Here is a 57671-nt window from a genome sequence, read left to right on the forward strand (position 1 = left end):
AACAATATCTGGCTTTGTTTCCCGCCTTAGTTATGGTTGGCTGTACCAGTCAGCAGGCGATGCAAAAGCCGAGCAAACCCGTACGCCAAGGTAATGTGCAAATTACCCAGACCCAAACCATTCAAGTGAAGCCAACGCCAGTACCTGTCATCAAACCGCAGCCCGTTGCCAAACCAAGCTATAACAGTTTCTCTGATTGGAAATCTGATTTTTCTATGCGCGCGCTGGCATCGGGTCATGACGCATCAACAGTGCGTCGTTTGCTTGATACGGCTTATTTAAACCAGCAAGTTATCTCGCTTGACTCAGGACAGCCAGAGTTTTCTAAGATGCCTTGGGAATATGTCGATTCTGCCGTATCAGATGGCCGTGTCAGCACAGGTAAGCGTAAGTTTGCCGAGCAACGGGCGTTTTTATCACAGTTAGAGTCGCAGTATGGCGTCAATGCAGAAATCATCGCCGCGATTTGGGGCATGGAGTCATCATACGGTGTGGTAACGGGCAATAGCAGTATTCCAAGCTCGCTTGCCAGCCTTGCTTATGATGGCCGTCGTCAAGAATTTGCTGAAACCCAGTTATTATCATTAGCGACGCTATTGCAACGCGGCGATGTTTCGTGGTCACAGCTCGATGGCTCTTGGGCAGGCGGCATGGGGCAAACGCAGTTTATCCCTGATACCTGGCTTAAGCACGGCGTTGATGGCGATGGTAATGGTCACCGTAACCCATGGTCGACAGGCGATGCTTTGGCGTCTACCGCCAATTACCTGAGTAATTCAGGTTGGGTGCGCGGTCTTGCGCCATTTTATGAAGCGACTGTTCCTGCGTCATTTGATTATTCATTGGTGGGTACCAAGCAGCCTGCTGCCAGATGGGCATCTATGGGTGTCGATACCATAGCCGATGTCTACTTGGATGCTAATACTCAAATGGAGCTATGGCTGCCCGCTGGTAAAGATGGTCCAGTATTGCTACTTAGCCCAAACTTTGATGTCATCAAAGTTTATAATAACTCATCAAACTATGCGTTAGGTGTGAGCTTATTGGGTAAAGCGCTTGCAGGGCAAAGTAGATTACAAAAATCATGGCCGCGCTATGAGCGTCCATTATCAACAGCTCAAGTTCGCAATTTGCAGCAGCGTTTGACCAGCTCAGGTTATGATACCAAGGGCGCGGATGGTATCGTCGGTACCAATACGCGACTGGCATTCCAACGCTGGCAAGCAGATAATGGTCAAACCCCAGATGGTTTTATCACCCAGCGTAGCGCGTCTTCATTAGCAGGATGGTGAGACAGAGTAAAGTCACTGTTTTTGGACAATCGTTATTTTCAGCGATGGTTTAAAAATAATAACTCTAATAAATAGAAAAACTCCGTTAATGACGGAGTTTTTTTATTAGTATGTTTTTATAAAATATTGCAGCAGCATTTTAAATAGTCATCTTAAACTCGTACATATCAAACTCAGCGTTATTATCATCTGAATCTTCATCTGCCGTCACCGCACCAATCACCGCACTGACTTTTGGCTGGCGTGTGTCGCCATCTAGCAGTCGCCAATCACCAAGCACGTAGCGTTTTTTATTACTCGTGGCTTGATGAATATCTGGGCGATGTGTATGCCCATGTAGTAAAGCATCACTATCATTCACGGCATTTAGCACCGCATCTTCATTGACATCCATGATATACGCCGCTTTATTGGCATTATTCTGCTGGCTTTTTTGGCGCATTTTATCGGCGATAGCCAAGCGTTTTTCTAGTGATTTATTGAGCAAATACCACTGAGTCAAACGATTGCGCATGATTTTGCGAAAAAACTGATATTTCTTATCATCAATGCATAACGCATCGCCGTGTTCTAAGCGGTAATTCTGCTGACCGACAGTCAAAGTATACGGCTCATAAATAAGCTCACCACCGAATAGATTGCAAAATGGCTGACCTAACAAAAAATCACGGTTGCCATGCATGATTAAAATCTCACAGCCAGCTACCCGTAGTTTTTTTAATTTAACGATAAGCGGGGTGAGCCAATGGGTTTGGCGCTCATCTTCTGATAATAATAAATAAGCATCATCACCAATCCATACTTCAAACCAATCGCCTAAAATAAATAGGCGTTTTAGCGTAGGCAGGGCAAGGCAATCATCAAGCAGCGCCAAAAAAGCCTGCACCAAGGCAGGCTCTTCAGGCGATAAATGCAAATCGCTAATCAATACTTGCCGCACCTCATGAGGGCAGGTGGTAATTAGATGGTCAAAACTTTGCATTTATCCTTATCCTCATAACTTTAAACAGTAACAACTGATAAGCTTTCACTGATTCATCGCTACTGAGTAATAACTATTGAAGAATGATTACTGAGTGATGATGGTGGCTGAATTGATAACTACCGGCTCTTTTGGCACATCAGCATGCATGCCGAAACGACCAGTAGGTACGCCGCGCATTTTTTCGATGACGTCCATACCGCTTGTTACTTTACCAAATACCGTGTAGCCCCAACCCTGCATATTTTTGCCAGAATGGTTTAGGAAATCGTTGTCTTTCACGTTAACGAAAAACTGGCTGGTTGCTGAATGCGGATCTTGCGTACGTGCCATCGCAATCGTACCTTTGTCATTCTTTAGACCGTTGTCCGCTTCGTTTTCAACGGGCGCGTTGGTCGCTTTTTCATTCATCTCAGCGTCCATTCCGCCGCCTTGAATCATAAAGCCGTCAATGATGCGATGGAAAATCGTACCGTCATAATGACCAGATTTTACATAGTTTAAAAAGTTTTCTACCGTTTTAGGTGCTTTTTCTTCATTGAGTTCGATAACGATCGCACCCATATTGGTGTCAAGTTCTACTACTGGTGGCATGTCTACCATGTGATATTCCTCTTTGATTGCAGCGCCTAACATGACGCTGTTAAGTGGTGGATGAAAAGTTGGTGATTAAAAAGTTATGGCTAGTCTAACGGCTTTTTTATCCCGTGTCATGTATCAGGCTGTTAATGCCTTTGCAAAAGCTGATAGAATAACGCAACTTTAACTTTTTACTATCATTTTTAATAACTTGTTTTTAATGATTTGGTTTGAATTTTCCATGTTACGTGATGGCACGTAGCATGAACTGACAATTTGCTTTAGGAGCAATGCCCGATGAGTGAGCACTCAAGCAACAATGCACAAAAAGACGAACAAAAAAACGATTTTATTCGCAATATCATTCGTGACGATGTCAAGGCGCAAAAATACCCACAAATCGTGACACGCTTTCCACCTGAGCCAAATGGTTATTTGCATTTAGGGCACGTTAAATCTATTTGCTTAAACTTTGGCGTGGCCGAAGAGTTTGGCGGTGTTTGTAACCTACGTTTTGATGACACCAATCCGACTGCAGAAAAGCAAGATTACATCGATAACATTAAGAACGATGTGAAATGGTTAGGATTTGAGTGGGCAGGAGAGGCGCATCATGCGTCAGGTTACTTCGACCAGTTGTATGCATGGGCCGTGCAGTTGATTGAGCAGGGCGATGCCTATGTAGACCTGCAGTCACCTGAACAGATTAAAGAAAACCGTGGCTCCTTTAATGAGGCTGGCACGCCATCACCACATCGTGATGCCAGTGTTGAAGAAAACTTGACCCTCTTTAATGATATGAAAGAGGGTAAGTTTGCGGAAGGGAAAGCGGTGTTGCGCGCCAAGATTGATATGGCCAGCCCAAACATGAATATGCGCGACCCTGTCATCTACCGCGTCATGCATCAAGAACATCATCAAACGGGTGATAAATGGTGCATTTATCCGATGTATGATTTTGCCCATCCGCTTTCGGATGCACTCGAAGGCATTACCCATTCGTTATGTACGCTGGAGTTTGAAGACCATCGTCCCTTTTATGATTGGGCGGTTGAAAAAATCGGCTTTGATGTACCGCCGCATCAGTACGAATTTAGCCGCCTAAATGTCGACCATACCATGACCAGTAAGCGTAAGCTTAAGCAGTTGGTTGATGAAAATATCGTTAGCGGTTGGGATGATCCACGTATGCCGACGATTGCTGGTATGCGTCGTCGTGGTTATACGCCAGAGGGTTTACGTGACTTCTGTGAGCGTGTTGGCGTGACCAAAGTAGACAGCGTTGTTGATTTTCGCTTATTAGAGTTTAGTATTCGTCAATCATTAGAGACGACTACGGCGCGTGGTATGGCAGTGCTTAAGCCGTTAAAAGTGACGATTACTAACTTTGCGGAAGCGGTTAGTAGTTGGGAAGCGCAAAAGGCTGATAGCGTTAATGCGCGTTGGGACGATGATGCACAGACTTTGTGGTTAACGCAGCCAAATCATCCTAATGTCGATATGGGCGAGCGTGAAATTCCGTTTACCGAAACCCTTTATATTGACCAAGGCGATTACGAGATTGAGCCGCCAGCAGGTTATAAGCGTCTATCACCAGAAAAGCCAGAAATCCGTCTGCGTAATACCTATGTATTGGCAGTGACTGAGTATATTCTTGATGAAAGCGGCAATGTTGTTGAGCTAAAAGCCACGATTGATCCTGCAACGCTAGGTAATAATCCTGAAGGTCGTAAAGTTAAAGGTGTTATTCACTGGGTATCAGCCAGCCAAGGCGTCCCAGCGACCGTACGCATGTATGAGCAATTATTTAGCGTCGAAGACCCAAGTAGCGTCGCTGACGTGCATCAAGCATTGAATCCTAACTCGTTGACTGAGCTCGATGCCGTGGTTGAGCCGTCATTAGCAAATGCAGCAGCTGGAACGCGCTTCCAGTTTGAGCGTGAAGGTTACTTTATCGCTGATACAGCAGACCATAGCAGCGATAAGCCGGTCTTTAACCAAATCGTCAGCTTGCGCGACAGCTATAAACCTGCTTAGTGTAGAACTATTGGCTTTATTAACCGTGTTTAAAACAGCACTGAACAATAGTAGTTTTCAAACTTGCCCATTTCTAGTACGCTAGAGATGGGCTTTTTTTGTATAAGCATGGATTTTAATTGTTGATATTGAGGGTAAAGGAATGGCAAAGTTTTTAAATAGCAGTGGTACAACTTATCACTTAGAGGAATTGATTAAAAATGCTTCTGACCGCTTGATTATTATCAGCCCGTATTTAAAGCTAAATGAGCGTATTAAAGAGCTATTAGAAGACCGTAATCGTCTTAAAATTGATATACGTATTGTTTATGGCAAAAACGATTTACACCCTGAAGAAATAAATTGGCTTAAAAACCTAACATTTATTCGTACCAGCTTTTGTAAGAATCTACATGCTAAATGCTACCTCAATGAAAATGAATGCATTATTACTAGCTTGAACCTGTATGAGTTTAGCCAAGTGAATAATAATGAGATGGGTGTGCTTATTTACCGTAACGAAGACGCGAAGCTCTATGCTGATACTTATGAGGAAGCCCAACGTATTATTCGTATCAGTGATGAAGTGCGCATGTCGCTTGAAAAAGTAACTGAATCTGATAGTAGTGTTGATAATAAAGCCACTGCCAGTAATACAACCGTTAGCCATAATACTAATACAACGGTTAAACCTGCGGCAGAAACGGCAACACCTAATTACTCGAAGCTGACAACTGCAAAACTCGCTAAAGAGTTGGGCTTTAAGACCCAAGAGTTAAATGATAAATTGCTAGCAGCTGGCTATGTACAAGAGCAAGAAGGAGAGCTTACATTAACAGATGCTGGACGTGCCGCTGGCGGTACAAGTAAAAAAGGTAAGTTTGGCGAGTTTTGCTTGTGGGATTCAGGAATGGTGATTTAATTACTCTGCTAACAATACATTCATTCAGTTAGTGATAAATGGAATAAGCGCATTACAATCCGTCACAAGACATTCATAACCAGTTTGGTAATATAAAGTGAGGTTTTACTGATGTGCTCAGCGCTATTTTGATACCTGAGAATATCGATGATAATAATAGAGCGCATAGATACTTTATAGCATTAGATACTTTGTGGTATTAATGGGTATTAACGCTCATCACAAACATAAATAAGGAATTAAGTATGGCAAATTTACGTCTGGGTGATACTGCACCAAATTTTGACGCCACAACCACTGACGGTGATATCAATTTCCACGAATGGGCAGGGGACAGTTGGGTGGTTTTCTTCTCACATCCTGCAGATTATACGCCAGTATGTACTACTGAGCTTGGTCGTACCGCAGCACTAGGCGGTGAGTTCCAAAAGCGCAATGTTAAACCAATCGCGCTATCGGTTGATGGTTTAGAAGATCATAAAGGTTGGGTAAGTGACATTGAAGAAACCCAAGGTACTGCTGTCAATTTCCCTATCATTGCTGACCCTGAGCGCAAAGTCGCTGATCTCTATGACATGATTCATCCAAATGCTGATAGTACGGCGACGGTCAGAAGTGTGTTTATTATTGATCCTAAGAAAAAAGTACGCTTAACGCTGACTTATCCAGCCAGCTGTGGCCGTAACTTTGATGAGATTATTCGCGTGATTGATGCGATGCAATTGTCTGATGAATATAACGTAGCAACGCCTGTTGATTGGAAAGATGGCGACGACGTTATCATTCCACCAAGTGTGAAAAACGAAGATATCGCTGCTAATTATCCTAAAGGTTATACCGAAATTAAGCCTTATTTACGTACTACACCTGCGCCTAACAAATAAGTTAAGCGTATCTGATAGTTGTAATAGATGAAAAGTGAAAAGCCCTATGACTTAATGTTATGGGGCTTTTTTTATGTTTCAGCTTTTTATTGGCGTTAAGGTTTTGCTATGATGAGCAGAGTAGGCTATAACTGTTATATAGCGCATTGATAACTTTATCCAAACGCTATCTGCGATAATCATAATAAAGCCTAGCAGCGCTGAGTCGCTTTTGAGACCATCTTACAAGGAGTTTGCCATGAAAAAACTATACGTTACCCGTACTGCGCCCAATCCACGTAAAGCCCTGATTTTATTAGCGTCAAAAGGTATCGATGTTGACGATATGGATGATGTCGATGTGGTCGATATAGATTTTGCTACTAATGAGCAGATGTCTGATGAGTTTACCAAGATGAATCCGATGCAGACAGTGCCAGTATTAAAATTGGATGATGGCACCATACTCAATGATTCGCAGGCCGTGTGCGAATATCTCGACCGTGTCTATGGCGAGCGCTCAGTGATGGGTAATGATGTGGTACAGCGTGCGCAAGTGTGTTCTATGCGCCGTATTGCTGAGTTTGAAGTGCTGTATAATTTTATGCTGGCGTTTCAGCACAGTCACCCATCCAAAGCACAGCGGGTTGAACAAGTGCCAGAGTTTGTAGCGCCGTCTATCGCGCGCGCTGTTAAAGCATTGCCCTATTTTGAAACTATGCTAGATGGTCACGATTACTTAGTTGGCGACCAGTTAAGTTTTGCTGATATTGTGCTGTATTTAGGTTTGGACTTTGGCAAAATACTCAAGGTTAACCCGAATGAACAGGGCGAAAATCTGGCGCGGTTTTATCAAATGATGAACGAGCGTTTTAGTATTAAAAATATGGCAAAAGCCAAGCCTGCTCATGAGAGTGAGTAAAAACGGCGTGGTGTTATAAATTTAACAGCAAATTTAGCAATAAATAACGCCGATAGCCTTGGTTCGCTAATATCATTGTTAGCGACCCGAGGCTTTTTTAATCCACAGCTTAAATGAGAAATCAAACGATAATAGTTACTATTGATATATAGAATTACACACTTCGTTACAAAACCTACCATCATCGGCGCTATAGTGGTCAAATTATGAACACTTTACAAAAATAGATATAATCACTCCTTGTATAGGCAACAGTGAATTATGAAAAAGTTTAATCACAAGGTATGACGCTCATGACATCATCTTTTACCACGCTATCTTCTATCCGCTCATTTTCTAGGTTTGCCTTAGTGCCAAGTATCTTAGCAGCAAGTTTGGCCTTGGGTGCTTGTCAAAAAGACCCTGCGCCTACTGGCGGTGACGCACCAGACAACATTGAAGCGGGCACAGTAACTGATGCCACATTAAACACCGATACGGCATCTGATACAGCTAATGATACGAAACTGACTGCAGAGCAAGAGATGATTAAAGATTTAGCGCGTTATCGTTGGACATTATTGGATATCGACGACAAAAGTGGTGGACCTGTCATAACGACGCTTGTGGATATTAAGGAGCAAGTCACGCTGCTGTTTAATCAAAATCAAGGTCAAAACACGCTGAACTATAGTGTGGGCTGCAACACAATAAGTGCCGTGTATCAGTTGCAAGGTCAGACGCTAACGACCGAAGAGAGCATGAGCACTAAAATGCTCTGCGAAGATCTCAATAAAGCAGAAAATCGTTTAAATACCTTGATGCAAGGTAGCAGTCAGCTGAGTTTGACTGAAGGTGAAAACCCAGTGCTTACACAAGTGACCAGTAATGCGATTACGTTGACTTGGGAAGGTAAGCTTACTTCACAAGCCAAATATAACAGTAAGGGTGAAACTGTATTTTGGGCGGTAAATGCTAAGAAAGTAGCGTGTGCTGATGATAGCTCAGAGATGTGTTTACAAGTGAAGCCCATCACTTATGATGACCAAGGTATTAAAGTGAGTGAAGGAGAATGGTCAGCATTTACTGGTGAAATTGATGGCTATCAGCATGACGGCATGCATGACGAAGTATTGCGTCTCCAGCGTTATGAGTTAGACAATAACGAAAGCACAGAAGGCGAAGAATATGCTTATGTGTTGGATGCGGTGATTGAGAGTGCGGTAGCAGAGTAACTTGGTTAGTTGCTTTTACTATATAGTCAGTTCAATATAAAAGAGATACGTTCAAAATAACGTTCTGCTGAGATAAGTTTTCCTAGCTTGCTGTGCGCTTCGCACTCCAGAGGCTTCGAAAAATTTATCTCAGCAGCACTGTATTCTTTTTAAATCGAATCCGCCATAGTAAAAACATAGCATAAATAGTCAGATAGTTTAAATAAAAAACACGCGCCGTTTGGACGCGTGTTTTTTTATGGTTATTTACTATGTTCTATTATCTTTTGCCTTCTTATCTTAACGCCAATGCTAACGCAAATTACCTAAATCTTCTTCTGTCAAACGCCAGCGCCCTTTTTTCTTAGAAGCACCGCGTCCACGCATGGCACTATTTAATATCAATTTGTTCATTGAATGGCTTGAGTGCGCATGACAAATGGCGCAGGCAAGACCGTCAGCGGCGTCTTGTTGCGGAACCACGTCTAAAGACAGGATGCGGCAGACCATTTCTTGTACTTGCTCTTTTGCCGCTGCACCATAACCACAAACGGCCTGTTTAATTTGGCGAGCGGTATATTCGGATACTTCTAAATCGAGTGCTACCATGGCAGCAATAGCAGCGCCGCGTGCTTGCCCTAGTTTCAGCGCTGAGTCTGGGTTTTCTGCCATAAACACTTGCTCGATAGCGGTATAAATAGGCTCATCGGCATATTTTAGATGATGCTGGGTGATACGGGTCAAGCCATTAAAAATACGTTTAAGACGCTCAGGCATCTCTTTGGTATCCGTACGAATAGTGCCGGCATCAATATATGTCAGCTTGTCGCCCGTTTGTTGAACAATGCCATAACCGGTCATGCGCGAACCCGGATCAATCCCGATAATAATTGCCATAGTATTCCGTCTTGCTTACATTTTGTTTTATGGCTTAAAAATCAGCCTTAAGTTTGATAGTATAGCAATCAATCCCCATATACATCATATGTTAGCCATTTTAATTTGCATGGCGCTCAATTTTTTAGATTTTATCTTATAGGACGACACTTTATGGGTCAGATAGTTGGTATTGCCATCGTTTGGTTTATTATCGAGATGCTACTGTGGTATTTGCTTGCTCAATTTATGAGCGGTTGGTGGGTGTTTATGTGGTTTATCATCGCCGCCGTCATCGGTATCTCACTGATGCGTAAAGGGATGGCAGCACTCAATCCAATGGCACAGCAGATGAAAGCGGGCGGTATGATGAATCCTGCGATGCGTCCGCAAGAATCAACCATGATTAAAAGTGTCGCCATGGCAGCTGCCGGTATTTTGCTGCTGATTCCGGGTGTGCTGAGTGATTTATTGGCATTATTGGTGATATTGCCGCCAGTGCAGAAAAAGTTGAAAGACTTTGCTAATAATTACGTCATGAATAATCAGCAAAAAATGATGGAGATGATGGCGAAACAGATGGGCGGCGGACAAAATCCGTTCGGTGGTGCTGGCGGTATGGGTGGTCAAAACCCATTTGGCGGTGCAGGTGGTATGAATAACCAAAACCCGTTTGGTCAGCAACAGCAAAACCCATTCGGCGATGTGTTCAAACAGCATACCACCGTTGACGGTACGGCAAAAACCATTCCGAAAGATGTGAAAAAAATTACCAAATCTGCCAATGATGAATAGTTCATTTATTGATAATTAGGTAGATAAGCAGACATAAAAAAAGCCCCTTTTCGTCAATGACAAAAGGGGCTTTTTGAGCGTTAAAACTATTTTTTATAAAGGTAATATTTATAAACAAAATAGTTAATAACTGAATGAAACAACCGAAGTGCCGCCGCAAGATGGTGACCCATGAACCGTGAAGTTCAGGGCGGATGCGTCACTGCCTCTGCAGGTTTCCTGAGACACCGCAAGTGGTGCAGGCATACACAATGAAGCAATAGGTACCACATCCTGGTAAAGCATTATCGGCTCAGGGAATAAACATCTACTAGCCAACACTTCAGAATATAATTATCTTAACCAATGGTTTGAGTGATTGCAAGTACGATTTACAGATTACTACGTAGGTTAAGGTCTTAGCATTATTGTTGTCGAGTTTTAAGCACTTTTTCTAGCCAATAAAAGCGCTCAAAACCTTTAGTTACGGGCTTAAAGGGGCGATTTTTCAGCTATTTGGAGATGTGTGGTAATATAGAGGGCTTTAAACATCCTAATATAGCATTATAGGCGTTCATTCACTTGAGGAGCGGTAATCCATGACCCATAACCAGCAACAATCAGAATTTATCGACGATAGTCAGGCCCAGCTCAATAATAAGCAGGATAGCGAGCAAAATAAAAAAGTGCCGCATGTCTTAATGATATTAGATGGTTTTGGGCATCGTGAAGACGACAAGGATAATGCGATTGCTGCCGCCGATATGCCAAACTTGGATAAGATTTATCAGCAATATCCGCATGGATTGATATCTGCTTCAGGAGAAGATGTCGGTCTGCCAGACGGACAGTTTGGTAACTCAGAAGTTGGCCATATGAATTTGGGCGCGGGCCGTGTGCTGTATCAAGACTCAACCCGTATCTCAAGTGAAGTGGTCAATCGTGAGTTTTATAAAAACGAAGCCTTGGTCAATGCGGTGAAAGCAGCAAACGAGCTTGGCGGAAACGTGCATATTATGGGACTGTTATCCGATGGCGGCGTTCACTCGCATCAAGACCATATCGAAGCAATGTGCCATTCAGCGTTGGTACACGGTGCCAAAAACGTCTTTGTCCATTGCTTCTTAGACGGCCGTGATACGCCGCCAAAATCTGCTGATAAGTATATCAATCGCTTACGAGAGCATATTGGGAAACTCAACGCCCATTACGAAGGTGGTCGCGTACAGATTGCCAGTATCATCGGGCGCTACTATGCGATGGATCGTGACAATCGTTGGGATCGCGTGCAAAAAGCCTATGAGCTTATCACCGAAGGTAAAGCCGATCGCTTAGCAACGCGTGCAGATGGCGCGGTACAAGCGGCGTACAAAGCACGTGAAACTGATGAGTTTATCAATCCAACCATTGTCATTGGCCGCGATGAAGTGCCATATACCGTCGATGATAATGATGCGCTTATTTTTATGAACTTCCGCGCTGACCGTGCCCGTGAGCTTGCGCAAGCGTTTGTGCTTCCAGATCATGAGTTTTCAGGCTTTGCCCGTCATAAACAGCCAAGGCTTGCTGCTTTTGTGATGTTGACTAAATACTCTGACGTTTTAGCAGCCAATCCAAAAACCAGCATTGCTTATTATCCAACCTCATTGACCAATACGCTTGGCGAGTATTTGCAGAATAAAGGTAAAACCCAGTTACGTATCGCCGAAACTGAAAAATATGCGCATGTGACGTTTTTCTTTAGTGGTGGCCGTGAAGAAGAGTATAAAGGCGAGACGCGGATTTTAGTGCCATCTCCTGATGTTGCCACTTATGATTTAAAGCCAGAAATGAGCGCCCCTGAAGTGACAGATGAATTGGTTGCTGCCATTGAGTCTGGTAAATATGATGTGTTGGTGGTCAACTATGCCAATGGCGATATGGTAGGGCATACAGGTATCTTTGACGCGGCAGTTAAAGCGGTAGAGGCGTTAGATGTCTGTATTGGTCGCGTAGAAACAGCAGTGCGCGCAGCTGGCGGTAATATGCTTATCACGGCTGACCATGGTAACTGTGAGCAGATGCAAGATTATGAAAGTGGTCAAGTACATACGCAGCATACCACCGAACACGTGCCATTGATTTATATTGGCGAGCAGTCAGTAACAGTACGTAGTGGCGGTAAGCTGAGTGATATTGCGCCAACTATTTTGGCGTTAATGGATATTGAGCAGCCAGATGAGATGACCGGTGAAAATTTATTGGTTCCAGCATCATAATACGGCTACGTAGTATTAATGTTTAAGGCTAATGCTTAATGGTAAGGCTTTAACAGCTTATTAATACGGCTAAGCATTTTAAAAGAGGGAAGGATATTTATTATCCTTCCCTCTTTTTATGTGCTTTTTTAGATATTTTCTGCTGCTTTGTTTTTGATGCATCTTGCCTGATACATTTTGCCTGATACATTTTGCCTAAATTATTTGCAATACTATCCTAGTTTAAGATAGCCGCTTGGTGTTATTTTAACGGACATTGTTGATTAATAACTCTATAATTTATTCATCACCCTATAATCATAAATAACCATATAATAATCTGATACATCTAACAAAGTTATAAAAATAATAACCAAACCAAAATAATCAAGCCAAATTTTTTAAGGGGTTTCTTTTATGCGTCCTATTAGCTCTTTATCCTTATTGATGTTTAAGAGATTGGAAAACCCAATGCTGACACTATTTATGAGCGCTCGGTTTATGAATTCTCAATCTTTTGGCTTTAAATCTATTAGCTCGCAGGCATTAAAGCCAGCTATTCTTACAAGCTTACTGGGTTTAAGCGTTGTGACCATGTCTGCCCAAGCGGCTATTAACAATAACGGTAAAATCAATAATAATAAAAACCCTACTTCAAGTTTGCAATTAATCAGTCTTAATGCCGATGATGTGCCATTGGACAACGGTGCGGACGATTTTTCAGATATTGCAGATATGCTCGAATCAGCCGATCAAGTTGATGATTCAATAGATGCTGTCGCTGATGAAAGTGCATTGGATAATGGCTCAGATGCCATTAATACTGATATTCCAGATGAAGTAGCACAGGTGTCACTAAATGCCATTTCGCCTGAAACCCTAAAAACCTTTGTTGCTGTCGTTGATTTGGTACGCCGTGAATATGTTGATGCTGTGAAGGATGAAGAGTTATTTAACAATGCTATGAGTGGTATGTTGACCAAGCTTGATAGCCATGCTGAGTTTTTGGATGCAGAGGCGTATGAGAATTTGCGCGCTTTTACCGAAGGAGATGTCGGTGATATTGGTATCAAAGTGCAATATCAGCCAAAAGAAGGTTATTGGGTGATTACGGAGGTGATTGATGGTTCACCTGCTGATAAAAAGGGCATTGCTGTTGGCGATTATTTGCATCAAGTCGATGAGTTTAAGCTTGATGAAGAGGAAGAAAGTAATGATATCGAGCAACTCTTGACAGGGATTGCTGGTACGCAAGTAGATGTGGTGACGTCAAAAGCAGGTCGCCGTAAACACACCACGACTTTGCAGCGTAATAACAATCATCCGCAGATTATTGAAACTCGATTTGTTGATGGTATGGCGATTATTAGATTGCCCGCCTTTCAAAACAACAGCCGTGAGAAATTACTGCAAAGTTTGATTGATTTAGATGTGCCCGTCACCGGAGTATTATTAGATATGCGCGATAATCCCGGCGGCGTATTGGCGTCAGCTGTAAGCGTTGCTAGCTTGTTTATGACCGATACCGATGTGGTACAAGTAAAAGGTCGTCAAAGTGACTCGCGCACGCTATCGACGCAAGGTGCCGCGTTATTAGAAGCGTTGCCCGTCGTGGTTTTGCAAAACCGTTATTCAGCATCTGCCGCCGAGGTATTAGCCAGCAGTTTGCAAGCGCAGAAGCGCGCTAGTATTTTGGGCGAGGTCAGTTATGGTAAAGGCTCAGTACAGTCCGTTATACCGCTCAATGATGAGCAGGCGGTCAAGCTGACGGTTGCCAATTATATGACCGCATTGGGTAAAAAGATAGATGGGGTTGGGGTAGAGCCTGATGTGACGTTGTTGGGTAATGAGAGCACGTGGGAGCAACAGGCGCTTGATTTACTCAGACAGCAAGCACTGCCTTCGGGTATTCGCTTTGTACGTAAGGCACAGGCAGACAGCGGTGCTAAGCAAGATAAGTCTATTAAAGACGAAGCGATTAAAAAGAAAGTCACTCAAAACAATACTGTCATCGACCATGTGATTGATAAACCGACTGCTAAAGACAAACGTTAATTTAAGTAGAGTTTAAATCAAGGCATCGCTTTAACAGTCGCTATTATTTATGATTCAGATTGATCTTCGGCAATCTCTAGCTTGGTCATGCGATAGCGTAAAGAGCGGAAGGTCGTACCCAGTAATTCAGCCGCTTGGGTTTTATTCCAGTTGGTTTGCTTAAGCGCTGTAATGATCAGCCGTCTTTCTTGTTCTTGTAGATAATGCTCTAAGCCTTGGGCAGGTAATTGACCAACGGCAATATCTTCTTTATTTACTGACTTACTTAGACTGTCTTGCTCATCATCTCGATTGTTTATTGACGCATCTAAACTACTAGCCACCGATTTATCAGCAAGTTTTTCATTATTTTCTGCTGAGCGCGTACTCGCTGGGCTTGTATTCATGGAAGGATAATGCTGAGTGGTGGTTCGATAAGGATGTATATTCGCTTTCGCTTGTTGCGTGCTGTCTGTTTCTACCTTGCTTTTTATGGCATTATCTTGTATTGAGTCAGCTACCGAGCTTTCACTTTTATTTGAAAGAGAATCGTTCGAGATGCTTGCTTTATTGGTACTGATATTTTGACAGGCAGAGGTTATCACTTCTTGGTGGCTATCAATATCAGGTAGACCTAGATGACTGGCATCGATAGTCGACGTTTCTGCCAAGGTTACCGCGCGCTCAAGGACGTTACGCAACTCACGAACGTTACCAGCAAAGTCATGATCTTGCAGGCGCGCGCAAGCAGCGTCAGTCAGTGTTGGCGGCGATTCTAATTGCCATTCATCGGCGATGAGTGCCAAAAAGTGCTTAGCCAATACAGGGATATCATCACGCCGCGCGTTGAGCGTTGGCAGTTTAAGCTCAATCACATTAATACGATAATATAAATCTTGGCGAAAATTGCCCACTTGCACCAGCTGATTTAAATCCTTATGGGTCGCCGATAAAATACGAATATCGACCGGTACTTCTTTGGTATCACCGATTGCGCGCACGGTTTTCTCTTGAATAGCCCGCAGTAATTTAACTTGCATCGCTAGTGGCAAGTCGGCGACCTCATCTAAAAATAGCGTGCCGCCATTGGCTTGTTGAAACAGTCCTTGTTTATCGGCGACAGCACCGGTAAAGCTGCCTTTTTTATGACCAAAAAATTCCGACTCCATCAGCTCTGACGGTATTGCGCCGCAGTTGACCGGCACAAAGCTACCATCGCGGCGCGGGCTTAAGTCATGAATCAAGCGCGCCACCACTTCTTTACCTGTACCTGAAGCCCCTGATAAAAAAACCGGTGCGTGTGAGCGCGCTAATTTTAAAATGGTATTTTTTAGCGGATGCATGACAGCAGAATCGCCAATCAAACGGCTATCGAGCATTTGCTGCTCAGGTGAACGCTCAGGCGTTGACTTGGACACATTGTCTTGATGAATCACCTTGAGGGCGCTTTCAACCAATTGACGCAGGCGGGGCAGCTCAAGCGGTTTATTCACGAAATCAAAAGCGCCTAACTTTAACGCTTCAATCGCCAAATCCATACTGCCGTGTGCCGTAATCACTGCAATGGGCGTCGTTGAGCTGCCGCTAATATGCTTAACCAACTCTAATCCTGAACCGTCAGGTAATTTTAAATCGGTTAGACAAAAATCATAGTCATTTTCTTGCCAATAGGATTTGGCTTGCGACAAAGTATAGGCCACATCACTTTTGATGCCCATCTTGGTCAACGTGATTTGCATCAAGCGGCATAAATCTACTTCGTCATCAACGACTAGCGCGGTTGTGGTCATACATCATCTCATTGTTTTCAAGTACTTCATTGTCTTCAAGTACTACAAGGGTGTTAAAAAGGTATTAAAAAATCATCGTATCAAGGTTTATAGTGCATAAGTAGTAGCGTTTATAAAACATTTATAGGTTTTCAATTATTAGGCAAACGCTTCCTATATGCTTTCATCTGTACTTTCATTGACGTCATGCTGGATGGCAGGGGCAATCAAACGGAAGCAGGTTTTTTTATGTTCCGGAATATAAAGCAGGCGTGCATGATTGGCCTCACAAAACGCTTGCGATAAGTATAATCCCAAACCTGTGCCAGCTTTATCGGTGGTAAAAAACGGATTAAACAAATGGGTTAAATCCACATCACTAACGCCTGTACCATCATCCAACACATCAATTATAACATCGTTATCAGCACAATAAATCTCGATTTCCACAATGGCATGAGGGTTAGCATAGCTGCTATGACGTAAACCATTGTTAATTAAATTGATAAGAATTTGTTCTAACTGGTGCGTGTCAAATGAGATTGTCGGCTGCGTATGGCTGCGTAAAAAAACATCATGACCTTGAAAGTAATTGTCTAAAAATGTTGGCATCCAATCCGCAAGGACAATCATTTGCTGGTTGGCAATCTGCTGACGAGACAGCTTTAAGACATCTTCAATAATACGATTGACGCGCTTGGTCTGCGTAAATATCATTTTATAAAGCTCATGGTTGCCAGCCATCTTGTCATTGGTACTTGTGTCGTTATCTGCTGTCTGACTTTCTTCGATATCTTCTATTAATAATTGGCTGGCTTGGGAGATTGCTGCTAAAGGATTTCTTATTTCATGGGCAATACTAGCAGTTAGCTGTCCTAAAGAGGCCAATTTTAATTGTTGGGCACTGGCTTGTTCACGGCGTAAATCTTCTAATATGATTAGCTTGCTGTCATCTTTTAAGGGGATAATCTCGACACGCAGCTTACCGACGACTGAAGCATTAGCCACGGCTGGTAACTCATAAATAAAAGTGCGAGATTGCCCAGCTTCTACCGATAAGCAGGCTTCGAGTAATTGCAGATGTTGTGCGCGCAGCTGCTGCTGAAAATCAGATACGGGTTGGTTATCATTATAGTGTGAGGCTTTTTTCGCTGTCTCGCTTGGGGTTTTTAGCATCTGACTGGTATCGACCGCTTCTGTTATCACTAGCGGGGAAGGGTTTGGAATACTGAGCAGTTGATGGGCGGCAAGGTTTGCCAGCACAACATGCTTAGAGTCGATGACGATAACGCCATTGACCATTTGCGTGATGACTTCTTGATTAATGACGTTTAAGCGTTCGACTTCTTTTGCGTGGCTTGCCGCTACCTTTTCAAGCTGCACCAAACGCTGTGAGATTGACCAGCTTAAGCCACCCACTGCTAAAAAGCTGGCTGACATCAGTAGCGCGTCACCCAAATTTGCCAAACTCATACTGTTGGCAATGGCATAAAAAAACTGCTGATAGATAACAAAGATAATCGCAAGCAAGGTAATGATAAGCGCTTGCGAGCTATGTAAAAGCATAAAGCTGGCGGCGACCACCACCATATATAGCATGGTCAACTGCAAATCGGGCGCGCCAGCGGTATAAAGTAATAAGCTTAAAATGATGACATCTACTACTAAACCAAAAGCCAGCTGTCGCCGTAGATGCTTGGTCACCACATAAAATAAACCGAGCAAAATCAGGCTCAGCAGGACATAAAAGCTGAGTGCGGTTTGCTGCAAAAAGCTTGGTAATGATGAGCCATCGCTAGAGCGAGCCGTGATATAGACCATCAGCATAGAAAACAGGCTGAGAATAAATCGATAGCTGCTATAGATCAAACCCAACCTGCGTAGCTGCGGCAACGGCAAGGTATCGTCGCGCTGCAAATAATCCGTGATAGCGGTTATAACGCTAGGAGCAGATTTCTTATCCTGCTCATGTTGCTCATGTTGCTTAGACTTTGACGATGGCACAGGCTTTGGAGGTTTCATAGGCTTTAAAGTTTTCACTGGCTCTAAAGCCTTTTAAGTTGAGCGTAATAGAAAGGAAGGTACTTACTATGCTTAATAACTTATGCTTAGTAATTTACGGTTGAATAAGACCATGACGAATGGCCAGATGGGTTAATTTCACATCGCTATCGACGCCGACTTTTTCATAAATACGATAGCGATAAGTGTTGATTGTTTTTACACTGACAAACAACTGATCAGCGATTTGCTGCGGACTTTGGCAGTTGACTACCATCATAGCGACTTGTTTTTCGCGGTCACTTAATAAGTCAAAAGGCGAGCTGGCGTTATCTGAAAGGAGCACGTCCGCTAATTGCTCGGCGACGTCTTGGCTAAAATAGCGCCCACCTTGATAGATTTTTTTGACCGCGCGTATCATCTCATCAAGCGGCGTACCTTTGGTAATATAACCATTAACGCCCGCTTTGATGAGCATCGAAGGATAAGGCTGCGCCGACATACTGCTGACGGCCAATATTTTGATGCCCATATCCAGCTGAACCAAGCGTTTGGTTGCTTCAAGACCGCCAATGTTGGGCATATTGACATCCAGCAATATCACATCAGGGCGCAGCTGTTTTGCCATTTTAATCGCCATATCGCCGCTATCTGCCTCGCCGACGACTTCGATATCGGCACTATCTGCCAACATACGGCTAATGCCCATCCGCACCAAATCATGATCATCTACTACTAATACTCGAATCATAGTTATACTCTTTTCTATCTGTCAGAATAAAGGGCGCACTGCTAATGTTAAGCTGCTTAGCGTGTCTTACTTTGGATGCTTTATTGAAATACTCTAAAAATTCGCTACTATAAGTATATCAATTAACAAAGACACTGATATTATGCGTCATAGTTTAATATTAACTTTGCAATTAAGAGGTTATAAGCTTAAATGTAAGTCTATATTGCGCCAGTGTTAATAAATATTGCTGTAATATAAAGTAAATGTAGTAAAGTTTGAATGTGGCTAAAAAATGACATCTAATTGATTTAGTAGATTAAACTTAAATGCAAACCATGATACACTAAAAATACAAAAACTCTATGTGAGTATCTACAAACACATCCATAAACGCTACGTACGTGGTTGCTGTTAGTGAGTATGTAACTGACTCTCTAACTAATGGCAACGCGGCAGCAGGAGGCATAATGAAGCAACTACCATTAACCAAACAGCAATTAATCGCTGCTCTGATTTCATTGAGTTTGGGCAGTGTTGCACAAGCCGCACTTACAATTAATGGTGGTTCTAGCTCAGAGTCTAGCGCTCGTGTGAGCTGGGGCGGTGCCGATAGCCTGTCTGAAGCTCGCAGTATCATGTATAAAGCCAATAATAGTAATAGCGGCTCGGCGATTAAAAAAGTAGATAACGGTCACGGTACCACCAACATTACCAATACCCGTACGTTTGGTAATAGTAATAACAGCTTTAACAATACGACTAACGCCAACAGCTATAACACCACCTATCGTGGCAGTTTTGGCAGTAGTAGTATGATTCCAATCAGCACCGATTCGCGCAGTGTTGCGGTCATCGATGCTGAAACGGGCGAATCTATCTACGAAAAAGACGCTGATATTGCTCGTCCAATGGCCAGTATCACCAAAGTCATGACGGCGATGGTAGTTTTAGATGCTGGTCTCGACATGCGTGAAGAGCTTACCCTTGACCCAGAAGATTTCGTCGGCCCTAAACGCGCCAGCTCGAACCTTAAATCGGGCGACCGCCTAAACCGTGCTGAGATGTTACTGATGGCATTAATGAAATCAGAAAATCCTGCGGCAAAAAGTCTAGCGCGTAATTATCCAGGCGGTTATAGTGCCTTTATCCGTGCGATGAATCGCAAAGCGCAAGACTTGGGTATGACTACTGCTTTCTTCGGTGATCCAACCGGTCTTGATAAGCGTAACGTTGCTTCGTCAAATGATTTGGTAAAAATGGTGCGTGCTGCTGGTAATTACGATGTCATTCGTCGTTTTTCTACCACCAAAAGCTACGACTTTTATGTCTCTAACTTTTCAAGCGGCAACCGTACTTATAAAGCCAATAACACCAGCAGCTTAGTGCGTGATGGTAGCTATCCGATTGGTATCTCAAAAACAGGCTTTATTAATGAAGCTGGTCGTTGTGTCGTGATGGAAACACGCGTTAATAATCGCCCTGCCATTATTGTGATTTTAGGCGCAAACAGCTCAGCGACACGTTGGGGCGATGCTAAAAACATTTTAAACAGCTTGGCGACTCGCCGTACGGTATAAGCTTGCTGTTTTAGTATTTATAAAAAAGGCTGTTATGCGATATAACAGCCTTTTTATTGTGTTGAATTTAGGGCGTCTTTTAGGAAAAGTTATATGATTCAAGCATCGACTGTTACGCGAGCTCCCAAATTATACTTACTCACCAATGATGATGAGTTTGCAGTTTTATATGCCAAGTTAGAAGCAGCATTCGCGACAGGGTTGATAGCGCTATTGCAAATTCGCCGTAAAAAGACTTTACAGCTGCCTGATGGCGCCACAAAACTCTATGATGAAGCGCTGCAAATAGTCCGTTTGGCAAAAACTTATGATGTCCCAGTGGTTATTAATGATGATATAAAACTTGCCGAAAAACTTGGTGTTGGTGTGCATTTAGGTCAGCAAGATGGCGATATTAATGATGCTAAATGTCAACTAGCACCCAAACAGATTATCGGTCGTACTTGTCATGGTGATATAGATTTAGTCAAAGAAGCCAAAAAAGAGGGCGCAAGCTATGCGGCGATGGGGGCGGTTTTTGCCTCAAGCACCAAGCCTAATGCCAATATTATCTCACGCCAAGAGCTTATTGATGGCTGTCAGCAAGGGATTGATATATGTGTGATTGGAGGCTTAAGCGCAGAAAATATCGTTGAGCTGGCAGGTTTTCCGATTGCTTATGTGGCGGTCGTTGGGGATATTATGGACTTGCCTGTGCAGCAAATCGCTGCGCGTTGTCAGCAATGGCAGCAGGCGCTCGATACTTGGCGTACGCCTGCGGTATAAACGATAAAGTTAAAATAAGGCTGAAGTGTTACTCAGCGTGTTCCATACAGAGAGTCGCGTAAGGTAATGCTTTTAAGCGTTGTTCTTCAATTTTCTCGCCGCATACTTCACATTCACCATAAGTGCCATTTTCAATACGACTTAGGGCGTTTTCAACATAGACTAAACTTTGACGCGCTTCGCCCATTAAGTTTGTGCGCATGTCGTTTTGACGGTAAGAGATAGCTTGATCTTCCCAATGTTCATTGAGGTCATCTTGTGGGTTTTGGATATGATCCTCGATTTTATTGATACGAGTCTCATACTCTTCTTTGAGTTTTAATAGTTCTTGTTTGGCCGTTTTAAGGTCGATACTCATTGGGTTCTCCTAATGGGTTATTTTTATTGTTGGGGTCATTAATTATTACTAGCAGTTTATTATCACTAACCGCTTTATCATAAACAGCCTAACGAGTGAGTACCACCACGAAATGTTACTGATTTTTATCGAAATTTCGCCCATTTTTTATCGTCTAAGCTTACTGGGCGAAATTTATGCCGGTTCTTTATGAGCATCTGCTAGAAAACTGCTAGAATACACCGCCGCAAATTCTTGTTGGGTTGTCTTTATAACACCACAAGTAACAACAGCCAAAGAGCAACCCATTAGATAATTTGAATAATATTATTTAGACATTAATAAAAAGCCACACGGCAGATTAACCATAGATGATGCATAGGAGCAGGTAATGAATTTTTTGCGTATGAGTGAGCTGAGCTTAACCGATAAAGTGGTATTGATTCGTGAAGACTTAAATGTGCCTATTAAAAACGGTAAAGTCAGCAGTGACGCTCGCCTGCAAGCCAGTTTGCCTACCATTAAAATGGCGCTAGAAAAAGGCGCGGCGGTGATTGTCTGCTCACACCTTGGTCGTCCGACTGAAGGCAACCCTGAAGCCATATATTCGCTCGCACCGGTCGCTGAGTATCTAACCGATAAATTAGCCGCACAACTATCAAAGCCAGTAAGCTTAAACACTGACTATTTGACTGCAGGCGTGACAATCAACGCCGGCGAAGTCGTATTACTAGAAAACGTGCGCTTCAATAAAGGCGAGAAGAAAAACGAGGCAGATTTGGCGCAGAAATACGCTGAGTTGTGCGACGTATTTGTCATGGATGCCTTTGGCACTGCCCACCGTGCGCAAGCATCGACAGAAGGCGTGACCCAAGCCATGCATCAAGCAGGCAAAGTAGCTTGCGCCGGACCTTTATTGGCAGCAGAGCTTGATGCGTTGAGCTTAGCACTTGAAACGCCTGCACAGCCGATGCTAGCAATCGTTGGTGGCTCGAAAGTATCGACTAAGCTTGAAGTCTTGCACAGCTTGGCTGAAGTCTGCTCGCAGATTATCGTCGGCGGCGGTATTGCCAACACTTTCCTAGCAGCTAAAGGTTATAGCGTTGGCGCTTCTTTATATGAGGCGGACTTGGTGGACACTGCTCGTGACATCATGAGTAAAACTGAGATTTTATTACCTGAGTATGTAGTCGTTGCTGATAAAAATGACATCAACTTTGATGACTTTACCGGCTCATTACAACAAGCTGCTGCGACTATCAAATCTGTCGATGCGATTGGCGATAATGACATGATCTTAGACATCGCGCCAGCAAGTGCTAAGCAGTTGGCTGATGCTATCATCAAGGCAAAAACCATCTTATGGAATGGTCCGGTCGGCGTTTTTGAAGTCGATGCTTTCGGTCATGGCACCCAAATCGTAGCAAATGCTGTTAAAGACAGCCAAGGTTTCTCGATTGCTGGCGGCGGCGATACCTTAGCGGCGATTGATAAATATCAAGTGGCTGATGGTGTCAGCTATATGTCAACAGGCGGCGGCGCATTCTTAGAATTTGTAGAAGGTAAGGTGTTACCTGCTGTTGCTGCCTTACAAATCCAGGAATAGCGCTTAACGATACTTCAGCAGTTGAGTAACAGTAGACGTACAACTTATCGTGAGCATCTAGGTTAGGCTATAAAAAGTTAGGCCATATAAATAATAAAGTATAAGGTGACCGCTATGCTTAGCTTTCAGTTGATGCTTAACCTGTCAATATGAAAGCAAGAAGTAAGAGTGGTCACTGATTATTATTAAGTGGTAATTATTTGTTTCTATACTGAAAATTGTTATTGCATGTCTAATTTGCACTCTATAAAATAGCGCAAATCATGTATTTGGCATGCTTTATTTACGAGAGGTTTATTATGTTAAAACGTCATTTATTACTTGCTAGCGTACTTGCTGGTACTTTTGCAATCACTGCATGTAGCCAAGAAACACAAGATAAAACGGCAGCTGCTGCTGATTCTGCTGCTGAAGATACTGCTGCTAACACTGATGCTGCCGCTGCTGAAACAGAAGCTGCTGCTGCTGAAGCTGAAGTTGCTGCTCAAAACGCCGGTACTGAAGTTGCCGAAGGCGCTGAAACTGCCGGTGCTGCTGCTACTGATGCACTAGCAAATACTGGCGAAGCGGTTGTGGTAGGCGCCAATGAAGCCGTGTCCGCTACTGCTGGCGTGGTTGCCGATGGCGCAGCTGCTGTTGAAGATAAAGCCAGTGAAAACGCAGTAGAAGCAGAGCAACAGTACTAATTAGTAGTTTTAATTTTAAGCATTGGTTATAAATACTAATTGCTTTATAAGCCCTCAAAATATGTAAAAAGCTTTGGTAATAGCCAAGGCTTTTTTGTATTTAAAACATTCATCTAGCACAGCCAAATCAAAGATATAAGGTATTTGGTTTTATACGTATTTTTAATAGAGCTGTATAGGCGATAAGTCCTACCAAATAGATTGATAAAAACCGACCGTATTTTTTATAAATTAAGCAAAGAAATAAATAGTCGGCTAAGCGCTACGAAGCGGTGACAATTTTTGCTATAATCACGGCGTAATAATTACGATAAAAAACACCGGTTTTTCGCTGGTCTGGCTATATAAAGCTAGGATTTTAGGGCAATTGTTGCAACATCGTATTTTTAAGAATGATTTCTTAATATCATATTCAAAATTTAATCAGAGAGCGTCTTATGGCTTTAATATCGTTACGTCAACTTCTAGATCATGCCGCCGAGCACAGCTACGGTGTTCCTGCCTTTAACGTCAATAACTTAGAGCAGATGCGTGCAATCATGATGGCGGCCGACGCCTGTGACTCACCTGTCATCGTTCAAGCCAGTGCCGGCGCTCGTAGTTATGCAGGTTCTGCGTTTTTACGTCATCTGATTATTGCGGCGATTGAAGAGTGGCCACATATTCCTGTAGTGATGCATCAAGATCATGGTATGTCACCTGCTATTTGCCAGCGCTCAATTCAGCAGGGCTTTTCATCAGTAATGATGGATGGATCGCTTGGTGAAGATGGCAAAACGCCAATGGATTATGATTATAACGCTAGCGTGACTCGCGAAGTGGTCAAAATGGCGCACGCGTGCGGTGTCTCTGTCGAAGGCGAAATCGGTTGCTTGGGCAGTCTTGAGACCGGTATGGCAGGCGAAGAAGACGGCTCAGGCGCAGAAGGCGTGCTTGATCACGAGCAACTATTGACCAGCGCTGATGAAGCCGAGCAGTTTGTTAAAGATACCAACGTCGATGCCCTAGCCATCGCTATCGGTACCAGTCATGGTGCGTATAAATTCACCCGTCCACCGACAGGCGATATCTTATCCATTGAGCGCGTAAAAGAGATTCATGCCCGTATCCCGCATACCCATTTGGTCATGCATGGCTCGTCGTCAGTACCGCAAGAGTGGCTAAAAGTTATCAATGAAAACGGCGGTAACATCGGTGAGACTTATGGTGTACCGGTTGAGCAAATTGTTGAAGCGATTAAGCATGGTGTGCGTAAGGTAAATATCGATACTGATTTGCGTTTGGCATCAACGGGTGCAATCCGTAAATTCCTTGCAGAAAACCCAAGCGAATTTGATCCACGTAAATACTTTAAAGCTTCTATGGTTGCGATGTCAGATATCTGTACCAATCGCTTTGAAGCCTTTGGTTCTGCTGGTCAAGCACATAAGATTCGTCCAGTTAGCCTTGAAGGTATGGTCGATTTTTATAAATAAGCGTTGCCAATAAGATATGCTCATTTAGTCATAGCGGCGCAGCGTATTTTTAGCGCAGCTTCTATATTTAAGCTTTGTACTTATGTACTGTACGTCGGTTCTATAAAAGGTGGTAGATGATGATTGGATTGATTAGCGGACAGGTGCAGTATTTGATGGCGCCGACTGCCTGTGTCATGACCACCTCTGGCGTAGGCTACGATATAGAGCTACCGCTACCGTCGTTTTGCCAGTTGCGCCTTAATGAGCAGGCGAGTATTTGGACGCATTTTCATGTGCGTGAAGATGCGCAGCTGCTTTATGGTTTTATTGACCGTAAAGAGCGTGATGTCTTTCGCCAGTTGATTAAAATCAATGGTGTTGGGGCAAAAATGGCATTGGCTATGCTGTCTGCGATGTCGGCTGCTGAGCTAAAAATGCATGTCGAGCAAGAATCAGAGACGGCATTGACGCGGATTCCAGGTATTGGTAAAAAAACAGCGCAGCGTTTATTGATTGAGCTAAAAGATAAGCTAAAAAATATTGAGGTTGATAGTAGTAATTTAGAGTTTGCGATTCAGCCTGCGCCCATTTCTGCTGAAGGCAGTATCATCGCTGAGGTGGAAGGCGCGTTAATTAGCTTGGGTTATAAAGAAAGAGAGGCGCAGCAAGCGATTAAAGCCGCTAAGAGTAATGGCGCTACCTTTGCAGATACGCAAAGCTTGCTAAAAGCCACCTTGCAACAGCTATCTGGCTTTTAAGTAATGTGAGCGCGTTATTCTATAGTATCAATAAGTCTTCAACAGATAAGCGACATTCATTGTCGCTTATTTTCGTTTTAGGCTGTGTTTTTTTGACTAGCTGCTTTATGATGTTTTGCATGACTTATACGCAGCGTTTGGTTATGCTGTTTATTACCTAGTCTTTTAAAAATAATTATTTTAATAAAATGATAAAACCTATGATGCAAGATCGTTTGATTAATCCGTTAGAAGGGGCAGGTGATGCGCCTGACTCTAATATTCGACCGGCATTATTGGCTGAATATATCGGTCAGCCGGTGGTGCGTGAGCAGATGGAAGTGTTCATTAGCGCTGCCAGAGGCCGTAACGAGCCGTTGGATCATACCCTTATCTTTGGTCCACCGGGCTTAGGGAAGACAACCCTTGCCAATATCATTGCTCGTGAGATGGGCGGCAATCTGCGCTCAACATCAGGGCCAGTGCTTGAGCGTCCAGGTGATTTAGCCGCCATGCTGACCAATTTAGAAGAAGGTGATGTACTCTTTATCGATGAAATCCATCGCTTGAGCTCTGTTATTGAAGAGATCCTTTATCCAGCGATGGAAGATTTTCAGCTCGATATTATGATTGGTGAAGGGCCGGCAGCGCGTTCTATCAAGCTTGATTTACCACCGTTTACCTTGGTCGCAGCCACCACACGAGCAGGGCTGTTAACCTCACCATTACGTGATCGTTTTGGGATTGTGCAGCGCTTAGAGTTTTATAATATCGCTGACCTGACAACGATTGTTAGCCGTGCCGCGCGTTTAATGCGCGTGCCAATGAGTGAAGATGGTGCGGTAGAGATTGCTCGCCGTGCGCGTGGTACGCCAAGGATTGCCAATCGATTATTACGTCGCGTGCGTGATTATGCGCAGGTGAGAGGCGACGGTAGTATCAATGGCGCGATAGCCGGTAGTGCGCTCGATATGCTGGCCGTAGATAGACGTGGGCTTGATCATTTAGACAGACGTTATATTGAGATATTGCATGAGCGTTTCGATGGTGGTCCAGCAGGGGTTGAAGCAGTGGCAGCAGCCATGGCTGAGGATCGCGGTACGCTAGAGGATGTGATTGAGCCGTATTTGATTCAGCAAGGCTATGTACTGCGTACGGCGCGTGGTCGGGTATTGACGCAAATGGCGATTGATCAGATGTTATAGAATAGTCAATTCAAAACGCACGAGGTATATCTTTAATAGCATTGTGCAGGTATAAATTTTTCTCGCTTGCTGTGTGCTTTGCACTCCCGAGGCTTTGAAAAATTCATACCTGCAGCCTCGCATTTGCTTCAAAATAAATGAACCATATTAAAACCAAAAATGCGTCTGCGTTTAATTAGAAAATTAAACGCAGACGCATTTTTTTACTTTGATTTTAATAAGCTTATTAAATAGTCGGTAACGTTTCAGGCCATATCTTGCCGGGATTTAAAATATTCTTAGGGTCAAGCGCTGACTTAATGGCTTGCATCAACACTAAGGCATTACCGTGCTCTTGCTGCATATATTTTTGCTTGCCTTGTCCAATACCGTGCTCACCGGTACAGGTGCCATCCATCTCAATCGCACGGCTGGCAAGGCGGCTGATGATACCGTCAGCTGTGGCGATTTCTTCAGGATTGTTGGTATCGACCAATAATAAAACATGAAAATTACCATCGCCAACGTGACCGACAATAGGCCCAATCATGCCAGATGCTTCGATATCTTTTGCTGTCTCACTGACGCATTCTGCCAAGCGTGAAATGGGCACGCAGGCATCGGTGGATAAAGCACTGGCTTCAGGTCTGAGAGCTGAGCTGGCATGATAGGCGTTATGCCGTGCTTGCCACAAACGTTTACGTTCGGCTTCGTTGGTATCCCAAGCAAAATCCGTACCGCCAAACTCTTCGATGATATCGGTAAAGATTTGCACTTGCTCAGCGACGCTGGCTTCTGTGCCATGAAACTCTACAAATAGCGTAGGTGTCTCAGTGAGATTGAGGTTGGCGTATTGATTACAGGCTTTAATTTGCATCGCATCGAGCAGCTCGATACGGGCAATGGGCAAGCACATTTGAATGGTCAACATCACCGCCTGACAAGCATCCTCAATCGTTGGGAAGTGACAGATGCCGCTACCAATACACTCACTAATACCAAATAACTTGAGCGTGACTTCGGTGACGATACCAAGCGTACCTTCTGAACCGATCATCAATCGCGTCAAATCATAACCAGCGGCAGACTTTTTGGCACGGGTGCCGGTGCGGACAATCTCTCCGCTTGCGGTAACGACTTCAAGTGCAAGTACCACATCTTTCATGGTGCCATAGCGGACAGCATTAGTGCCTGAGGCGCGAGTAGCGACCATACCGCCAATACTGGCATTGGCACCGGGGTCTATCGGAAAGAACAAGCCGGTATCACGTAAATAATGGTTAAGTTGCTCACGTGTGACTCCAGGTTGTACGGTAACGGTCAGGTCTTCATTATTAACCTGCAATATCGTATCCATCGCATGCATATCGATACACAGCCCGCCATAAGGCGCATTTAATTGACCTTCTAAGGATGAGCCAATACCAAAGGCAATGACTGGCATCTGATACTGATTGCAAATCTCAACCGCAGCAGCAACCTCGTGTTTATCCTGTACTGTTAATACCGCATCGGGTGGCTGATTGGCAAGCCACGTCATGGTATGACCATGCTGCTCACGTATTGTGGTATTGGTGCTCAGTTGTTTGCCAAAGCGTGTTTGCAAAGCGGCAATAGCATCACTATGATTTGGTTTGACTGAATCATGAGGCTTGGAAGGTGATGTAGATGATATGGTCGACATAGGTAAATTCTCCATATAAGACGTATTTTAACTGACTAAACAAGCTGTCAGATAAGATAAAAGTTTAAGCTCTAATTCCTTTTGATTGTCGTTAAAGGACAATCAAAAGGAATTAGAGCTTATTAAATTAAGATTTAATTTTTATAACTATTAATGAGTATTCACAGCCATTAAAAAATCAGCAATCTAAGCTAGAACCCGCCAAATAACGACAATCATAGCCAATAAATAAAAGATAGGTGCAAACCAACCGACTTGTGTAGCGATGGCAATAAACACGGCAAAACCTGACAGCGCTAGCCAATCACGGCGACGATCATTGAGCATGTCAGCGCGTATCTGTTGTATTTCTCGCAGCTGACTGTCTTGGCGCGACCCTTGTGAGGCAAGGCTTTGTAGACCTTGATCTAGTAGCTTAGGAATATCAGTCGTTGATAATAAAATCTCTGGCAACTGCTGGCGTAAGTGTTGCAAGTTACGCATCGGATCGAGCTGCTCTTTAATCCAGCTACTTAAAATGGGCTTAGCAAGTGACCAGATATCAAGATCAGGATATAAATCACGACCAAGTCCTTCGACATGCACCAAAGTTTTAAGTAGCAGCATTAATTGTGGCGGAATACTCATATGATGGCGACGCGCGATATCTAAAATCTGCATCAACACACCAGCAAAGTCGATATCATTAATAGATTTTTGTAGCATTGGACCGACAGTGCGTTTCATATCGCGCATCAAAGCATGCTTATCGGTATTGGGCGGTATCCAACCCGCTCGGCTGACGATATCAACCATCGCCGTAAAGTTATTATTCATTACCGCCAAAAGCATGCGCGCGACAATAAGCTGGTCGTCTTTTGATAGCGTACCCATAATGGCGCAATCAAGGCCGATATAGCGCGGCTCATGACCCAAGTCAACCGCTGCCATATTTGCAGTGAGCGTTTTAACCGGCGGCGTTTCTACAAAGACATTACCCGGATGCATATCGGCATGGAAAAAGTTATCGCGAAATACTTGGGTGAAAAATATCGTTAAGCCTTTTTCTGCCAGTGCTGCACGGTCATAACCAAGCTTATCAAATACCTCAACTTGCGAGATAGGGACGCCTTGAATACGCTCCATCACCATGACGTTTTTGGCCGCATCATAGACTTCAGGCACATACATCAGTGCTGAACCCAAGAAGTTATTACGCATCTGCGTGGTATTGTCTGCTTCTAAGGTCAAATCCAATTCATTAAGCATCACTTGGCGATAGTCTTCGACAATATCAACGATATGGATGGCACGCGCCGCTTCGATACGCGCCGATGCCCAATTGGCAAGCTCACGTAGTAGCTCAAAGTCTGCAACGATGGTGGTGCGAATATCAGGGCGAACGACCTTTACCACCACTTCACGACCATCGTGCAGAGCCGCCGTATGTACTTGGGCGATAGAGGCTGCTGCTAACGGTTTAACGTCAAAGCGGGCAAATAGCGTGGCGATAGATTGACCAAGCCCATGTTTCGGGTCTTGGATTTGGGCAATAGCAACGTCGGAGTCGAAAGGCTTGACCTTATCTTGCAGCTGCACCAATTGCTCGATAATCTCAGGCGGCACCAAATCGCGACGCGTCGAGAGCAGTTGTCCCAGTTTCAAAAATAACGTACCCATATCTTCAAGCGCATACTTTATGGCATTGGGCTGATGTTTTTTACCCCAAGCAGCTGGATGCAAGCGAATTAAACGCGCTAAAGGTTGCAGCTGCGGCGCTTCTTCGACAGACAGATGGGTATCAATGCGATAAGCGGCGGCAATACGCCAAAGTTCAAATAAACGGGCGCGATGGGATAGTAGCATGGGATATAGGTACTCTAAAAATTCGAAAATAGGCTAGATATTGTATTTTTCATAACAGTAGATGTTTATAGAGAGCATTTAAACAATCTTAGCATCTACGTATTATTATCTATTATTGCTTAAACGTGCTTGCTCATCTTTGATAGCAGCGAGCTTAGCTTCTTCTCGCTCAATGTCAGCACGCAGTTTTAATAACTGCTGTTTTAGATCATTGACTTCGGCGGCTTCCATCTGGTCAGGAGCAACATTACCGGCTACATCATTGGCCCAGTCGCTGACATCATTAAAGGCACGTTTGGCGCTATGACGCCAGCTGCCTTTTAGCTGCGAGATGAGAAGATGCAGTTGGCTGGCCATCGGTTTACCAATAAAGGGCTCAAGCTGTCCTGCGACATCAGGGTCAAAACCTGCGACCAGTTGTTTAAGTTGCATCAGCACTTTGTAATCACCTGCGATAGGCAAGTTGCCCTCAGTGCCGCGCATCAGGTTGAGCAGTTGGGCAGGGTTATCAACGGTAATGATGCAGTCTGGACGACTATGGCCAAGACGCGCACGCTCTAAGCTGGCCTTTTGGCGCTCATTCATATTGCCGCTTGGCTCAAACACACTCTCAGTCATGACCGGCTCAAAGCGCAAACGCTCATCGGTAAATAAGACGTCCAAATTCACTTCAGGCGTGCCCATATTTAGACGCAGCACTTTGCCCGCAAGCGGTGCCAGCCCAGCTTTGGTAATCTCATCGCTGGCAATGGCGATATTAATCAGCTTTTCGGCACCCGCCAAAAGTAATACAGTCAGCATAAGGCTCTCGCATGTTTGGTTGAGCGCCATAAGCGTGGCGCATATTTCAATATTGGCTGTTATGACGATTATCAAACGCCTGCCTAATAGCAGACGTTTTTACATTATAAACAAGCTTGTATAACCAGCTTTTATCACTAGACATTAAGCATAAACAAGCGTGTTTATGCTTTAAAGCCGCGATGAACAGCGACGATACCAGCAGTCAAGTTATGATAATCGCAATTTTCAAAGCCTGCTTGTTGCATCATCTGTTTAAGCGTCTGCTGATCAGGATGCATACGAATCGATTCTGCCAAGTATTGATAGCTTTCTGCATCATTGGCAATCAGCTTGCCCATAATTGGCAAAGCAGTAAATGAATACAAATCATAAGCTTTTGATAAAGGCTCAAAGACAGGTTTTGAGAATTCTAAAATCAATAAGCGACCGCCTGGCTTTAGCACACGGTACATAGATTTTAGGGCCGCGTCTTTGTCTGTGACATTACGCAGACCAAAGCTGATAGTCACTAAATCAAAGCTTTCATCATCGAATGGCGCCAATGTTTCAGCGTTTGCTAAGACAAAATCAACGTTATTACAGCCGGCATTAATCAAGCGCTCACGACCGACTTCTAACATCGCCGCATTGATGTCTGATAACACCACATGACCATTGCGACCGACTTCACGGCTGAATACCTTAGCCAAATCGCCCGTACCGCCAGCGATATCAAGCACATGCTGACCGGCACGTACGCCTGATAAGCTAATCGCATAACGCTTCCATAAACGATGAATACCAAATGACATTAAGTCATTCATAATGTCGTATTTTTTGGCAACTGAGGTAAAGACATCAGCAACGCGCGCTTGCTTTTCAGCTTTATTGACCGTTTTATAACCAAAATGGGTTTGCTCATTACCATCAGTATCAGGCGTATGCGGGTTATTGATGTCATCACGTTGGTTAAATAGCGTTTGTTTGGCGGTTTGTGCTTGCGCAGAAGTAGGGTTGGCGCTGTTGTTTAATGTGGCGTTAGCGTTAGCGTTGGTGGTATGGTTTGGCATAGTCGTTTGTTGACCTTGTGGGGTTCCGGTTGGTAAGTCTTGCACTTGGGTGAAGTCATTATTGTTGTTATCGACTGCGGCATTTTCATTAAGCGTCGTATTAGAAACATGGTTTTGACGCGCTTTTACTTGCGCGGTGATATTTTGATTGTTGGCGATACTGTCTTTGACCAATTTATCTTGTAGGTGACCATGAGAAGTCGCATCAGTTGCAGCATTGTTATTTGAGTTGTCAGTCATACGATTATCCTAATATTTGTTTTTATGATGGCGTATATAAGCGCTGTTTAAGCCTCATTTGAGCATTGTTGACTCATTATCTAAGTATAGTTTAATCAGTAACAGCGCCGTGAGCCACGTGCATTATTTGACCCTATCATACACCAAACGTTGCTGGCTTACCGCCATTATCCGTGCTGTGAACTTCGTCAATAATCTCAAGCTCACGCTCACAAAATGGTTCGATAAAGCTGCTGACGCTTTTTAGCGGTTTCATGGCTTTAAAGCCTGCATCAATAAAGTCGTAAAGCGGTTGGAAGTTATAGCGATACGCGGCGCCTTTCGCCATTGCAAAGGCTTTTTTGAGCATAAAGGAGTTCAGATCCTTATCGGTACGATAGCAAACTTCCTTTAGGTTGTTAATTTGCACGCGGCGCTCATCTGCCTCATCGACAGCGCGGTAGGCGGCAAGCATATTCTCTTCATTAACCGCTAAATCTTGAGCAAGCAGCCACTCAGCCAAATGTAAATCAAGCTCAATGGCTAAGATAGACGCTTGAATGCCCATGCTACCAGCTTCTAAAGAAGACTCTTTGGCAAGGCGCTCAAGTTTTTTGGCTTTAGGAAGGATGCGTCCTAATTGCTCTGCCAATACTTTAAATTCATCACCACCATACAGCTGGGTTAAGAAATAATCTGCCATTAATTGGTTTTTTGGTTGTTCAAATAGCGCGCTGTGCGTACGCTTAATACGCGCTTGTTGCCATGCTTGTACTTCTTTAAGTTTCGTATTTAAGGCGGCATCTTCATGGTGTGGCAGCGCCCAAAAATGGTTTAAGTGCTGTTGTAAATTGGCTAAAGCAGTCATGGCAGGTAATCCTATAAAAAGTAAAAATAACAATCAATCAAATTGATGGTAAAAGGGCTGAGAGGGTACTAAATTTTATACTTATAGGCAGCTATTAAAGCATGCTCGCAAGATTTTGTTCACCTTAAAAGAAAATACCGCAGAATACAAATGCCAAACTGTTACATAGCAGGGTTATTTACTAAATTTACGCAATGCTATGATTAACTAAAATGGTGATTTTAAGCGCTGTGATAAGTGTTGTAATCAGTATTGTAAGCAATGTTATAAAAACAAAGCACTTATAACATAGCTATGTAAATATGAAATGGCTAGGCAAAAAAATCATTCATACAGAACATCCATAAAAATTGTATAACACCGCATAACAAAGTATAAAACATTATCTAATAATAATAGAGGGAGCATGGGCATGAGCAAAAAAAATGATACGACTGAGGACCAAGAGCTACAAGCCGTGAGTGACCAATTTAGTAAGCAAGTCATCGAGCAGCGCTTAACACCCAATCCGTTAAATCTCTTTTCTATGGACAAAGATACGCTGCGATTGGCATTGGTCACCGCACAGTTTGCTCTGCGTGCCACGCGGCAACAAACACCGCCAACTATGAATAAACCAACAGGGTTATTGGTGCTGGTCAACGGTATGGAGCAAGCAGGCAAGGGCACAGCCGTCACCCAACTACGGCAATGGGTCGACCCGCGTTTACTGAAAGTCGAGGCAACCATTGGTGATTGTCCCTTAGAGCATCAGCCGATTTGGCAGGCACATACCAAGGCGCTGCCGCGTCATGGCGATGTCATGGTTTATTTTGGTAACTGGTATGCTGATTTGCTCTATAACGTCATGCGTATGGCAACCCTAGATGAAGATAATAAGGTTAAAAAAAGTAAGGATAAGAATAATAACCAGCTGAAAGATAAAGCCTTGCCTATTGGCCAATGGCAAGACTATTTGAAACAAGCGCTGACTAAGTTACAAGCCTTTGAACAAGACCTTGCTGCTAATCAAACCAAGCTGCTTAAATGCTGGTTTCATGTCAATATCGAAACCTTGCAGGCGCGGCTAAATGACGACAAGGCTGATCCAGAGTTTTTATATCAAATTGATTGGAAAAGTAACAAGGTCGTCGAAACTTTTAATGAGGTGGCAACGGCGCTATTACGCCAGCAGGGAGATTGGATTATTATCGATGGTGATGACAAATCACAAGCCGCTATGCATTTTTGTCATCAAGTGTTGCAAGCGATGCAAACAGCGTTAGCAAGCAGTCGCATAGAGGAAAGCGAACAGCTAGAAAATGTTAAAAAATTCGAGCCAGTAAAAGTCCCTAAAACTTTGATAAATATCGATGATACCGAGATAGATAAGTCTGAGTACCATGAAGCGCTTGCCGATAAACAAGCGCGCCTTGCTGAGTTGCTACGTGCGCGTAAGGGTCGGCATGTGGTCTTTGCCTTTGAAGGTATGGATGCGGCTGGCAAGGGTGGCGCTATTAAAAGACTGGTTGCGCCGCTCGACCCACGCGAGTATCAGATTTATAATATTGGTGCGCCGATGCTGTATGAATTACAACACCCTTATCTATGGCGATTTTGGACCAAACTGCCCAATGAGCAGGTCGATCGTATCAGCCGTATCGCTATCTTTGACCGTACGTGGTATGGGCGCGTATTGGTCGAACGTATTGAGGATTTTGCGACCGATGCAGAATGGCAGCGCGCTTATGATGAAATCAATCGCTTTGAGGCGGATTTGGTAGCGGCTGGGACGATAGTTATCAAATACTGGCTTGCCATCGATAAGAAAGAGCAGCTTAAGCGTTTTGAGGCGCGCGAAGAGACCCCGCATAAGCAATTTAAATTGACCGATGATGATTGGCGCAATCGTGATAACTGGGCAGATTATGTGCAATCGGCAGCTGATATGCTGGCACGTACAAATATAGAGGACGCTCCTTGGTGTGTCATCGCAACCAATGAAAAGCGGCAAGCGCGCCTAGATGTATTAGACCATGCCATTGAGCAGCTATCTTTAGCACTGCCTGATAACTGATTAAAAGGTTTGAGAATTGATTATATTTTGGCTCAGCCAAATTATAAAATATAACAACAAATTTTCACTAAATTGATAGGTTTTATCGCGCTTACATTCACAGTTACAAATCTCGCAATATCATCATGCATTCTGTGTCTATATTTAATATAATAGGCACATTATAAATTCTGCTTTCTACAAAATAGCTCAGCAGTCGGATACTGTATTTGTCATATAAATGCTTTAATCATTACTCACATATTTATCATAACCAACGCTATCACTATAAAAACCTAAGCCGCAAGCTGCTGTAATCGGACGATTTGGCAATACTACTTGCGGCTTTATGGCATTTTGTGTGATGGTTTTTTTACCTGATATTTTTATCACAAGCAAACTAAGCTAGATATTAGTGCTAGGTATGAGTAGAAAATAATGGTAAACAGACGAAATTGTCTGAGTGATGGATCAATAAGGTATTGCAGGCTAGTTGTTTAAACCAATTTTCAAAGCAGTGGTTTAAAAAGTACTTCAATAAACAAGTTCAAAAAACAGTATTTCAAAAACACGTTGCGTACACGCTATCATAATATTGGGTGGTGAAAACAACACCGTTCATAGCGCCGCAATGTCATCAATCACATATAATTTCAATCAGCTTACGCAGGACGTATCAACGTATGGGTATTAGCAGCAGTTCTACAGGACCAACCAAAGCAGTCGGTTCTATGAGAATCAATCTATTTTTTGCCATTTTACTGATTGCGATGACCGCTTACTTTTTATGGTGGGGTCTAGATTACACCATGCATCAGCAGACGACGCTATTTATCGTAGCGACGGCTTTTGGTGTGTTTATGGCATTCAATATCGGTGGTAATGACGTCGCCAACTCCTTTGGTACCTCAGTGGGTGCGGGGACGTTGACCATTCCGCAAGCCTTGGGTATCGCAGCGATATTTGAAGTATCAGGAGCGGTATTGGCAGGCGGTGAGGTGACGGATACTATTCGAAGCGGCATTGTTGACCTAGATGGTCTGTCAGTGACACCCAACCAGTTTATTTATGTCATGCTCTCAGCGCTTATCGCTGCTGCATTTTGGTTGTTATTTGCGACCAAAAAAGGTCTGCCAGTGTCAACCACTCACGCCATTATCGGCGGTGTGGTTGGTAGCTCCATTGTATTAGGCATCTCGTTAGGTGGCACCGAAATGGCGTTATCTACGGTGAATTGGGGCACGATTGGAACGATTGCTATCTCTTGGGTCATATCACCGTTACTCGGCGGCGTCTTCTCCTACCTTTTATATGGCCAAATTAAGAAAAATATCATTGAATATAATGATAGAACAGAAGCGCACATTGCGACGCTAAAAGGCGATAAAAAAACCTTAAAACAAAATCACAAAGAGTATTTGGATGGTCTGACCGAATCAGAACAACTGGCTTATACCTCAGCGATGTTACGTGATCAAGAAATCTATAAAGATGATGATTGCGACGTTGAAGATTTAGAAACCGATTATTACAAACAGCTTTATGAAATTGAAAACGAGCGCAGCAACCTCGATACCCTAAAAGCATTAAAGCAATGGGTACCTATTATTGCGGCTGCTGGCGGCGCGGTCATGGCCTCTCTGGTTATCTTTAAAGGCTTAAAGAATGTCAATAATGGCATGACGACGCTGCAAGGCTTTTTAATCATGGGCATGATTGCAGCGCTAGTTTGGCTTGCGACCTATATCTATACCAAGAGTATCCGCGGTAAGCATAAGGAAGATTTGACCAAAGCGACGTTTATTATGTTTAGCTGGATGCAAGTCTTTACCGCGTCAGCCTTTGCCTTTAGTCACGGCTCAAACGATATCGCCAACGCCGTCGGTCCTTTTGCGGCGATTATGGACGTTATCCGTACCAATAGCATTGCTACTGAAGCGGCAGTACCACCTGCAGTTATGTTGACCTTTGGTGTGGCGCTAATCGTTGGTCTTTGGTTTATCGGTAAAGAAGTGATTCAAACCGTCGGTACCAACTTGGCAAAAATGCATCCGGCTTCTGGCTTCTCAGCGGAATTGGCTGCTGCTGCTGTGGTAATGGGCGCTTCGACCATGGGGCTGCCGGTATCGAGTACGCATACCTTAGTTGGCGCGGTACTTGGCATCGGTATTGTCAATAGAGATACCAACTGGGCACTGATGAAGCCTATCGGTTTAGCATGGATAATTACCCTTCCTGCCGCCGCTTCAATGTCAGCTATCAGCTATATTTTCTTAAGTAATATTTTTTAAGACAAAGTTTTTTAAATGACACTTTTAAAACCATGTTTTTAGAATAGTGTTCTTAAGGTGGTTTTTTAAATTAAAGCCGTATGAGTTTTTAACAAGATTCTAACGGTGAGACTTTACTACTTTATTTAACAGCATAAAAAACGCTTATCAGCATCATGCCGATAAGCGTTTTTTTATATCAAAATGAAAATTAGTTTAATCAAAATGAGTTCTATTCGGTGCCAAACTGTTTACGCTTTTTGGCAAAGAAGCGGTCTAAGCGATCCATGGCATCTTCTAAATCGTGCAGGTTGGGCAAAAATACCAAGCGGAAATGGTCGGGTGCATCCCAGTTAAAGCCAGTGCCTTGTACCAGCAAGACGTTTTCTTCTACCAATAAATCCATCATAAACGCCATATCATCTTCGATAGGGTAGACTTCAGGATCCATCTTTGGAAAGCAATAAAACGCCCCTTGCGGCATGGTGCAAGAAATACCTTTAATGGCGTTTAAGCGTGAGACCGCCATTTCACGCTGCTTATACAGGCGCCCTTTTTTAGAGGTCAAATCTTTCATACTTTGATAACCGCCCATCGCGGTTTGAATGGCATATTGCCCTTGGACGTTTGAACATAGACGCATAGACGCCAGCATATCCAAACCTTCAATAAAGTCAGCAGCGTGGTGTTTTTTACCAGAAACCATCATCCAACCAGCGCGGAAACCTGCGATACGATGCGACTTTGATAGACCGTTGTAAGACAGCACAAGCACATCATCGGTCAAGGTGCTCATCGGCGTATGTTCCATATCATCATAGAGAATACGGTCATAAATCTCATCGGCCATGATGATTAAATCATGCTCTTTTGCCACCTCAATAATCTGCAGCAGCAATTCATCGCTATACAGTGCACCCGTTGGATTATTGGGATTAATAACCACGATGCCTTTGGTTTTAGAAGTGATTTTAGATTTGATGTCCTCGATATCAGGATGCCAATTGTCGTCTTCATTACAGCGATAGTGCACTGCTGTACCGCCTGCTAAGTTGGCGGCTGCCGTCCAAAGTGGGTAATCAGGCATTGGCACCAGGACTTCATCGCCATCATTCATCAGCGCTTGCATGGTCATGACAATCAGCTCAGAGACGCCATTACCCAAATACACATCACGCACATCGACAGCAGATAGCAGGCCTTTTGATTGATAATATTGCAAGACCGCTTTACGGGCCGCAAAAATCCCTTGTGAGTCTGAATATCCCGTCGCTTCTGGCAGATTCATCGCCACATCACGCAAAATCTCATGCGGTGCTTCAAGACCGAACGGGGCAGGGTTACCAATATTAAGCTTTAAAATACGCTTACCTTCGGCTTCCATTTTATTAGCCGTCTGCAGCAGAGGACCGCGAATATCGTAACAAACGTTTTGTAATTTATCGGATTTTTTTATTGTGTTCATAGAGTGCCCACTCATAGGGTTGTTTTGTGAATGTGATGCTGCTTGATTTGTCGTTGGTTGAGCGTTGCTAACTTGCTTGCTAGAGGCTGCATTTTTATTATGAGCATTTATGCTTTGAGTTAAATCTGCGTTGCTAGCAATATTGCTATCGATGTCTATATTGCTATTAGCTGCATTTTGCAGCTCACCACGCAAAAGGTACCCTTCGCTACAGCCTAAGATACGCGCTAAAGTCGGCAGCTTCGATGATACGATGCCATTGGTGCCGCGTTCCCAGTTAGAGATAGCACCGCGACTGACCTTTGCGCCTGCTGCGGTCATCGCTTGCGCCAATTGCTCGGCAGTCATGCCTTTATCGCGGCGCAGTTGTACCAATCGTTCGGCTTGCGTGCCTTTGTTCGCCTGCAACTCTTTGCTATCAGCCATCGTTATTTACACCTTTTATTAACCAATCAATGCGTTTGTAATGAAATATGACAATAGAATACTTAGCCATAAACCAGTACTAATGCAAGATATTATTGCAAATGAACTTTCAATGCAAGTATCAAGATGAATATCCGTAAAATTAATTTTAAAGTTATAAGACAATGCAAGAATAACTTGCATTTAAGGTTGGATGATTAGCTTTTAGAATTTTTTAAACAAATTTGGTGCTAAATGGTGAGTGAAATAAGAAGTTATTAAACCAGTAATAATGAATTGAGAGTATGTAAATAAGTAATGTGCTAATGAAATAAAATTACAACTTTACTCATTTAGGCGGCAAGATAATTTGTTATATTTTACTTCTCTATCTAAATAATTTTCTCAAGACCTCAAGACCTCAAGACCTTAAGCTCTCAGCTGGCAAGTTGCGCACCTTTATAATAACTACCTTGAATAGTCAGCTGTTAAGCAGCAGATAAAGGCTATCATTTTCATAAAACCAACGATAACGTTTTTCGAGAAAATGACAAACAACAAACGAGATAGCCACTTATTTCATCCAAATATTCCATAAGGATAAACGATGCAAGACAATCAATTAAGCAAAGAAGAAATTAGCCAGTTGACCGAAGCGGACTGGAAAGAGCGCCTGAGTGCCGATGAGTATCATGTGATGCGTGAGAAGGGCACAGAGCGTCCATTTACTGGCGTTTATAATGACGTCAATGATAAAGGTATCTACCGCTGTAAAGGCTGCGGTGCCAGCTTGTTTGAGTCGGACAGTAAGTTTGATGCCGGTTGTGGCTGGCCAAGCTTCGATCAAGGTATCGATAATGGCGCCATCGATGAACACGTCGATGATTCGCTAGGCATGCGCCGTACGGAAGTCACGTGCAGCAATTGCGGCGCGCATTTGGGTCACGTATTCCCTGATGGACCACGTGAGACCACTGGCATGCGCTACTGCATCAACTCGTTATCTATCGATTTGGATAAAACTGAAGAATAAATGTCAATATAGTCAGTAGTTTGGCTAAAATTAGTATTTTAGCCAAAGTTAGACTGATAAGAAGGAAGTACGTGGTGCTTCCTTTTTTCTTATAAGCCTGCAAATTTCTTATCAACCTGAAGACAATAAAACAATCAATTTAAGGATGAATGATGAGCACTATTTACGATTTTACCGCTGAACGTATGGACGGCACCTCGCAAGCCTTTACTGATTATAAAGGTAAGGTGCTATTAATCGTCAATACCGCCAGTAAATGTGGCTTTACCCCGCAATTTGAAGGGTTAGAGGCGTTGTATCAACAATATAAAGATAAAGGATTGGTAGTGATTGGTTTCCCTTGTAACCAGTTCGGCGCTCAAGACCCCGGCACTAACGATGAGATTGGTGCGTTTTGCCAAAAGAACTATGGTGTCAGCTTTCCGATGATGGCTAAGGTTGATGTCAATGGCGATGATGCCCATCCGATTTTTGCATGGCTAAAAAATCAAAAGGGCGGGCTGCTGACAGACGGTATCAAATGGAACTTTACTAAGTTTTTAATTGGTATAGATGGGCAAGTCATTGACCGTTATGCGCCAACCACCAAGCCTGAAGCGCTTAAATCCGATATTGAGCAAGCGCTAGCAGGGAAATAGCCGATAAGCTGAAAAATTATTGGTTTTGTATAAAATATAAAACCAATGAAAACAGAGGCTTGCCTGTAAAATTAATAAATTCAGCAAAAATAGTTAAGAAAAGGGCAAATACTGTTTGACAGCCATGTGTAAATCTATATAATACACACCCACAGCAAGGGGCTTTATTGATAAAGCAAGTTGCTGTCGGAAACGCTCATTAAGACGTTTCAAAATTAACCATAGCGTGACAACTATAGTTAATAAAAGCTTTAGAAAATCTTATTTAAATGATTTTCTTTTGCGAAGCTAAAAAGCACTGCTTTTTGATATGCTTCTCAGGGTGATTAGCTCAGTTGGTAGAGCGTCTGCCTTACACGCAGAATGTCGGCGGTTCGAATCCGTCATCACCCACCACTCTTTTAGCGAGTGCGTCCTATTGATAAGGACAAGATGCTAAAAACGACCTAAGCAGCGGTAGTTCAGTTGGTTAGAATACCGGCCTGTCACGCCGGGGGTCGCGGGTTCGAGTCCCGTCCGCTGCGCCATATTTAAAACGAATTTAGACTTTCGAGTTTAAGCAAGTTTCGCCTCAAGTATTAGTTTACTTGAGGTTTTTTTGTGTCTGATTTTTCTTTTAGAGCTTTTGTCTATAAGGGCTTGGCGCCTTCCCTCGATTGGTCTTTACGAAATGGTCTACTCTTTAACAATGCATAAATGATAATTTTTTATGCATGCATTCTCCCTTTTGGAAATCGGTGACCAAGTGCTCAGTGACCAAACGGTGACCATTTTGTGACCAAGGTTGTTAAAGTTTGATGACGTTCATAAAGTAATCGTCGTCTAGGATATTATAATCTGGCCTGCGAATGAGTTGATGACCACGTCAGAACCTTAACACTAATAGCCCTCAAATCATTGTTAATACAACTCGGATTTTTGAAGGTGAATAGCATATTATTCTAGGTTTTGTGCATCTTCCTGCTTCTCAATTTTATGCTGATCTTCTGTACGCTCTACTTTCCAGTAGCTAGATATATATAAATGCGTTTTAGCTATGGACCGGTTGAATTTAAAATAGTCACGCAGTACACGCATACTATGGAATTCACAAGCAGCCCAAACAGCAGGTTGCCCTTCAAGCCAAGTAATGGTTTTAACATGCTCAAGTAAAGGGCTGCTTGCGGAGTTTGGAGTAGGATTTATAACCCAGTAAATGTCAACGTTCTTAGGTTTTTTAAGATTTTGTCGATCTGCCTCGCTGCTGATCTCAAGGATGGCATAGCCGCGTGCATCGTCAGGTAATTGTGCAAGATTGACCGTAATCGCAGGTAGTGCAGTCATGTCACCTATTAATAAAAACCAATCTGCATCACGGTTGATGAGCTTTTTTGGTCCTGGTCCGCCTACCAATATTTGCTCACCCACTTGGGCGTTACGTGCCCACATTGAAGCAGGGCCTTCAGCGTCGTGCAAGGCAAAATCGATATCTATTTCACCCTCACGTTGACCACTTATAGTATAGGTGCGCATTAGTGGTCGAGTCCCATGGCCTTGAGGAAATATGAGTTTGATATAAGCGCTTTCTTGATCTGTTGGAAAGTCAATCAAGCCAGCACCGCCAAGCGTGACGCGGCACATATGTGGCGTGATGTATTTGGTACAAGTAACATCCAGTATTCTTGGAGCGGGTTTTGCCATTTTGATATCTTTCTTAATTTAAGTGTTTCATGTTTTAAGTCATCATTTTAGATAAAGCAAGTGTATAAGACTGACATTACCTTGGTAATAATAAGTCCTACATTGTTTAAAAGTTGGCCTTTAGACTGACTGATATTTGGCGTTCAGGCCCCATCCAACAGTTATTGCTATCGTAGCAAGTACCGACATAGGTTTTATCAAACAAGTTATTGATACTAGCACCAACCGTCAGCATCGGATTGACCTTATAGCTGCCACCAATATCTACCAATGTCACACTTGGCAGCGCATCGGAATTTTGCTTATCAAGTTGCATTCCGTCTTCATAGCGAACCCCTGCATTGAGGGTAAGCTTATCTGTGGCGTAATAGTCTGCCCACAGTGTCGCCTTGTGCTTAGCGGTTTGTGCTGGGGTGTTACCTACCACGTCAGGGTTGAATTCATCTTTGGTAATCTCAGCATCGGTATAGCTGTAGCTTGCAGCAATATCTACCCACTCACTTAGCATGTGGCTGCCTGAAACCTCGAAGCCTTTAGAGGTAATTTCACCCGTTTGGGTTTGACTTCTATAACTGATCTCATCTGCCACCACCACGTTTTTTTGTGTGATGTCAAACACCGCCAACGTCCCTTGAGTGGCGCGATCTGAGGACAGATATTTGATACCAACTTCTAACTGGTCAGCGGTGGTTGGCTCAAATGCCTTATTGGTAATGAAGTTGCTACCGACAACGGGCTGAAACGACTGTGAGTAGCTGGCATAAGGAGATAGGCCATTATCGAAGTCATAAATGGCAGCAAGGCGACCACTGGTTTTTGAAGCGTCATTGTCAATCGTTTTGTTACTATAAACCGCACCTTTAGAGGCGTCGGTTTGCTCGGTCGTGCTGTCAAAATTATCGTGACGTAATCCTGCTACTACCGTCAAATCCTGCCACTGCATCTCATCTTGTACATAAAATCCTAGCTGGCTTTGTTCGATGTCCTGTTTCTGTCGATAAATATCTAATGGCAAAGTGCCAGCATTGATTTGTGAAAAATCGGGGTTGGACAAATCAAGGTTTGGGGTGCCATCTGCGCCAGCATCATAATAAGTGGCGCTACTGTCCGTTTCTTGATACTCCACACCGAATAATAAATTGTGCGAGATATTGGCGGTATCTAACTGATAAGCCAGCTGATTGTCTGTGGTCCAGTTGTTCATCTTTTCATCAGTGGTATAGGCCACACGATTTAAAATCTTGTCGCTACCCGTGATAAATCCTTCTTGATTGTACATATTGCGCTGCTGCGCTTCGGCATCGGTATAGCGTAGGATATGCTTAAAAGTTAATTTGTCATTGATAGCCCAGTTGACAGTCACACTTGGCATCAGTACTTCTTTGCTAAAATGATTCCACTCGTCACCTGCGTAGGCATCACTATCTAGCTTGCCATAGCTGGCATTGTAGACTGTCCCAACAGCTGGCAGCGGAGTAGAAGGCACCATCTCTGGATCGTCTTGGTAAAAAAGATTGGCAAGAACGGAGACATCTTCTGTCGGTCGCCATTCAAGTGACGGATTAATTAAAGTGCGTTCTTCTTCTGTGGTCTGCATCTGACCCTCTTTTTTACGTTTTAATGCCACCAAGCGATAATTAAGCGTATCTGAAATAGGGCCTGTCGTATCGACCGACATTTCTTTGAGATTTTGATTGCCAAGTCGTAACTGCACTTCAGATGCTTGAGTGCTTTTTGGTGTTTTGGCGACCTGATTGACCATGCCACCTGGAGCCGCGTAGCCGTAAAGTGAGGATGCTGGTCCTTTTAAGATTTCTACCGCTTCAGTCGCATAAATGTCTACTTGCGGCATCAGGTTCCAAGCACCGTCATAGGGGAGGCGTAATCCATCATAAAAATTGGAATAAGTCTTAAAACCGCGAATATTGTATTCATCAAAAATAGATACCGTACCACGGCTCTCAGTACTCACGCCGGGCTCGTAACGCAAGGCCGCGTTGACACTGTCTGCTTGGCGTTTTTGTAATAGTTCTTGATTGATTCTCGTATAACTTATTGGCGCATCATTAGGGTCTAATGCAGTTTTGGTGCCTGTACTGCGGTAGCTATCGGCATAAACCGTAATAGTATCTAAGGTCGTCGCTGGTGTCGGATTAACAGTAGCAACATTCTCATCTTCGTTTTGGACATCTTCAATATTACTTGCCGTTTCTTCAGCATATGCACCATGGCTAATACTCATTAATAAACCAATCCTGACTGCTATTCTTAGTTGTTTCTTTCGGGCAGATTTGGAACATAAAAGAGACGGCATCGTATTTCCTTTCAGATAGAAGTAGTTGACGGTTTTAAATTAAAAGATGAGTATATAAATATGGGAATAATGATAACACTAATGATTATTGTTATCATTAAAAAATTACAATAAGAGTTTTTATAGAAGCATTGGAGGTATTTATTGTCAGCACTTATACAGAATACATAAGGTTTAAGTGAGGAAAAATCATTACTGATTAAAATTATAAAAAGTTAAAAAGCACCTCATATAAGGCCAATTATTTCCTATAAATCGCAGTGTTTTGATGAGTTTTCTTGTATGATGCTGCCATCTTTAAAAACACGTTATAGGCTTGGAAATATTTTGGGTCGAATCTAACAATCAGCTATTTTATATTAATATTATCAATGCGTTCATGACGTTAATTGAGCAGCTAAAGATGGTTAAAGGTCATATTTATGAGTAGAGATACACGTCAACCCCCTAACAATCAACGCTATTTTACAGTATGGAGATGGCATTTTTATGCAGGCATGTTTATTGCCCCTTTTTTGATTATTTTAGCGTTTACAGGACTTGGCATGCTGCTTATGTCCAATACAACAGGCCGAGATAGTGATCGTTTAACCGTCACCCCTCTACAGTCTATGGTTCAAGCACCAATCGCCAATCAAGCAAAAAACGCCCTTCAAACCTTACCAGATAGCACGCTGATTAAATATATCGCACCCCGCAACACCGATACGGTGGCCTTGTTTCAAGTGGTATCAGGTAGGCATGACAATATGGTGGCGGTGAATCCGTACACAGGTGATATTGTTAAAAGTACCCCCACTAATACGGGCTTGTACAATACCCTTGATAGTATTCATAGCGATTTGCTGTTAGGGAAGGTTGGTGATTTTATTCAAGAAGCCACCGCCTCATTAACTATTTTGATGGTTTTAACGGGTTGGTACTTGTGGTGGCAAAAACGCAAATCTGTCAAAGCTATGTTGATTCCGGATGATAGTAACCTAAAGAAAAAGCGTTCATTTTTCCGTACTATTCACGCCACCTTAGGCACTTGGATATCCATTGTCTTGTTGTTTTTTTGCATTTCAGGCATGGCTTGGGCAGGTATTTGGGGCGAGCGAATCATACAAGCTTGGAGTCAGTTTCCGGCCGGTAAATGGGGCGTGGCGCCCATGCCACTTTCGATTGACCATGGTCAGCATCATGCGGGTATGGATATGGATAACGCCAATGCCGCGCTGCACGTTCATGGAGCAGCACCAACACTTACACCAACACATGGTCGTGTATTAAATACGGGCAGTACCAAAGAGGTACCTTGGGTGCTAGAACTGACACCGATGCCGCTGTCAGGGTCAACGAAAGGTGAGAACGGTATCGCGCCTAATATTCCCATTATGATTGATACGGTAGATAGGTTTGCTCGTGAGATTGGCTTTGAAGGGCGTTATCAGCTGAATCTACCACAAGGCGCGACAGGAGTGTGGACGATTAGCCAAGATTCTATGAGCTACGATATGAAAAGTCCAACGGCTGACCGTACGGTACATATCGACCGCTATTCGGGGAAGATATTGGCTGATATCCGCTTTGAGGATTACAATGCTTTTGGCAAGTTTATGGCAGCGGGTGCGGCTATTCACATGGGAACGCTGGGATTATGGAGCGTGTTAGCCAATGGACTGTTTTGCTTATCAGTGATTGCAATTTGTGTGAGCGGTTATGTCATATGGTGGCAACGTCGTCCTCGTAATGCCAACGAAATCATTGGACTAAATCCACCAGCACGTGGACAAGGTTTTTCCATATGGTGGTCGTTTGCCATTCCATTGCTTGTTGTGGCTATTATATTCCCAGCAGCAATCATTGTGATTATGGCTATTACGTTGTTGGATTTTTTGGTAATTTCTCGGGCGCACTTTGTACAGAAGCTATTCAAATAAACTATATGCTTAAATTTAGGCAGTTAATAGTTAAGGTTTAACAGATACTGTGCTTAATTGAGGTCACTTTTAAAAAGTGGCCTTTTTTTTGCTGTGCTATTTTTATCTATAGTGTTTGCTAACAAAAAAGTATTGCTATCTCATGACGTAGACCTTCACTGTATCAAAAATATTTCAATACTGTATTGATAATCATTATTATTATCTTTATCATGTACAAACTCTAATGTAACAAATAATATATTTATTCACCAGGACTATTAATAAATAGCTCATTTCTCATGACGCTCTACAAAGTTGACATGTATTAGTAAGCACTATTGTCTTGAATAACTGCCTTCCCTCAAATTCTCCTCACTTTCATTGAGATACCATTGATGTTTATGATTACACAAAGTAGAAAACAGCATAAACCTAACCCTTTAAGTTGGTTCGTTAAGCAAACCATGCACCTTTCAGCCATTGCTTCGTTGGCAGTAAGCTCATCTATGATTCATGCTGAAGTATCACAGCAACAAACCGATGATAACGGCATTGAAATCAATCGTGACGAGAATACGACAGAACCAAGTACTACGCTACCGACTATCGTGGTCATGGCAGAGACAAATAAACAGGTCACGGAAAATACTGATAGCTATACAATCCCTGTCACCAGTAGTGCCACAGGTATGGGCTTGTCGGCCAAAGAAACACCGCAAGCGGTCAGTGTGGTTACCAACCAGCAAATCAAAGATCAAAATTCAAACACCCTAATAGATGTGCTTAAACGCACGCCTGCTATTCAAGTAAGTAGCGTTGATGGCGCGCGTAATGGTCTTTCATCAAGAGGCTTTGCTATCAATAGCTTCCAAATTGACGGCTTAAACACCGATTTTGTCCAGCAAGCTGCCATGGGCGAATACTCTGCCAATACCGCGATGTTTGACCATGTTGAAATCGTACGCGGCGCGACTGGTTTGATGAGTGGCTCAGGCGACCCTTCTGCCAATGTCAACTTGATACGTAAACGGGCTGATAGTGCTGTGCCAAAAACAGAGCTATCCGCCAATGTTGATCGTTATGGGCAATATGGTCTCAGTGTTGACCGTAGCCAGCCATTAAGCGAAAGCGGGGCGGTACGAGGCCGAGTGGTGGCTAGCTATCAAGATGGTAATACCTTTATCGACCGTCAAGAACTGGGTCAAAGTCTGTTTTATGCCACAGTAGATGCGGACGTGGGCGACAGCACCACGGTCAGTGTGGGTGCTAGCGGTCAACACAATAAATCAAAATCAACCATGTGGGGCGGCTTGCCAAACTATCTAAGTGATGGGTCAAAAGCGGATTGGGATACCAGTAAAAATGGCAGCGCAGATTGGACAAACTGGGATTCTGATAATACCTATTACTTTGCAGATATTGACCATGATTTTAATGCCGACTGGAACTTGACCGCCAATGCCAGCTATAACGAGAGTGACAGTAGTCCAAAGCTGCTTTATATGTATGCCAATGGCGACCAACAAGTGGACGCTACTACTGGACTTATTTTTAACCTAAACCCATTTCATGCCGATACCGAACGCAAACAGTTCAATGTTAAAAGCAAGTTAACTGGTAATTTTGATGCGTTGGGAAAGACGCATAAGCTCATCGTAGGCGGTTCCTATAGTAAAAGTGATCTTGATACTTTCACTTATAAGTCACCGCCTGATGGTATATTGCCGCTCCCAGATTTTTCTGACTGGGATGGCAGTTATCTTGAACCAGAATGGGGAGAGCGCAATCGCAGCTCTGATGTCACAACCAAAGAAAAAGCTATCTTTGCGGCAACTCAGCTCAAACCATCGGATCCTTTAGCCGTGATTTTGGGAACGCGTGTGTCTGATTTTGAACGCTCAGGTGTGCAGTATGGCCGAAACGTCAACACGGAAGCCAAACACATCTGGACTCCGTACGCAGGTATTACCTATGCGGTTAATGACAATCACAGTCTTTATACCAGCTACAGTGATATCTTCAAACCTCAAACTCAGCGTGATATAAATGGCAAATTCCTCGATCCTATTGAAGGTAAAAACTATGAAATCGGTCTAAAAAGTGAGTCAGATAATGGCGCATTACAAAGCCAAGTGAGTATTTTTAGAATCGAGCAGGACAACCTTGCTCAACTCGATGGCGGTCAAATAATACCCGGCACCGACCTTGAAAAAGCCTACTACGGAGCAAAAGGTGCCATCAGTCAGGGTGTAGAAGTACAAGTGTCTGGTCAAATCAGCGACCAACTACAAGCGAGCGTTGGTTATACGCATTTTAATGCTGAAGATAACAAGGGCAAGACCATCAATACAGGCTTTGCCGATACCACGCTGAATCTGTTTGCCACTTATAATCTTGATCATATCATTCCTAATTTAATCATTGGCGGCGGCGTTGACTGGTCAAATGGATACTATGGCATTGTCAAAAACCCTGTGACAAAACAATCTGAAAAGTACGGTCAAGATGACGTGACGCTTGCCAATATCATGGCAAGATATACTTTTAACGACAATCTTGAAGCGCAGGTTAATGTGAATAATTTGTTTAATCAAAAGTATCTTGCGGGCAGCACCTTTAGTGAATTGACTTACGGTGAGCCTTTGAATGTAGTCGGCAGATTAACCTATCGCTTTTAATCGTTCGCTTTTAACTTTCATACCGATTATGACCATCTATCTTAATATGCAGGCAGTCACATGAGTAAGCGCCGTAGCAGTCATGGTTTTTATCTACCTGATTTTAAAGTCCTTAGTCGTATTTTTTTAGCGATTATTGGTAGCTATGGCATCGCGGTGCTTACGAGTTTGATGTTTTTGGCCTTACCTATAGATGAGATTTCTGCCATCTATTGGGGTCAAATTGCTAGCGTTGTTGTATGCGCGCTCATCCTTGTCTTAGTATTTTCTTTGCGTCGTTTATGGCTGGCATGGGCGGTGGTCGTCGGTATTGCAGGGATATTAGGGGTGATTGATTATGTCGCTATTTAGATTTTTCTTACCATCAGGCTGTTATTATGCCCTCAGACTCTACTAAGACCCAAACTGCCACAATGAGTAATATTCAGACAAAAAGTAAAACTAAAGTGAAGGGCTATCGAGTCATTTTATCTGACGTCCATACTTGGTTTGGCCTGTTATTAGGTTGGTTGCTGTTTACCATTTTTCTGATGGGCACCGTCAGTTATTTTAATAATGAGCTGACGGCATGGATGCAACCTGAAATTCCGGCACGCTCTCAGCAAACGCCATTAACGTCTTCAACATTTACGCACAACCAAAATGTGACGAATCTAAAAGATAAGTCAGATGGTTTTGGTAGGGCAATCGCTCACTTACAGCAAACCCAAGCCCATGCCAAAAACTGGTTTATTGCTAAAGATATTGATAGCGATAATATTGCTCAACGTCTGCATATCAATGTGACTACAGATGACAAAAGGCTAAAATATCAGTTTGATACGCAAACCCAAATGGCATATACACCAAGAGATACCGTAGGCGGTCACTTCTTTTATCGTATGCATTTTGATTTGCATTATATGAGTGTGATATGGGCCAGAATTATCATTGGTATAGCTTCTATGATGATGTTGATTGCTATTATCACAGGCATTATTGTCCACAAAAAAATATTTACGGATTTTTTTACCTTTCGTTGGGGCAAGGGGCAACGCTCGTGGCTTGATGCGCACAATGCTTTTTCTGTGCTGCCAATACCATTTCATTTGATGATTACCTTTACCGGCATTATTACCTTGATAACCTTGTATATGCCGTGGGCAGGCATGGTGTCTGGGGTAGATAATGAAGAGTTTTTTAAGGAAATTTATTCTTATCGGGCAGCGGATACAACCGAGTTACAGACTGCCCCTATGGCCAGTATTGCTCCATTGCTTGCTACAACGCGATCTGATTGGCAAAAACGCAACCCTAATTATGCCGTGACCAGTGTCAGTATTAATCACCCTAATACTGACCAAAGTATGATTATTATCGATGGTAAAGCTGAGCATCAATTATCGACGTTAGGGGTATTTCGTATTTATGATGGGCAGACAGGCAAAGTACTCAAAGACAGTCGACCACCGCCGCTTGCTGTGGAAACACAAGCGGTCATGATAGGTTTGCATGCAGGACGCTTTGCTGATAACTGGCTGCGCTGGTTGTACTTTTTATGTGGCGCAGCGGGCTGCGGTATGATTGCAACAGGCTTAGTGCTTTGGACGGTTAAACGTCGCCGCCAATTATTCACTATAGATAAGCCTGATTGGGGATTTTGGTTAGTAGAAAAGCTCAATATTGCGACGCTGGCGGGATTGCCTTTAGCAATGATAGGTTTTTTATGGCTCAATCGTTTATTGCCGCTAGAGTTAATAGGGCGAGGGAAGTGGGAAGTAGATGGTTTTTTTATCATCTGGGCGTTTGGTTTCTTGCTGACGTTATTACTCTCTAGTCGTCGTGCGTGGCGTCTATTATTATCATTGGTCACTCTATTGCTTTTATTCACACCGCTACTCAACAGCCTAACTACCGAGCGTGGATTGCTTCACAGTATCTTGAGCTTCGATGTGCTCTTTATCAGCTTCGACGTTATGTTTTTTATTCTAGCCTTACTGTTTGCTTATATTACTTATGTGGTCAGTTTTAAGAAAGCATCTCACCAGCAAAAAATAAAGCCGCCTAGTCGTTCAAAGCTTCAGATGGGAAATTTATAGTATGTCTAACGTGCTGTTATCTGGATTGCTATTGGCATTTAATCTGCTAGGTATGATGGTATTAATGATGACGAGTAAAAGACATAGGGATAAGTTTCATCTCAAACGGCCACTCTTAGTCGCCGTAAGGTCAAACCTGCTATCTCATCATGATGAGCAGAAACGATATATTATTAAACAGAAATGGTTACGATGGATGGGGTTGCTACTGCTATTGGTAAGTTTTATCTTAACTTGTTCATCGCTTCATACTGGTTACTTTATCGTCGTCTGGTTTGCCAGCTTAATCGTAGCAGCAGGAGGTGTATATTTAAGCATGGTTATTTATGAAAAACTGGCATAGTCAGTTTATATAAAAGAGCTATGTTAAAAATAAAATGCTGCTATAAATCTCTCCCGCTTGCTATGTGCTTTGCCCGCCAAAGGCTATGCTATTCTTTGGAATTAAGTAGTTTAATAGTATGGTTTATCAGCAGTTATTTTACCTAAGAAGCTACTCTAGCATAGCAATGGCGTCCGCACTGGCGCGCTGGCGTTCTTCTGCATTTAATTCCGTCAGTTTTCCTTCTTTCATCATAAGCAAGCGGTCAGCATGCTCAAAATAACCGTCGTCATGACTGATAATAAACAGCGTTTTGCCCATAGCTCTTAATTCAGGAATCAGCGCTTGATAAAATACTCGGCGAAAAGCAGGGTCTTGGTCAGCGGCCCATTCATCGAGCAGCAGAAAGTCCTTTTGTTCGGCGACAGCGAGCAACATGGCCAAGCGTTTGCGTTGTCCTTGGGACAGCTTGTCGGTAGACAATCGATGCTCAGTTACCGTCACTTTATCTTGCAGGTTCAATTTATGCAGCCACTCGGTCACTAAAGACATATCAGGGTCATTGTCTTGACTGCCGATTAATTGTTTAAAAAGATGTTGATCGCTAAAAATGGCAGAAAATAGCTGCCGATAATGGCTATTATTGTCCGAATCCATCACCTGTTTGTCTACTTTTACAGCGCCTGTCGTAGGCGTAAAAATACCAGTAATTATTTTTGCAAGGGTAGACTTACCGCTACCATTAGAGCCTATCAAAAACACCACTTCGCCACGCCTCAAGGTGAGATTGACATTTTTTAAAATGTCATCAGTAAGCGACTTATTTTCAGTCACAACTTCTTGTATATTGTGGTTTATACCTTGATAGCGATAACTCACATTGTTCAGTGAGATGGTCTGCCAGTCATTTGCTGCTATATTGGTTAAAAATGCTGGTTGATAATCAGCAAGCGCCAACGTCTGTATTTTATCTAACGCGACTTGCGCCGTTTGTAAAGTTGGATAAGCGCCAACGGCTTGTAGCAGCGGCGATTGCATAAATAGAATGGTTAAAGAAAAAGTGGTGGCAACGCTCATGGGAATATTAAGATAGTTTGAGACCGCAAAGACGACACCAATCGCTGCAAACATCATAATGTTCGACCAATTCACTGCTGATAAGTGAAAGGTATCTGCTTTAATAACGCGCTCTTTATAAGACTGGGCGTGACTTAAAAAATCATTGGTATACAGCTTTTGCGCGCGGTGCTGATTAAGTGCAAGCTCTTTTCGCCCTTCGATAATAGATTGATAATCTTGATACAAAAGATCATTAATCTCCCTTAATTCTGTTAAATGCTTATAAACGTGCTTCACCAAAATGGTGCTTATCCAAATCGTCATTACAATCCAAACCATGATGATCAGCAATAATGGCAATGACAACCAACTCAAATATAAGGCGACTCCGCTAGATAAAATAATCCCCTGAACCAACTCTGGCATACGGACAAAAGCGACGGTAATCGATTGGATATCGGTAGATAAGCTGGCAAGTAGTTGGGCGTTCCCTAACTTGTCAATCTGCGGAACGTTGGTATCGATGATTTGTTTTACCAGCTTGGTTCTGAGCTCATACACAAATCTATGACCCAAGTGGGTTAGGGCATATTGTGATAAAAAAGTCGTGACTAATAGGAGAATGACTAACGCTGAAAAATAGCCTAAACTTTGCCATGACAAGGTATTAAAAACAGGCTGACTGATAAAAGTGTGATTAATATAAGCAATAATACCCACACTGACCGCCGCATTGACTAAATTTAATAAGATAACTTTGAGAAAAGGCAGGCGGTAATGCGACCAGATCATATGATATAGAGAGGCTGTAGCGCGAGAGGACATAAGGACTCAATAATAAAATGAATTTTGCATATTTTTAGATAGCACAAAAGGGAGTAGGTGGCGCCTAATCCCTTTTATTCAAACCCGATAATGATTCTATAACGACAGTTTATTCAGTATAGTAGTTTCATTGGCGAAGCTTAGCGTTCAAATTTAAAAGTCAAACGTCGCTGAAACTTTTAACGCAGTGGGTTCGCCCGCATTTAAATAACCAGCATCTGTATAACCACCGACTGACTGCCAATAATCTTCGCCCGTGACATTGGTTACCATGCCTTTTAAGGTGACATCTTGACCTGCTAGCACGGTCTTATAGCGAGCACCAAGATCTAACGTCGTATAACCGTCAACTTTTAAAGTGTTTGCATTATCGGCATAGCGTGGGCCCGTATGAATGATATCACCTGTTAAGGTTAGTCCTTCGAGTGCCGCAACATCATATTCTAGATTGACATTACTTTGTAAGGTAGGCAGACCGATGACTTTATTACCATCTAGCGCTGAATCACCGGTGTCTTTTTGTTTGGCACTTAAATAACTGACGCCCGCATTTAGACGCATATTTTCGCTAGGGCTACCAAATACGGTCAGTTCTACACCTTGGTGACGGTTTTTACCAGCAGATATAAGGGTGTTTGAAGCATCGATATAGTCACGTGCGGCATCAGTGCGATATATTGCCAAACTACTACCAATAAGCCCGTTGTCATACTTTACGCCAATTTCAGTTTGTTCGCTCACGTAAGGGTTCAAAGCTTGACCAGCATTGGTGACAGGGGCACTATTATTTGTTTGAGGGGCTGTTTTTCCTGGCGCTAAGCTTTCGATATAGTTACCGTAGAACGACCAGTCCATGTTTGGTTGATAGACAATACCGATACTTGGTGTCCACTCGCTCTTATCGTAATGAGCAGTTTCTGCCTGCGTGTTGGCATCATAGCTGGTGGTTTTTATATTTTGATGACGCACACCTAACGTGGTTTTAAGTTTGTTATCGAACAGCGATATGGTATCTGCTAGCGCAAAGCTTTGTAGTTGTTTCTCATTGGTTAACTTTGGATCATCTAAGTTACCGCCAAACGTAGCTGTACTTGTAAAAGGGACTTCCGTGTAGTCGGTAGGGCGGTATAAATTGGTCGCAGGTTGATTGCCAAAATCAAACGCGAATGCGCCTTTTTCTTCTTGATCATATAGGTTTGCGGCCAACACTAAGTTATGAGCCACTTCACCGGTTTGCAATTTACCACGTAGACCAAGCTCGGCACTTTGTACCAAATCTTCTCTAGAGTTATCAAAACGATAAATTGTGCCCGCACCATCAGCATTGTTGACGGTTAAGGTGGCTAGTGAGTTTTCTTCCTCGCCACTTCGCATGCCGTAAGCACCATAAGCGGTGAGATTATCATTAAAATCATATTCACCTCTAATGGTACCAAAGATATCTTTTTCATCTGAGTACGTCCAAGGCTGAGCCCAATTTTTTGAGCCGTCTGGCTCTTTTGGTATGCTAGAAACACCACCAAGATTGACGCTAGGACGAGTCTCTTTAAGTTTATTATCTTGCCAGCCCAAATCTGCTGATAATCGGTATTGTTCGCCTTTATAATCTAGCCCAAGCGCTGCCAATCCTAATGTTGAAGACTCATCATCGATGGCACTATCGCCATCTTGATAAGCGGCGTTAAAGCGCACGCCAAATGCATCATCAGTACCAAAACGGTCACTAACATCTACCGCCACTTTACCTTGGTCACCTTGACCATAACCAAGCGTTAATTGGCGTAGGGGATCATTACTAGCACGCTTTGGTAGTAGGTTAATCGTACCACCAGCATTGCCGCCACTGGGTGCTGCACCGTTTAGCATAGCAGATGCGCCGCGTTGAACTTCAACACGCTCAAATAATTCGGTGGCGATATACTGTCTAGGCAAAATGCCGTATAGGCCATTAAACATCGTATCATCTGATGTGGTGATGAAACCGCGCATAAAGTAAGCTTCTTGGAAGTTACCAAAACCCCTTGCAACGCGAACAGTGGGGTCTTTTTTAAGCAGGTCGCCTACGCTTTGAGCTTGTTGGTTGGCAATGTATTCGTTGGTATACGATGTAGTAGAAAATGGCGTATCCATGATATCTTGATTGCCTAAAATCCCTACACGGCTTCCGGTCGCGACTTGGCCACCTTCGTAAGCATCTGGCAATCCATCTGCTGACGCATCAGCACTACTGGTCACTACAATCGTATCAAGTACCACACTTGGCACATCTGATTGACTGTCGTTATTTATATCGGTTTGTGCCCATGCTGCTTGGCTGGCAGCAAGTAAAACGACTGAGGTAGACAGGTGAAAGATAGACAGTGATTTTACTGAAAATGGATGACGCGCTCTGTTAGATGCTTTAAGGCAAAATAGGGCGGAATATAGGCGAGACAGTTGCATGAATGTTACCAATGTGTAAGTTAAATCACTATTATAATGATAATCATTTTCATTACAATAGGGGCGCAATATTAATTTTAAATATTTTTAAAGCCTTAAGTAGCGATAATGATGTTATGTCGTTAATGAAGTATTAACCATATAGATTACGCTCTAATACGCCGCATCAAATATAGGAAATAAGCCCCGCCAATAATGGCAGCGATGGTGCCAGCAGGTATCTCATAGGGGAATATAAGATAGCGTCCAATCCAGTCTGCTATGACCATTAAGCCCGCGCCTAAAATAGCAGACAATTGAATTTGACGTTTGAGCTTCACCGCGCCTAATGTGCTGGCGAGGTGAGGAATCATCAGACCCACAAAACTGAGCGGACCCACTGCCAACGTTGATATCGTACTCAGTAATGCTACAAGAATAAGTATCAAGGTTTGATAAAATCTCAAAGATACCCCAAGCTCACGGGCAATCCCACTACCTAGGCTCAATATCTCTAATGGTTTTATGACCAT

Annotated in this window: 43 protein-coding genes, 2 tRNA genes and 1 other RNA gene (2 of these 46 running past the window's edge); 26 read left to right on the forward strand and 20 right to left on the reverse strand. The window is 43.2% G+C overall.

What is annotated here, in order from left to right; translation table 11 throughout:
• On the forward strand, positions 1-1292 hold the 3' portion of the coding sequence (locus JMX50_RS05615; protein ID WP_201628777.1) for a lytic murein transglycosylase. It extends 13 nt beyond the left edge of the window; the window shows 1292 of its 1305 coding nt (coding positions 14-1305); its start codon lies off the left edge, out of view; its stop codon occupies positions 1290-1292.
• 139 nt (positions 1293-1431) lie between these two features.
• Here JMX50_RS05615 and JMX50_RS05620 read toward each other — a convergent pair whose 3' ends face one another.
• Together JMX50_RS05620 and JMX50_RS05625 are read right to left on the reverse strand one after the other, a co-directional pair.
• Complete coding sequence (locus tag JMX50_RS05620; RefSeq protein ID WP_201628778.1) at positions 1432-2274, reverse strand: UDP-2,3-diacylglucosamine diphosphatase; 843 nt, start codon at positions 2272-2274, stop codon at positions 1432-1434.
• A gap of 87 nt (positions 2275-2361) precedes the next feature.
• Entirely contained in the window at positions 2362-2877 is a 516-nt protein-coding gene (locus tag JMX50_RS05625) for a peptidylprolyl isomerase (protein WP_201618867.1), read from the reverse strand.
• 273 nt (positions 2878-3150) lie between these two features.
• Here JMX50_RS05625 and JMX50_RS05630 point away from each other — a divergent pair, with 273 nt between their 5' ends.
• The 5 genes from JMX50_RS05630 (at position 3151) to JMX50_RS05650 (ending at position 8790) form a co-directional block, all read left to right on the forward strand.
• The gene (locus tag JMX50_RS05630) at positions 3151-4890 is read left to right on the forward strand and encodes a glutamine--tRNA ligase/YqeY domain fusion protein (RefSeq protein ID WP_201628779.1); all 1740 of its coding nucleotides are present in this window, start codon (positions 3151-3153) and stop codon (positions 4888-4890) included.
• Positions 4891-5032: 142 nt separating this feature from the next.
• The gene (locus JMX50_RS05635) at positions 5033-5791 is read left to right on the forward strand and encodes a phospholipase D family protein (RefSeq protein WP_201628780.1); all 759 of its coding nucleotides are present in this window, start codon (positions 5033-5035) and stop codon (positions 5789-5791) included.
• Positions 5792-6036: 245 nt separating this feature from the next.
• Complete coding sequence (locus JMX50_RS05640; RefSeq protein WP_201562959.1) at positions 6037-6675, forward strand: peroxiredoxin; 639 nt, start codon at positions 6037-6039, stop codon at positions 6673-6675.
• 238 nt (positions 6676-6913) lie between these two features.
• Positions 6914-7576, forward strand: a complete 663-nt coding sequence (locus JMX50_RS05645) for a glutathione S-transferase family protein (protein ID WP_201628781.1) — start codon at positions 6914-6916, stop codon at positions 7574-7576.
• A gap of 293 nt (positions 7577-7869) precedes the next feature.
• Positions 7870-8790, forward strand: coding sequence for an META domain-containing protein (locus JMX50_RS05650; RefSeq protein ID WP_201628782.1), 921 nt, complete (start codon positions 7870-7872; stop codon positions 8788-8790).
• Between the two features lie 291 nt (positions 8791-9081).
• Here JMX50_RS05650 and ruvC read toward each other — a convergent pair whose 3' ends face one another.
• Positions 9082-9666 carry a crossover junction endodeoxyribonuclease RuvC gene (gene ruvC, locus JMX50_RS05655; RefSeq protein WP_045446965.1) on the reverse strand — a complete coding sequence of 195 codons (585 nt, stop codon included), beginning with the start codon at positions 9664-9666 and terminating at the stop codon, positions 9082-9084.
• 153 nt (positions 9667-9819) lie between these two features.
• Between ruvC and JMX50_RS05660 the strand changes: the two genes are divergently transcribed.
• Entirely contained in the window at positions 9820-10440 is a 621-nt protein-coding gene (locus tag JMX50_RS05660; protein WP_201562955.1) for an FxsA family protein, read from the forward strand.
• 136 nt (positions 10441-10576) lie between these two features.
• Here the strand turns inward: JMX50_RS05660 and ssrS are convergent.
• Positions 10577-10772: non-coding RNA, 6S RNA (gene ssrS, locus JMX50_RS05665), on the reverse strand.
• Positions 10773-11018: 246 nt separating this feature from the next.
• Between ssrS and gpmI the strand changes: the two genes are divergently transcribed.
• Positions 11019-12677 (forward strand): 2,3-bisphosphoglycerate-independent phosphoglycerate mutase, encoded by a 1659-nt coding sequence (gene gpmI, locus JMX50_RS05670; RefSeq protein WP_201628783.1) that lies wholly within the window; start codon positions 11019-11021, stop codon positions 12675-12677.
• A gap of 480 nt (positions 12678-13157) precedes the next feature.
• Positions 13158-14711, forward strand: coding sequence for a S41 family peptidase (locus tag JMX50_RS05675; RefSeq protein WP_227670931.1), 1554 nt, complete (start codon positions 13158-13160; stop codon positions 14709-14711).
• A gap of 47 nt (positions 14712-14758) precedes the next feature.
• Here JMX50_RS05675 and JMX50_RS05680 read toward each other — a convergent pair whose 3' ends face one another.
• The 3 genes from JMX50_RS05680 to JMX50_RS05690 form a co-directional block, all read right to left on the reverse strand.
• A complete protein-coding gene (locus tag JMX50_RS05680) occupies positions 14759-16480 on the reverse strand; it encodes a sigma 54-interacting transcriptional regulator (RefSeq protein WP_201628784.1) in 1722 nt (573 codons plus the stop codon).
• A 153-nt stretch (positions 16481-16633) separates the two neighbouring features.
• On the reverse strand, positions 16634-18481 hold the full coding sequence (locus tag JMX50_RS05685; RefSeq protein ID WP_201628785.1) for a sensor histidine kinase: 1848 nt from the start codon (positions 18479-18481) through the stop codon (positions 16634-16636).
• A 94-nt stretch (positions 18482-18575) separates the two neighbouring features.
• A complete protein-coding gene (locus JMX50_RS05690) occupies positions 18576-19211 on the reverse strand; it encodes a response regulator (RefSeq protein ID WP_149488971.1) in 636 nt (211 codons plus the stop codon).
• 449 nt (positions 19212-19660) lie between these two features.
• Here JMX50_RS05690 and JMX50_RS05695 point away from each other — a divergent pair, with 449 nt between their 5' ends.
• Both JMX50_RS05695 and JMX50_RS05700 read left to right on the forward strand, forming a co-directional pair.
• Positions 19661-20770, forward strand: coding sequence for a serine hydrolase (locus JMX50_RS05695; RefSeq protein WP_201624927.1), 1110 nt, complete (start codon positions 19661-19663; stop codon positions 20768-20770).
• A 93-nt stretch (positions 20771-20863) separates the two neighbouring features.
• Positions 20864-21535, forward strand: coding sequence for a thiamine phosphate synthase (locus JMX50_RS05700; protein WP_201628786.1), 672 nt, complete (start codon positions 20864-20866; stop codon positions 21533-21535).
• Positions 21536-21563: 28 nt separating this feature from the next.
• Here the strand turns inward: JMX50_RS05700 and JMX50_RS05705 are convergent, their stop codons facing one another.
• The gene (locus JMX50_RS05705) at positions 21564-21893 is read right to left on the reverse strand and encodes a TraR/DksA family transcriptional regulator (RefSeq protein WP_201562941.1); all 330 of its coding nucleotides are present in this window, start codon (positions 21891-21893) and stop codon (positions 21564-21566) included.
• Between the two features lie 370 nt (positions 21894-22263).
• On the opposite strand from JMX50_RS05705, the gene JMX50_RS05710 reads away from it, so the two are divergent.
• The 5 genes from JMX50_RS05710 (at position 22264) to ruvB (ending at position 27563) form a co-directional block, all read left to right on the forward strand.
• Positions 22264-23478, forward strand: a complete 1215-nt coding sequence (locus tag JMX50_RS05710) for a phosphoglycerate kinase (protein ID WP_201628787.1) — start codon at positions 22264-22266, stop codon at positions 23476-23478.
• A gap of 299 nt (positions 23479-23777) precedes the next feature.
• The gene (locus tag JMX50_RS05715) at positions 23778-24164 is read left to right on the forward strand and encodes a hypothetical protein (RefSeq protein ID WP_201624924.1); all 387 of its coding nucleotides are present in this window, start codon (positions 23778-23780) and stop codon (positions 24162-24164) included.
• Between the two features lie 437 nt (positions 24165-24601).
• Positions 24602-25639, forward strand: coding sequence for a class II fructose-bisphosphate aldolase (fba, locus tag JMX50_RS05720; protein ID WP_201628788.1), 1038 nt, complete (start codon positions 24602-24604; stop codon positions 25637-25639).
• A gap of 119 nt (positions 25640-25758) precedes the next feature.
• The gene (gene ruvA, locus JMX50_RS05725; protein ID WP_201628789.1) at positions 25759-26379 is read left to right on the forward strand and encodes a Holliday junction branch migration protein RuvA; all 621 of its coding nucleotides are present in this window, start codon (positions 25759-25761) and stop codon (positions 26377-26379) included.
• A gap of 203 nt (positions 26380-26582) precedes the next feature.
• Entirely contained in the window at positions 26583-27563 is a 981-nt protein-coding gene (gene ruvB / locus JMX50_RS05730) for a Holliday junction branch migration DNA helicase RuvB (protein ID WP_201628920.1), read from the forward strand.
• A 226-nt stretch (positions 27564-27789) separates the two neighbouring features.
• Here the strand turns inward: ruvB and JMX50_RS05735 are convergent, their stop codons facing one another.
• The 5 genes from JMX50_RS05735 to JMX50_RS05755 all read right to left on the reverse strand — a co-directional run bounded on the left by JMX50_RS05735 (position 27790) and on the right by JMX50_RS05755 (position 34011).
• Complete coding sequence (locus JMX50_RS05735) at positions 27790-29226, reverse strand: FAD-binding oxidoreductase (RefSeq protein WP_201628790.1); 1437 nt, start codon at positions 29224-29226, stop codon at positions 27790-27792.
• A gap of 186 nt (positions 29227-29412) precedes the next feature.
• Positions 29413-31071, reverse strand: a complete 1659-nt coding sequence (locus JMX50_RS05740; RefSeq protein ID WP_201628791.1) for an ABC1 kinase family protein — start codon at positions 31069-31071, stop codon at positions 29413-29415.
• Between the two features lie 105 nt (positions 31072-31176).
• Positions 31177-31872: an SCP2 domain-containing protein gene (locus tag JMX50_RS05745; RefSeq protein WP_201628792.1), complete on the reverse strand. Its 696-nt coding sequence runs from the start codon at positions 31870-31872 to the stop codon at positions 31177-31179.
• Positions 31873-32036: 164 nt separating this feature from the next.
• Entirely contained in the window at positions 32037-33164 is a 1128-nt protein-coding gene (gene ubiE / locus JMX50_RS05750) for a bifunctional demethylmenaquinone methyltransferase/2-methoxy-6-polyprenyl-1,4-benzoquinol methylase UbiE (protein ID WP_227670932.1), read from the reverse strand.
• Positions 33165-33300: 136 nt separating this feature from the next.
• A complete protein-coding gene (locus JMX50_RS05755; protein ID WP_201628793.1) occupies positions 33301-34011 on the reverse strand; it encodes an FFLEELY motif protein in 711 nt (236 codons plus the stop codon).
• Between the two features lie 412 nt (positions 34012-34423).
• Between JMX50_RS05755 and JMX50_RS05760 the strand changes: the two genes are divergently transcribed.
• Positions 34424-36067, forward strand: a complete 1644-nt coding sequence (locus JMX50_RS05760) for an ATPase (protein WP_201628794.1) — start codon at positions 34424-34426, stop codon at positions 36065-36067.
• A 225-nt stretch (positions 36068-36292) separates the two neighbouring features.
• Here JMX50_RS05760 and JMX50_RS05765 read toward each other — a convergent pair whose 3' ends face one another.
• Positions 36293-36439 carry a hypothetical protein gene (locus tag JMX50_RS05765; RefSeq protein WP_201628795.1) on the reverse strand — a complete coding sequence of 49 codons (147 nt, stop codon included), beginning with the start codon at positions 36437-36439 and terminating at the stop codon, positions 36293-36295.
• A 290-nt stretch (positions 36440-36729) separates the two neighbouring features.
• Here JMX50_RS05765 and JMX50_RS05770 point away from each other — a divergent pair, with 290 nt between their 5' ends.
• Positions 36730-38337: an inorganic phosphate transporter gene (locus tag JMX50_RS05770; RefSeq protein ID WP_201562921.1), complete on the forward strand. Its 1608-nt coding sequence runs from the start codon at positions 36730-36732 to the stop codon at positions 38335-38337.
• Between the two features lie 211 nt (positions 38338-38548).
• On the opposite strand, the gene JMX50_RS05775 is transcribed toward JMX50_RS05770, so the two are convergent.
• The gene (locus JMX50_RS05775) at positions 38549-40207 is read right to left on the reverse strand and encodes an aminotransferase class I/II-fold pyridoxal phosphate-dependent enzyme (protein WP_201628796.1); all 1659 of its coding nucleotides are present in this window, start codon (positions 40205-40207) and stop codon (positions 38549-38551) included.
• Positions 40208-40793: 586 nt separating this feature from the next.
• Between JMX50_RS05775 and msrB the strand changes: the two genes are divergently transcribed.
• The 4 genes from msrB to JMX50_RS05795 all read left to right on the forward strand — a co-directional run bounded on the left by msrB (position 40794) and on the right by JMX50_RS05795 (position 42384).
• Positions 40794-41219: a peptide-methionine (R)-S-oxide reductase MsrB gene (gene msrB, locus JMX50_RS05780; RefSeq protein WP_201562918.1), complete on the forward strand. Its 426-nt coding sequence runs from the start codon at positions 40794-40796 to the stop codon at positions 41217-41219.
• 152 nt (positions 41220-41371) lie between these two features.
• On the forward strand, positions 41372-41857 hold the full coding sequence (locus tag JMX50_RS05785; RefSeq protein WP_201628797.1) for a glutathione peroxidase: 486 nt from the start codon (positions 41372-41374) through the stop codon (positions 41855-41857).
• Positions 41858-42177: 320 nt separating this feature from the next.
• Positions 42178-42253 (forward strand) — tRNA-Val (locus JMX50_RS05790).
• 54 nt (positions 42254-42307) lie between these two features.
• A tRNA-Asp gene (locus JMX50_RS05795) sits at positions 42308-42384 on the forward strand.
• A 409-nt stretch (positions 42385-42793) separates the two neighbouring features.
• On the opposite strand, the gene JMX50_RS05800 is transcribed toward JMX50_RS05795, so the two are convergent.
• The gene (locus JMX50_RS05800; RefSeq protein WP_201628798.1) at positions 42794-43537 is read right to left on the reverse strand and encodes a siderophore-interacting protein; all 744 of its coding nucleotides are present in this window, start codon (positions 43535-43537) and stop codon (positions 42794-42796) included.
• Positions 43538-43643: 106 nt separating this feature from the next.
• Entirely contained in the window at positions 43644-45779 is a 2136-nt protein-coding gene (locus tag JMX50_RS05805; RefSeq protein WP_227670933.1) for a TonB-dependent siderophore receptor, read from the reverse strand.
• 494 nt (positions 45780-46273) lie between these two features.
• On the opposite strand from JMX50_RS05805, the gene JMX50_RS05810 reads away from it, so the two are divergent.
• From JMX50_RS05810 to JMX50_RS05825, 4 genes are all read left to right on the forward strand, one after another.
• A complete protein-coding gene (locus JMX50_RS05810) occupies positions 46274-47773 on the forward strand; it encodes a PepSY-associated TM helix domain-containing protein (protein WP_201628800.1) in 1500 nt (499 codons plus the stop codon).
• A gap of 383 nt (positions 47774-48156) precedes the next feature.
• Positions 48157-50433, forward strand: a complete 2277-nt coding sequence (locus JMX50_RS05815; protein ID WP_201628801.1) for a TonB-dependent siderophore receptor — start codon at positions 48157-48159, stop codon at positions 50431-50433.
• 60 nt (positions 50434-50493) lie between these two features.
• Positions 50494-50784 (forward strand): hypothetical protein, encoded by a 291-nt coding sequence (locus JMX50_RS05820; RefSeq protein ID WP_201628802.1) that lies wholly within the window; start codon positions 50494-50496, stop codon positions 50782-50784.
• 26 nt (positions 50785-50810) lie between these two features.
• A complete protein-coding gene (locus JMX50_RS05825) occupies positions 50811-52511 on the forward strand; it encodes a PepSY-associated TM helix domain-containing protein (protein ID WP_201618841.1) in 1701 nt (566 codons plus the stop codon).
• A 493-nt stretch (positions 52512-53004) separates the two neighbouring features.
• On the opposite strand, the gene JMX50_RS05830 is transcribed toward JMX50_RS05825, so the two are convergent.
• The 3 genes from JMX50_RS05830 to fhuB form a co-directional block, all read right to left on the reverse strand.
• Positions 53005-54717, reverse strand: a complete 1713-nt coding sequence (locus JMX50_RS05830) for a multidrug ABC transporter permease/ATP-binding protein (protein WP_201628803.1) — start codon at positions 54715-54717, stop codon at positions 53005-53007.
• Between the two features lie 153 nt (positions 54718-54870).
• Positions 54871-57159, reverse strand: a complete 2289-nt coding sequence (locus JMX50_RS05835) for a TonB-dependent receptor (protein WP_201628804.1) — start codon at positions 57157-57159, stop codon at positions 54871-54873.
• A gap of 146 nt (positions 57160-57305) precedes the next feature.
• Positions 57306-57671, reverse strand: the end of a protein-coding gene (fhuB, locus tag JMX50_RS05840; RefSeq protein WP_201562908.1) for a Fe(3+)-hydroxamate ABC transporter permease FhuB. Its footprint extends 1608 nt past the window's final position; only the last 366 of its 1974 coding nucleotides appear in the window; the start codon falls outside the window, past its right edge; it ends in the stop codon at positions 57306-57308.

It is taken from the genome of Psychrobacter maritimus, assembly GCF_904846345.1.
Lineage (GTDB): Bacteria > Pseudomonadota > Gammaproteobacteria > Pseudomonadales > Moraxellaceae > Psychrobacter > Psychrobacter maritimus.

Coding starts and splice junctions, on each gene's coding strand:
- msrB (WP_201562918.1), top strand. CDS start 40,794: ATGCAAGACAATCAATTAAGCAAAGAAGAAATTAGCCAGTTGACCGAA.
- JMX50_RS05625 (WP_201618867.1), bottom strand. CDS start 2,877: ATGGTAGACATGCCACCAGTAGTAGAACTTGACACCAATATGGGTGCG.
- JMX50_RS05690 (WP_149488971.1), bottom strand. CDS start 19,211: ATGATTCGAGTATTAGTAGTAGATGATCATGATTTGGTGCGGATGGGC.
- ubiE (WP_227670932.1), bottom strand. CDS start 33,164: ATGACTGACAACTCAAATAACAATGCTGCAACTGATGCGACTTCTCAT.
- JMX50_RS05770 (WP_201562921.1), top strand. CDS start 36,730: ATGGGTATTAGCAGCAGTTCTACAGGACCAACCAAAGCAGTCGGTTCT.
- JMX50_RS05830 (WP_201628803.1), bottom strand. CDS start 54,717: ATGTCCTCTCGCGCTACAGCCTCTCTATATCATATGATCTGGTCGCAT.
- JMX50_RS05650 (WP_201628782.1), top strand. CDS start 7,870: ATGACATCATCTTTTACCACGCTATCTTCTATCCGCTCATTTTCTAGG.
- JMX50_RS05685 (WP_201628785.1), bottom strand. CDS start 18,481: ATGAAACCTCCAAAGCCTGTGCCATCGTCAAAGTCTAAGCAACATGAG.
- JMX50_RS05825 (WP_201618841.1), top strand. CDS start 50,811: ATGCCCTCAGACTCTACTAAGACCCAAACTGCCACAATGAGTAATATT.
- ruvB (WP_201628920.1), top strand. CDS start 26,583: ATGCAAGATCGTTTGATTAATCCGTTAGAAGGGGCAGGTGATGCGCCT.
- ruvA (WP_201628789.1), top strand. CDS start 25,759: ATGATTGGATTGATTAGCGGACAGGTGCAGTATTTGATGGCGCCGACT.
- JMX50_RS05675 (WP_227670931.1), top strand. CDS start 13,158: ATGAATTCTCAATCTTTTGGCTTTAAATCTATTAGCTCGCAGGCATTA.
- JMX50_RS05735 (WP_201628790.1), bottom strand. CDS start 29,226: ATGTCGACCATATCATCTACATCACCTTCCAAGCCTCATGATTCAGTC.
- JMX50_RS05800 (WP_201628798.1), bottom strand. CDS start 43,537: ATGGCAAAACCCGCTCCAAGAATACTGGATGTTACTTGTACCAAATAC.
- JMX50_RS05760 (WP_201628794.1), top strand. CDS start 34,424: ATGAGCAAAAAAAATGATACGACTGAGGACCAAGAGCTACAAGCCGTG.
- JMX50_RS05680 (WP_201628784.1), bottom strand. CDS start 16,480: ATGACCACAACCGCGCTAGTCGTTGATGACGAAGTAGATTTATGCCGC.
- JMX50_RS05745 (WP_201628792.1), bottom strand. CDS start 31,872: ATGCTGACTGTATTACTTTTGGCGGGTGCCGAAAAGCTGATTAATATC.
- JMX50_RS05785 (WP_201628797.1), top strand. CDS start 41,372: ATGAGCACTATTTACGATTTTACCGCTGAACGTATGGACGGCACCTCG.
- gpmI (WP_201628783.1), top strand. CDS start 11,019: ATGACCCATAACCAGCAACAATCAGAATTTATCGACGATAGTCAGGCC.
- JMX50_RS05810 (WP_201628800.1), top strand. CDS start 46,274: ATGAGTAGAGATACACGTCAACCCCCTAACAATCAACGCTATTTTACA.
- JMX50_RS05660 (WP_201562955.1), top strand. CDS start 9,820: ATGGGTCAGATAGTTGGTATTGCCATCGTTTGGTTTATTATCGAGATG.
- JMX50_RS05835 (WP_201628804.1), bottom strand. CDS start 57,159: ATGCAACTGTCTCGCCTATATTCCGCCCTATTTTGCCTTAAAGCATCT.
- JMX50_RS05700 (WP_201628786.1), top strand. CDS start 20,864: ATGATTCAAGCATCGACTGTTACGCGAGCTCCCAAATTATACTTACTC.
- JMX50_RS05775 (WP_201628796.1), bottom strand. CDS start 40,207: ATGGCTGATAGCAAAGAGTTGCAGGCGAACAAAGGCACGCAAGCCGAA.
- JMX50_RS05755 (WP_201628793.1), bottom strand. CDS start 34,011: ATGACTGCTTTAGCCAATTTACAACAGCACTTAAACCATTTTTGGGCG.
- JMX50_RS05805 (WP_227670933.1), bottom strand. CDS start 45,779: ATGAGTATTAGCCATGGTGCATATGCTGAAGAAACGGCAAGTAATATT.
- JMX50_RS05620 (WP_201628778.1), bottom strand. CDS start 2,274: ATGCAAAGTTTTGACCATCTAATTACCACCTGCCCTCATGAGGTGCGG.
- JMX50_RS05710 (WP_201628787.1), top strand. CDS start 22,264: ATGAATTTTTTGCGTATGAGTGAGCTGAGCTTAACCGATAAAGTGGTA.
- JMX50_RS05715 (WP_201624924.1), top strand. CDS start 23,778: ATGTTAAAACGTCATTTATTACTTGCTAGCGTACTTGCTGGTACTTTT.
- JMX50_RS05815 (WP_201628801.1), top strand. CDS start 48,157: ATGATTACACAAAGTAGAAAACAGCATAAACCTAACCCTTTAAGTTGG.
- fba (WP_201628788.1), top strand. CDS start 24,602: ATGGCTTTAATATCGTTACGTCAACTTCTAGATCATGCCGCCGAGCAC.
- ruvC (WP_045446965.1), bottom strand. CDS start 9,666: ATGGCAATTATTATCGGGATTGATCCGGGTTCGCGCATGACCGGTTAT.
- JMX50_RS05645 (WP_201628781.1), top strand. CDS start 6,914: ATGAAAAAACTATACGTTACCCGTACTGCGCCCAATCCACGTAAAGCC.
- JMX50_RS05630 (WP_201628779.1), top strand. CDS start 3,151: ATGAGTGAGCACTCAAGCAACAATGCACAAAAAGACGAACAAAAAAAC.
- JMX50_RS05635 (WP_201628780.1), top strand. CDS start 5,033: ATGGCAAAGTTTTTAAATAGCAGTGGTACAACTTATCACTTAGAGGAA.
- JMX50_RS05740 (WP_201628791.1), bottom strand. CDS start 31,071: ATGCTACTATCCCATCGCGCCCGTTTATTTGAACTTTGGCGTATTGCC.
- JMX50_RS05705 (WP_201562941.1), bottom strand. CDS start 21,893: ATGAGTATCGACCTTAAAACGGCCAAACAAGAACTATTAAAACTCAAA.
- JMX50_RS05640 (WP_201562959.1), top strand. CDS start 6,037: ATGGCAAATTTACGTCTGGGTGATACTGCACCAAATTTTGACGCCACA.
- JMX50_RS05820 (WP_201628802.1), top strand. CDS start 50,494: ATGAGTAAGCGCCGTAGCAGTCATGGTTTTTATCTACCTGATTTTAAA.
- JMX50_RS05695 (WP_201624927.1), top strand. CDS start 19,661: ATGAAGCAACTACCATTAACCAAACAGCAATTAATCGCTGCTCTGATT.